51 protein-coding genes (1 of these 51 only partly in view) are annotated in these 56601 nt (G+C 70.1%); 25 read left to right on the forward strand and 26 right to left on the reverse strand.

Annotated elements, in window-relative coordinates:
• Nucleotides 1-34, forward strand: the 3' portion of a protein-coding gene (locus BMY89_RS21040) for a hypothetical protein (RefSeq protein WP_092381742.1). The gene continues 521 nt to the left of window position 1, outside the view; 34 of the gene's 555 nt are visible here — the last part of the coding sequence; the start codon falls outside the window, past its left edge; its stop codon occupies nt 32-34.
• Nucleotides 35-102: 68 nt separating this feature from the next.
• Here the strand turns inward: BMY89_RS21040 and BMY89_RS21045 are convergent, their stop codons facing one another.
• The 4 genes from BMY89_RS21045 to BMY89_RS21060 form a co-directional block, all read right to left on the reverse strand.
• Nucleotides 103-930: a CPBP family intramembrane glutamic endopeptidase gene (locus tag BMY89_RS21045; RefSeq protein ID WP_092381743.1), complete on the reverse strand. Its 828-nt coding sequence runs from the start codon at nt 928-930 to the stop codon at nt 103-105.
• A gap of 170 nt (nt 931-1100) precedes the next feature.
• On the reverse strand, nt 1101-2057 hold the full coding sequence (locus tag BMY89_RS21050; RefSeq protein WP_092381744.1) for an SGNH/GDSL hydrolase family protein: 957 nt from the start codon (nt 2055-2057) through the stop codon (nt 1101-1103).
• Nucleotides 2058-2118: 61 nt separating this feature from the next.
• Entirely contained in the window at nt 2119-2721 is a 603-nt protein-coding gene (locus tag BMY89_RS21055) for a response regulator transcription factor (RefSeq protein ID WP_092381745.1), read from the reverse strand.
• Nucleotides 2718-3869 (reverse strand): sensor histidine kinase, encoded by a 1152-nt coding sequence (locus BMY89_RS21060; protein ID WP_092381746.1) that lies wholly within the window; start codon nt 3867-3869, stop codon nt 2718-2720. The genes BMY89_RS21055 and BMY89_RS21060 overlap by 4 nt, the downstream gene beginning before the upstream one ends.
• A 107-nt stretch (nt 3870-3976) precedes the next feature.
• On the opposite strand from BMY89_RS21060, the gene BMY89_RS29995 reads away from it, so the two are divergent.
• Nucleotides 3977-4135, forward strand: coding sequence for a hypothetical protein (locus BMY89_RS29995; protein WP_198414069.1), 159 nt, complete (start codon nt 3977-3979; stop codon nt 4133-4135).
• Entirely contained in the window at nt 4132-5196 is a 1065-nt protein-coding gene (locus BMY89_RS21065) for an extracellular catalytic domain type 1 short-chain-length polyhydroxyalkanoate depolymerase (protein ID WP_198414070.1), read from the forward strand. The genes BMY89_RS29995 and BMY89_RS21065 overlap by 4 nt, the downstream gene beginning before the upstream one ends.
• A gap of 18 nt (nt 5197-5214) precedes the next feature.
• Here the strand turns inward: BMY89_RS21065 and BMY89_RS21070 are convergent, their stop codons facing one another.
• Nucleotides 5215-5739 carry a MarR family winged helix-turn-helix transcriptional regulator gene (locus BMY89_RS21070; RefSeq protein ID WP_092381823.1) on the reverse strand — a complete coding sequence of 175 codons (525 nt, stop codon included), beginning with the start codon at nt 5737-5739 and terminating at the stop codon, nt 5215-5217.
• A 109-nt stretch (nt 5740-5848) separates the two neighbouring features.
• Here BMY89_RS21070 and BMY89_RS21075 point away from each other — a divergent pair, with 109 nt between their 5' ends.
• The 4 genes from BMY89_RS21075 to BMY89_RS21090 all read left to right on the forward strand — a co-directional run bounded on the left by BMY89_RS21075 (nt 5849) and on the right by BMY89_RS21090 (nt 8687).
• Nucleotides 5849-6820, forward strand: a complete 972-nt coding sequence (locus BMY89_RS21075; protein WP_092381824.1) for an aldo/keto reductase — start codon at nt 5849-5851, stop codon at nt 6818-6820.
• A gap of 27 nt (nt 6821-6847) precedes the next feature.
• Nucleotides 6848-7228 (forward strand): nuclear transport factor 2 family protein, encoded by a 381-nt coding sequence (locus BMY89_RS21080; RefSeq protein WP_092381825.1) that lies wholly within the window; start codon nt 6848-6850, stop codon nt 7226-7228.
• A 331-nt stretch (nt 7229-7559) separates the two neighbouring features.
• Nucleotides 7560-8126: an alpha/beta fold hydrolase gene (locus tag BMY89_RS21085; RefSeq protein ID WP_092381748.1), complete on the forward strand. Its 567-nt coding sequence runs from the start codon at nt 7560-7562 to the stop codon at nt 8124-8126.
• Between the two features lie 102 nt (nt 8127-8228).
• The gene (locus tag BMY89_RS21090) at nt 8229-8687 is read left to right on the forward strand and encodes a DUF4260 domain-containing protein (protein WP_092381749.1); all 459 of its coding nucleotides are present in this window, start codon (nt 8229-8231) and stop codon (nt 8685-8687) included.
• 45 nt (nt 8688-8732) lie between these two features.
• Here the strand turns inward: BMY89_RS21090 and BMY89_RS21095 are convergent, their stop codons facing one another.
• The 3 genes from BMY89_RS21095 to BMY89_RS21105 all read right to left on the reverse strand — a co-directional run bounded on the left by BMY89_RS21095 (nt 8733) and on the right by BMY89_RS21105 (nt 12715).
• The gene (locus tag BMY89_RS21095; RefSeq protein WP_139217982.1) at nt 8733-10532 is read right to left on the reverse strand and encodes a LamG-like jellyroll fold domain-containing protein; all 1800 of its coding nucleotides are present in this window, start codon (nt 10530-10532) and stop codon (nt 8733-8735) included.
• Between the two features lie 376 nt (nt 10533-10908).
• Nucleotides 10909-11754 (reverse strand): LLM class flavin-dependent oxidoreductase, encoded by an 846-nt coding sequence (locus tag BMY89_RS21100; RefSeq protein WP_092381826.1) that lies wholly within the window; start codon nt 11752-11754, stop codon nt 10909-10911.
• Nucleotides 11755-11980: 226 nt separating this feature from the next.
• Complete coding sequence (locus tag BMY89_RS21105; protein WP_092381751.1) at nt 11981-12715, reverse strand: SDR family oxidoreductase; 735 nt, start codon at nt 12713-12715, stop codon at nt 11981-11983.
• 99 nt (nt 12716-12814) lie between these two features.
• Here BMY89_RS21105 and BMY89_RS21110 point away from each other — a divergent pair, with 99 nt between their 5' ends.
• Complete coding sequence (locus BMY89_RS21110) at nt 12815-13693, forward strand: LysR family transcriptional regulator (protein WP_198414101.1); 879 nt, start codon at nt 12815-12817, stop codon at nt 13691-13693.
• A 49-nt stretch (nt 13694-13742) separates the two neighbouring features.
• Here the strand turns inward: BMY89_RS21110 and BMY89_RS21115 are convergent, their stop codons facing one another.
• Nucleotides 13743-14252, reverse strand: a complete 510-nt coding sequence (locus BMY89_RS21115) for a nitroreductase family deazaflavin-dependent oxidoreductase (RefSeq protein WP_198414078.1) — start codon at nt 14250-14252, stop codon at nt 13743-13745.
• Between the two features lie 282 nt (nt 14253-14534).
• On the opposite strand from BMY89_RS21115, the gene BMY89_RS21120 reads away from it, so the two are divergent.
• Both BMY89_RS21120 and BMY89_RS21125 read left to right on the forward strand, forming a co-directional pair.
• A complete protein-coding gene (locus tag BMY89_RS21120) occupies nt 14535-15707 on the forward strand; it encodes a toprim domain-containing protein (RefSeq protein WP_092381753.1) in 1173 nt (390 codons plus the stop codon).
• Nucleotides 15708-15922: 215 nt separating this feature from the next.
• Complete coding sequence (locus tag BMY89_RS21125) at nt 15923-16414, forward strand: GNAT family N-acetyltransferase (RefSeq protein WP_092381754.1); 492 nt, start codon at nt 15923-15925, stop codon at nt 16412-16414.
• 124 nt (nt 16415-16538) lie between these two features.
• Here BMY89_RS21125 and BMY89_RS21130 read toward each other — a convergent pair whose 3' ends face one another.
• On the reverse strand, nt 16539-17345 hold the full coding sequence (locus BMY89_RS21130; protein ID WP_198414080.1) for a GNAT family N-acetyltransferase: 807 nt from the start codon (nt 17343-17345) through the stop codon (nt 16539-16541).
• Between the two features lie 25 nt (nt 17346-17370).
• Here BMY89_RS21130 and BMY89_RS21135 point away from each other — a divergent pair, with 25 nt between their 5' ends.
• From BMY89_RS21135 to BMY89_RS21155, 4 genes are all read left to right on the forward strand, one after another.
• On the forward strand, nt 17371-18018 hold the full coding sequence (locus tag BMY89_RS21135) for a thioredoxin domain-containing protein (protein ID WP_269766885.1): 648 nt from the start codon (nt 17371-17373) through the stop codon (nt 18016-18018).
• A 147-nt stretch (nt 18019-18165) separates the two neighbouring features.
• Nucleotides 18166-18633, forward strand: coding sequence for a redoxin domain-containing protein (locus BMY89_RS21140; RefSeq protein ID WP_232521462.1), 468 nt, complete (start codon nt 18166-18168; stop codon nt 18631-18633).
• Nucleotides 18634-18639: 6 nt separating this feature from the next.
• A complete protein-coding gene (locus tag BMY89_RS21145) occupies nt 18640-19503 on the forward strand; it encodes a cytochrome c biogenesis CcdA family protein (RefSeq protein WP_092381757.1) in 864 nt (287 codons plus the stop codon).
• 273 nt (nt 19504-19776) lie between these two features.
• Nucleotides 19777-20184 (forward strand): nitroreductase family deazaflavin-dependent oxidoreductase, encoded by a 408-nt coding sequence (locus tag BMY89_RS21155; protein WP_092381758.1) that lies wholly within the window; start codon nt 19777-19779, stop codon nt 20182-20184.
• A gap of 266 nt (nt 20185-20450) precedes the next feature.
• Here the strand turns inward: BMY89_RS21155 and BMY89_RS21160 are convergent, their stop codons facing one another.
• Nucleotides 20451-21338, reverse strand: coding sequence for a GNAT family N-acetyltransferase (locus BMY89_RS21160; protein WP_092381759.1), 888 nt, complete (start codon nt 21336-21338; stop codon nt 20451-20453).
• A 60-nt stretch (nt 21339-21398) separates the two neighbouring features.
• The gene (locus BMY89_RS21165) at nt 21399-21695 is read right to left on the reverse strand and encodes a hypothetical protein (protein ID WP_092381760.1); all 297 of its coding nucleotides are present in this window, start codon (nt 21693-21695) and stop codon (nt 21399-21401) included.
• Nucleotides 21696-21697: 2 nt separating this feature from the next.
• On the opposite strand from BMY89_RS21165, the gene BMY89_RS21170 reads away from it, so the two are divergent.
• The 3 genes from BMY89_RS21170 to BMY89_RS21180 all read left to right on the forward strand — a co-directional run bounded on the left by BMY89_RS21170 (nt 21698) and on the right by BMY89_RS21180 (nt 24984).
• Complete coding sequence (locus tag BMY89_RS21170) at nt 21698-22273, forward strand: riboflavin biosynthesis intermediates N-glycosidase (protein ID WP_092381761.1); 576 nt, start codon at nt 21698-21700, stop codon at nt 22271-22273.
• The gene (locus BMY89_RS21175) at nt 22266-23042 is read left to right on the forward strand and encodes a hypothetical protein (protein ID WP_092381762.1); all 777 of its coding nucleotides are present in this window, start codon (nt 22266-22268) and stop codon (nt 23040-23042) included. Before BMY89_RS21170 ends, BMY89_RS21175 begins: the two co-directional genes overlap by 8 nt.
• A gap of 472 nt (nt 23043-23514) precedes the next feature.
• Complete coding sequence (locus tag BMY89_RS21180; RefSeq protein WP_232521463.1) at nt 23515-24984, forward strand: endo-1,4-beta-xylanase; 1470 nt, start codon at nt 23515-23517, stop codon at nt 24982-24984.
• Nucleotides 24985-25239: 255 nt separating this feature from the next.
• On the opposite strand, the gene BMY89_RS21185 is transcribed toward BMY89_RS21180, so the two are convergent.
• Entirely contained in the window at nt 25240-27045 is a 1806-nt protein-coding gene (locus tag BMY89_RS21185; RefSeq protein ID WP_139217985.1) for a right-handed parallel beta-helix repeat-containing protein, read from the reverse strand.
• A gap of 162 nt (nt 27046-27207) precedes the next feature.
• On the opposite strand from BMY89_RS21185, the gene BMY89_RS21190 reads away from it, so the two are divergent.
• The 5 genes from BMY89_RS21190 to BMY89_RS21210 all read left to right on the forward strand — a co-directional run bounded on the left by BMY89_RS21190 (nt 27208) and on the right by BMY89_RS21210 (nt 37077).
• A complete protein-coding gene (locus tag BMY89_RS21190) occupies nt 27208-29244 on the forward strand; it encodes an ATP-binding protein (protein WP_092381765.1) in 2037 nt (678 codons plus the stop codon).
• Nucleotides 29245-29494: 250 nt separating this feature from the next.
• Entirely contained in the window at nt 29495-30424 is a 930-nt protein-coding gene (locus BMY89_RS21195) for an ABC transporter ATP-binding protein (RefSeq protein ID WP_092381766.1), read from the forward strand.
• Entirely contained in the window at nt 30421-31143 is a 723-nt protein-coding gene (locus BMY89_RS21200; RefSeq protein WP_092381767.1) for an ABC transporter ATP-binding protein, read from the forward strand. Before BMY89_RS21195 ends, BMY89_RS21200 begins: the two co-directional genes overlap by 4 nt.
• A gap of 7 nt (nt 31144-31150) precedes the next feature.
• Nucleotides 31151-34321 carry an FtsX-like permease family protein gene (locus BMY89_RS21205; protein ID WP_092381768.1) on the forward strand — a complete coding sequence of 1057 codons (3171 nt, stop codon included), beginning with the start codon at nt 31151-31153 and terminating at the stop codon, nt 34319-34321.
• Complete coding sequence (locus BMY89_RS21210) at nt 34318-37077, forward strand: FtsX-like permease family protein (protein WP_092381769.1); 2760 nt, start codon at nt 34318-34320, stop codon at nt 37075-37077. Before BMY89_RS21205 ends, BMY89_RS21210 begins: the two co-directional genes overlap by 4 nt.
• A 134-nt stretch (nt 37078-37211) precedes the next feature.
• Here BMY89_RS21210 and BMY89_RS21215 read toward each other — a convergent pair whose 3' ends face one another.
• The 11 genes from BMY89_RS21215 to BMY89_RS21265 all read right to left on the reverse strand — a co-directional run bounded on the left by BMY89_RS21215 (nt 37212) and on the right by BMY89_RS21265 (nt 49350).
• A complete protein-coding gene (locus BMY89_RS21215) occupies nt 37212-37439 on the reverse strand; it encodes a hypothetical protein (RefSeq protein ID WP_092381770.1) in 228 nt (75 codons plus the stop codon).
• Nucleotides 37440-37505: 66 nt separating this feature from the next.
• Nucleotides 37506-38894: an RICIN domain-containing protein gene (locus BMY89_RS21220; RefSeq protein WP_092381771.1), complete on the reverse strand. Its 1389-nt coding sequence runs from the start codon at nt 38892-38894 to the stop codon at nt 37506-37508.
• Between the two features lie 298 nt (nt 38895-39192).
• On the reverse strand, nt 39193-40290 hold the full coding sequence (locus BMY89_RS21225; RefSeq protein WP_092381772.1) for a substrate-binding domain-containing protein: 1098 nt from the start codon (nt 40288-40290) through the stop codon (nt 39193-39195).
• Nucleotides 40291-40449: 159 nt separating this feature from the next.
• Nucleotides 40450-41214, reverse strand: coding sequence for a 2-dehydro-3-deoxy-D-gluconate 5-dehydrogenase KduD (gene kduD, locus BMY89_RS21230; protein WP_198414082.1), 765 nt, complete (start codon nt 41212-41214; stop codon nt 40450-40452).
• 2 nt (nt 41215-41216) lie between these two features.
• Nucleotides 41217-42041, reverse strand: coding sequence for a 5-deoxy-glucuronate isomerase (iolB, locus tag BMY89_RS21235; protein ID WP_092381773.1), 825 nt, complete (start codon nt 42039-42041; stop codon nt 41217-41219).
• A gap of 49 nt (nt 42042-42090) precedes the next feature.
• Nucleotides 42091-43275, reverse strand: a complete 1185-nt coding sequence (locus BMY89_RS21240) for a glycoside hydrolase family 88 protein (protein WP_092381774.1) — start codon at nt 43273-43275, stop codon at nt 42091-42093.
• Nucleotides 43276-43353: 78 nt separating this feature from the next.
• Nucleotides 43354-44022: a hypothetical protein gene (locus BMY89_RS21245; RefSeq protein ID WP_092381775.1), complete on the reverse strand. Its 669-nt coding sequence runs from the start codon at nt 44020-44022 to the stop codon at nt 43354-43356.
• 3 nt (nt 44023-44025) lie between these two features.
• Nucleotides 44026-44925: a carbohydrate ABC transporter permease gene (locus BMY89_RS21250; RefSeq protein WP_092381776.1), complete on the reverse strand. Its 900-nt coding sequence runs from the start codon at nt 44923-44925 to the stop codon at nt 44026-44028.
• Nucleotides 44925-45833: a carbohydrate ABC transporter permease gene (locus BMY89_RS21255; RefSeq protein WP_092381777.1), complete on the reverse strand. Its 909-nt coding sequence runs from the start codon at nt 45831-45833 to the stop codon at nt 44925-44927. The genes BMY89_RS21250 and BMY89_RS21255 overlap by 1 nt, the downstream gene beginning before the upstream one ends.
• Nucleotides 45834-46005: 172 nt before the next feature.
• The gene (locus BMY89_RS21260; protein WP_092381778.1) at nt 46006-47307 is read right to left on the reverse strand and encodes an ABC transporter substrate-binding protein; all 1302 of its coding nucleotides are present in this window, start codon (nt 47305-47307) and stop codon (nt 46006-46008) included.
• A gap of 57 nt (nt 47308-47364) precedes the next feature.
• Nucleotides 47365-49350 (reverse strand): DUF2264 domain-containing protein, encoded by a 1986-nt coding sequence (locus BMY89_RS21265; RefSeq protein WP_198414084.1) that lies wholly within the window; start codon nt 49348-49350, stop codon nt 47365-47367.
• Nucleotides 49351-49719: 369 nt separating this feature from the next.
• Between BMY89_RS21265 and BMY89_RS21270 the strand changes: the two genes are divergently transcribed.
• Together BMY89_RS21270 and BMY89_RS21275 are read left to right on the forward strand one after the other, a co-directional pair.
• A complete protein-coding gene (locus tag BMY89_RS21270; protein WP_092381779.1) occupies nt 49720-51681 on the forward strand; it encodes a heparinase II/III domain-containing protein in 1962 nt (653 codons plus the stop codon).
• Nucleotides 51665-52804, forward strand: coding sequence for a substrate-binding domain-containing protein (locus BMY89_RS21275; protein ID WP_092381780.1), 1140 nt, complete (start codon nt 51665-51667; stop codon nt 52802-52804). Before BMY89_RS21270 ends, BMY89_RS21275 begins: the two co-directional genes overlap by 17 nt.
• An 80-nt stretch (nt 52805-52884) precedes the next feature.
• Here BMY89_RS21275 and BMY89_RS21280 read toward each other — a convergent pair whose 3' ends face one another.
• Complete coding sequence (locus BMY89_RS21280) at nt 52885-53559, reverse strand: DUF305 domain-containing protein (RefSeq protein WP_092381781.1); 675 nt, start codon at nt 53557-53559, stop codon at nt 52885-52887.
• 72 nt (nt 53560-53631) lie between these two features.
• Nucleotides 53632-54525, reverse strand: coding sequence for a DUF1996 domain-containing protein (locus tag BMY89_RS21285; RefSeq protein WP_092381782.1), 894 nt, complete (start codon nt 54523-54525; stop codon nt 53632-53634).
• Between the two features lie 507 nt (nt 54526-55032).
• Here BMY89_RS21285 and BMY89_RS21290 point away from each other — a divergent pair.
• A complete protein-coding gene (locus BMY89_RS21290; RefSeq protein WP_092381783.1) occupies nt 55033-56430 on the forward strand; it encodes a family 43 glycosylhydrolase in 1398 nt (465 codons plus the stop codon).
• Nucleotides 56431-56601: the final 171 nt, after the last annotated feature.

Raw genomic sequence — 56601 nt, forward strand, 5'->3', positions numbered from 1 at the left:
CGACCTCGACGACACGACCTTCACGCTGAGCTGACGACGGCTCAGGTCGCCCGGAGCCTGCACGACCACCGGCGGACGGGCACCCGGCTCTGGTGGAGCTACTCAGCCGCCCGCGGCTCGGGCCCGCCGCTCGCGCAGCCAGACCAGCACCACCATGCCGACGTTCACGGCACCGAGGATCAGCAGGGACGCGTCACCGGAATCGGTGGACCGGTCGATCGCGAAGGCCTCGCCATCCGCCATCACCGTGTTGACGGTCGTAAACAGGACGTTGTTGGCGACGTGGAAAGCAACCGGCGCCTCGACGCCACGGCTGATGATCGCCATCAGGCCGGTACTGACGCCGAACACGGCGTAGTAACCGAACAGCCAGGGATCGGTCGACCCATGGAGCACAGCGAAGCCCAGGCTGGAGACCACGAGCCCGACGACCAGAGCCGGACGTACCGCACGCACCCAGGACGCGGCCGCGGGCAGCACGGCGCTTCGGAACATCAACTCCTCGCCCACGGCCTGCACCGGGGTGCTCAACACGACGATCACCAGCATGCCGATCGTCGTGCCGGTCACACCGAAGGCGGTCCAGCCCGGCGAATCGGGTGCCACCAGCGCCACGACGCCGATTCCCGCACCCACCAACAGCGCCGCGCCCCCGAGGTAGTACCTCAGACGGCGTACGTCGAAGGCTCGTGGTGAACTGATCAGGCTGCGCCACGGCACCTCGGCGATCCACCCGAGGAGCAGGATCGCCAGGACGCCCGCCGCACCCACGCTCAGGTTGACGGCCAGGAACTTCAACGGCGTGAAGGTAGCTGCCATCGGGTCGTCGCTGCCCTCGATGACACCCACGATCTGATAGAGCAGCACCTGCAGAACCACCATCGCCAGCGGCGGCACCAGAATGACCACCAGCGGCTTCCACCAGCTCATCCGCAGGTGGGCGCCGAACGGCCGGGAGCTGTCGACGGCCAGCCGGGAACGCCCCGGAGCCAGCAGTCGCGATCCTCCCGCGTCAGAAGGACCCGGGCGACCTGCCGTCTCCCGAGGTCTGTCGGATCTTGGAGCGTTCATCGGTGAGGGTTCCCTTCGACCGCGGCCGGTCAGGAGCTACGGTCCGCGAAGGGACCGTCAGCGGTGAACGCCTGCTTGGCGAAGCGTTCGGCGATGCGTCGGTGGGTGGCGGTGTCCGGGTGGAGCTGGTCGGGCAGCGGCAGCTCGGCGAAGTCGGCCTCGCCGTAGAGGTCGAGGCCGTCGAGGTGGTGCAGGTCCGGATCGTCGGCCGCACGCTGGGCGGTGATCCGCGCCAGCTCGTCGCGGATTACGCCGAGCGTGAGTTTCCCGCTCGCCCGCTCCGCCGGGTCGCTGATGAGGTCGGCCGACGTGTCCCGCATGGTGCGGGCGGTGAACGGGTCGAGCAGCGCGCTCCCACCGAAGCCCAGGTTGACCAGGTCGACGCCGCCGAGAGCGGCGGCGACGGCCGGCCAGGTGGCGGTGGGGCTGGTGGCGTTGGAGCCCTGACTGATGGAGCTGCCGTGGTGCAGCCACACACGGCGTCCCGGTTCCGGTGTGGGTGCCACCGGGGCGTCGGTGCGCAGGGCGACGAGTTCCGTGGTCTCGTTGTGCGGCAGCCAGATCTCGAGGTCCTTCACCCGGTCGGGCAGGCCGGTGAAGCGGATGGTGCCGGGTGGACCGGTCCGATGCTCGGCGGTACCGCTGGTCATGTCGATGGTCACCGTGTCGCCTCCGGTCACCCTGGCCTGGTCGGTCAGCTGCCCGTCGACGAGCAGGTCGTAGACGCCGTCGGGGCGGGACGGCAGGCCGGTGTAGGTCCGTCGGGTGGGCAGCGTGTCCAGCTCGACCGCGGTGGCGCGGGTGCGGAATGCCAGCCGTACGCCGGCGGGCTGAGCTTCCACCATGGCGAGCTGGCCGTCGGTGTTCTGGGCGCGGGCCCAGGCGGGCAGCCGGTGCGGCAGCACCCCGCGAGCGGTGTGCTGCAGGTCGAGCGCACCGCGCAGGAGGTCCGTGCTGATCGGGGTGGTGATCCAGGTGGCAGGCATGCTCTCAGTCCATCGATCGGTGTTCAGTGGCCGCGCACGGCGAGGACGACCGGACCGTCGGCTACAGCCAGTCGTGTTCGCGGGCGTAGCGGGCCGCTTCGTGGCGGGTCCGGGTCTGGGTCTTGCGCATGGCGTTGGAGAGGTAGTTGCGTACGGTGCCCGGGGCGAGGTGGAGCCGGGCGGCGATGTCGGCGACCGAGTAGCCCTCGCCGGTGACCCGCAGGACGTCGGCTTCACGGTCGGTGAGGGGGCAGTCCTCGGTGACGGCGAGCGCGGAGACGTCCGGGTCGATCCAGCGTTTGCCCGCGTGCAGGGTGGTGATGACCGAGGTGATGTGGGCCGGCTCGGCGGACTTGCTGACGAAACCCTGGACGCCGAGCTTCAACGCCTTCCGCAGCACGCCGGGACGGGCGTGCCGGGTCAGCATGAGGACCACCTGCTCCGGGCGCGCGCGCCGGATCTCCGCAACCGCGCCGAGGCCGTCCACCCCGGGCATCTCCAGGTCGATGACCAGCACGTCGGGCCGGTGCCGCAGGGTGGCGTCGACGGCCGTCTGCCCGTCCTGCGCCTCGGCCAGCACGGTGATGTCCCCCTCCAGGGGCAGCAGCGCGGCCAGGGCCGTACGGAGCAGCACCTCGTCGTCGGCGAGCACGATTGTGGTCACTGGTCGTCCCTTCGCGCGGCCGGAGTCGTGCCGGTATGGGCCGGCGGGAACACCGCGGCGGTCCGGAAGCGCCCATCGTGCTGTTGCACGGTCAGTTCGCCCCCGTCACCTGCCACACGTTGCTTGAGAACGGACAGCCCGCTGAGTTCGGCGGGCGCGTCCGCGGTCACCCCGTCGTTGACGATGGTGATGCCTGACTCGGAGAGCGTGATCTGCACCTGGGTGGCCTGCGCGTGGCGCAGGATGTTGGTGGTGGTCTCGCGCAGCACCTGGCCGAGCAGTTCGCTGACCCGGGAGTCGACCTCGGCCTCCCGGGTCACCCGGACCCGGATGCCGGCGGCCTCGAACAGGTTCTTCGCGTTCTCGATCTCGGCGGTGAGGTTGAGCCGCCGTTGGGCGTACGCGAGTTCCTTGGTCTGCACGATGGTGTCGCTGACCAGCGCGTAGGTCTCCCGCAGCTCCTTCTCCGCCCGTCCGGCGTCGCTGAGCAGCAGCTTCTGCGCCAGCGCGATCTTCAGCTTCACCACGTGCAGGGTGTGGCCCTGGATGTCGTGCAGGTCGCTGGCGAACCGGACCCGTTCCCGCACGACCGCCAGCTCCGCCTCGCGTTCCCGGGTCTGCTCGAGTTCCCGGATGAGGTCGTAGAACCGCTCACCCACCATCGTCAGGACCGTCACGACGACGGTGAGGACAGTCGGGACCAGGACATAGGCGACCAGGACGTCGCCGATGTCGTCCCGCTGCACCAGCAGCCGCGCCGCGCCGACCACGGCGACGTAGGCGAACAGCCCGGCCACCGCCAGGGTCCGTCGCCGCCGCACCTCGCGCAGCGCGAGCGAACCCGCGGCGCAGATACCCCAGTACGCGTTGGGACTGCCGGTCACCAGGACCCCCACCGGCCACACCGCTCCCGCCACAACCACGCAGGGCAGCGCGAACCGGGACAGGTCGTTGGCCGTCCACCGCTCGAAGGCCACCACAGCCGCCACCGCCCCCGGCGCCAGGACGACGACGTGCCACCAGGTACGCGCGTCGATGTAGAGCAGGATCACGGCGGCGAACACCACCGGCGGCAGTGAGGTGGCAAGGTTGAGCCGACGCAGCCTTCTCTGCGTCGAAGCGGTGAAGCGCGGCGATGGTCCGGTCACCTTCCCAGTATCCGGCGGCCACCGGCCACGGCCAGTGACACCGCGTCACTTGTAACCGTGACGTGGTCTCACTGACGAGTGGCCGCAACCGATGCTGTCATGGGTGCATGTCCACCACACCCGTCATCGAAATCGACCGGCTGAACCTCACCTACGGCGACTTTCACGCCGTCCAGGACCTCTCCTTCGAGGCGCTCCGGCGAGCTGTACGCGCTGCTCGCCATCCGTCTGACGCGGATCCCGTCCTGGAAAGGAGGCCGGCGTGACCTCCCCGCCGTCCCCGCTGGGCGCCGACATCGAGCCCACCCCACCCTCGCGACGGCGGTGGCTCCGGATCGTCTCCGGCACCCTCGCCGCCGTCGTGGCCGCCGTCAGCCTCGGCGTCGCCGCCCTTCAACTCGGCCTGCCCTGGCAGATGGGCGAGGGTGACCGCAACCACGTCTACGAAGGCGACGCCGGGTCGCAGCGCTACCAGGTCCACCTTCCGCCCCAGCACGACGGGACAGTCCGGCTGCCGGTCGTGATGGCGATCCACGGCTGCGGAATGACCGGCTACGGGTGGAACTCCATGAAGTCCACGACGCAGCTCAACCGCCTGGCCGACCGGGAAGGCTTCATCGTCGTCTACCCCACGCAACTGATCTCCCGCAACGTGATCGCCTGCTGGAACTCCACCGACCCCCGGGAGCAGCAGCGGCACACCGGCGAACCGGCGCTGCTCGCCGGGGTCGCCCGCCAGGTGGTCGAGGACTACCACGCGGATCCCGCGCGGGTGCACGTGGCCGGCGCCTCGTCGGGCGCGGGGACCGCCGTCATCCTCGCCGCGACCCACCCCGACGTGTTCGCCACGGTGACCTCGGTCGCCGGCGGCGAGTACGGGCTCAACCAGGTCGACCCGGACGACCCGGACGCGACCCCGCCGCTGCACACGGCCTGGCAGGCCCGGGGACAGATGGGCGAGCGGGCCCGGCGGGTGCCGCTGCTGGTCATCCAGGGCGAGCAGGACGAGGTCGTGCCGCCGCTGGTCGCCACCCGACTCGTCGAACACTGGACCGCGTTGAGCGATCTCGTCGACGACGGCCTGCCCAACGACAGCCTTGACCTGACCGAGGAGACCGTGTCGGTGCCGGCCGAGGCGGGGCGGCACGCGTACACGCATTCGACCATCACGGCGTCTGACGGCTTGTCGGTCGTCGAGGCGTACCGCATCCAGGACATGGGGCACGCCTGGCCGGGCCCGGACGGTGACGGCCGCTACACCGATCACGCAGGCCCCGACGCCAGCGAGATCGTGTGGGAGTTCGCCGAGCGCCACCCGATGCGATGAGGCCCCGGCCCCCGGCGGCTACGGCGCGGACGGCCCGGACGGCGCCGCTGCGCGGTTGACGGCGGCCGCGACGGCGGTGCCGATGCGCGTCAACGTTGCCAGCTCGTGGGGTTCGAGCTGGTCGATCAGGTACTCACGGACCGCCGCGACATGTCCCGGCGCCGCGGCCACGACAACCTCGTAACCGGCCTCGGTCAGGATCGCGTTGGTGGCTCTGCCTGCGCCGGGGATCCGGGCCCGCGCGAGCAGTCCGCGTTTCTCCAGCCGTCCGACGACGTGCGACAGGCGGGACAGCGACGCCGCCGTTCGTGCGGCGAGACGACTCATCTGCATCGTTCGTTCCGGCTCCTCGGAGAGCACCGAGAGCACCATGTACTCGAAGAAGCTCAGCTGGGACTCGCGTTGCATCCGCGCGTCCAGGGCAGCCGGCAGGCTGATCATGATCGCGGAGTTGGCCAGCCATGCCGCCCGCTCGTCGTCACTCAACCACCGCGCCTCGGCAACGGGTCCGGTGGACCTGCCTGCCGCCTCCTTCTTGACCATGAGCGTCACGGTACTAGCGACTTGTTGACGCTTCAAGTTCAAGGGGGTAGAACTTGAAACGTCAAGTTTGCCGGAGGGACCGACAAACCGGATGAGGAAGGACTACCGGATGCACACCACATCGCTGGGCGGCCTCAATGTCTCGCGCATCGGTCTCGGAGCCATGGGAATGTCGGCCTACTACACCGGCGCCGGCCATGACGAAGCTGAGTCGATCCGCACCATCCGGCGCGCTCTGGACCTCGGCGCCACGCACCTGGACACCGCCGAGGTGTACGGGCCGTACGTCAACGAGGAACTGGTGGGTCGCGCGATCAGAGGCCGCCGGGACGAAGTCGTCCTGGCCACCAAGTTCGGCCTCGTCTCGCACACCGGCGGACCAGGTCCGGACAGCACCCCCGCCAACATCCGCGCCGCGGTGGACGGGTCGCTGCGGCGGCTCGGCACCGATCACATCGATCTGTACTACCAGCACCGGGTCGACCGAGGCACCCCCATCGAGGAGACGGTGGCAGCGTTGAGCGACCTGGTGGCCACGGGCAAGGTGCGCCACATCGGGCTCTCCGAGGCGTCCGCGACGACGATTCGACGGGCTCACGCGGTCCATCCGGTCGCCGCCGTCCAGACGGAGTACTCGCTGTGGACCCGCGACCCCGAGGTCGACGTGCTGCCCACGCTGCGGGAACTTGGCATCGGTCTCGTGCCCTACTCGCCGCTCGGGCACGGCTTTCTCACCGGTGACATCCGCTCTCTCGACGGCCTGGACGCCACCGACTGGCGGCGCACCAATCCCCGGTTCACCGGCGACAACCTCACGCGCAACCTCCGCATCGTCGACGAGGTCCGTGACGTCGCCGACGAAGCAGGGGCCACGCCCGCGCAGATCGCCCTGGCCTGGATCCTCGCGCAGGGCGAGGGCATCGCGCCGATCCCGGGCACCAAGCGCGTCCACCGACTCGAGGAGAACTGCGCCACCGACAGCATCCGACTCACCGCCGGTCAGATCGCCCGACTGAACGCCCTGACCCCGGCGTCCGGCGACCGCCACGCCGAGCCCGACATGGCCGCCATCGACGGTTGAGCAGAGCATCTTGAGGAGAACATGACGATGAACGATCGAGAGCAAGCAGGGCGTACCGGTGTCCTGCGGCGCATGGAGACGGCGATGAACGGCCACGACCTGGACGCGCTGGCCGACTGCTTCACCGACGACTTCCACTCGGATCTGCCAATCCACCCCCGCCGTTCCTTCACCGGCCGCGAGCAGATGCGGAACAACTGGGCCTTCCTGTTCGCACATGTCCCCGACCTGGCGGCAGAGGTCCTGCAGTCGGTCACGGGCGGCGACCAGGTGTGGAGCGAGTGGGAGATCCACGGCACCACGGTCGACGGCACCCGGTACCTGTCGCGCGGCGTGGCCATCATGTGGCTGCACGAGGAACGGGTCGCCTCGGTCCGGTTCTACCTCGACGACGTCGACCCGGACTGACGTCGAACGCAGCCCACCCTTCTCGGCGCACGGCGCGATGCCCGCATGTCACCAGCCGCTGCAGCCGGCGCCGTGTCACCTCCGACGCGTGACGTGACGTCACTGTTCGCCACGCCGGTCAGCGCGGACAGTGGGATGGTGACCACGACAACCGCCTCCCTCGCCCATGACGTCAACGGGACCGGGCCCCTGCTCCTCGCGATCCACGGCATGACCGAGGACCGCCATTTCTGGGATCGCGTGCCGCTGGCCACGCACTTCCGCACCGTCCGCGTCGACCTGCGCGGCCACGGGGACTCCCCTCGCGCGGCGCCGTACGACCCGCCTGACCATGGCCGGAGACGTGCACGAGGTCGTCCGCGCACTGGGGATCCAGCAACGCCCCCTGGTCCTGGGGCACTCCTACGGCGGAGTGGTGGCCACCGCCTACGCCTCGCATTTCCCGGCGCGCGGCGTGGTCAACATCGACCAGACCCTCGACGTGACGCCCCTGCCGGCACGGATGGCCCGGGCCCTGCGGGGGGAGGGCTACGAGGACGTCATGGCGGCGGCCTTCACCCAGATGTACGGTCAGCTCGACCCCGCCGTCGCCGAAGACCTCCACGTACGCCGGAAGGTACGCCAGGACGTCCTGCTCGGAATGTGGGCTCCCCTGCTCGACCTAGGACCGCAGGATCTGACCGCGTTCATGACCGACCTGATGCCGACGCGGCGACCCACGCCGTACCTGTCACTGCACGGCCTACCCGTGCCCGACGACTACCCGGACTGGCTACGCAGCCGCGTTCCCGGTGCGCTCGTCGAATCAGCGCCGGCCGTCACCCACTATCCCCACCTGGCCGACCCCGCCTGGTTCATGGGGCGGCTGATCGCCTTCGACGAAGCTGACCTCCGGTAACGGCGCAAAGAGATGCCACCGCCGACCTATCCTCTGCTCTAGGCCATCCGGCGACGGGAAGACCCACCAATGTCCCTGACCGACATCGAGGTGTGAGATGCCATGCCATATCTGAGCCCGGTCGCAGCGCAGCGCGTCGAGGCCGCCGTCGTCGCGGCCCTCGCCGTCGTCGTAACCGTCACCGCCGGGTACCCGTGGTGGTCGCTGCTTGCCCTCTTCCTCGTCTTCGACCTGTCCATGCTCGGCTACCTGCACGGGCCACGCTTTGGCGCCTTCTGCTACAACCTGGCGCACTCCTACACGCTGCCGGCGGCGCTCGGCGTGGTGGCCGTGGCCGAAGCCGGGTTCGGCGACCAGAACCGCTGGCTCGGAGTGCTGGCCATCGCGTGGGTGTTCCACATCGCCATCGACCGCGCCCTCGGTTACGGCCTCAAAACGGCCGAAGGATTCGAACATACTCACCTCGGTCCGATCGGGAAGGCCCGTCGTGCCCGGTCGACCGTCGACACCGCGGCGTCCGGTGGGCCCGGCACTCGCGACGAGAACGACCATCTGCGGTGAGCCCGCACCAGCGCCGATGCGCCAGCCGACTTCCCAACGTACCTGCTAGGCGGGACAGCCTTCGCCGGGAGACTCGCCGTTCGGGAACAGATAGACGTCCCAGTAGTCGCCCTGCCCGCTGATCGAGATCGGATCGCTGGCCGAGAGACCGCAGTGTGTGGTGGAAATGGTGTACATGCCGGAGGGCACGTCAACGAAGGTGTAGTTGCCGTCCGCCCCGGCCGTGGTCTGGAATCCCCCCGGCTCCAAGGTGACGACGGCACCGGCCGCCGGTTGCCACGTCGTCGTGTCGATCACCATGCCGGTAAGGCTCCACTTCGCCACGACCGTGTACTCCGCCTGCGCCAAACCACTGCGTCGGCCTCCGTCGTCGACCGAGGCCGCCAGCAGCAATCGGGAGCCGGCGACGTTCCCGGCTTCGATGGTCACCACGGCCGTGCCGCCCGGTTCCGTGGCGGCTACATCCGCACCGAGGCTGATTGCCCGGGAGTCGTACCGGAATGTGGTGACGTTGGTGTCGCCGCCCGCATCGAACCGCACCGTGATCGTGCTTCCGGTCGTAGTCTGCTCCCCGTCCGGGAAGGAGATGACCGGTGGAAGCGGCGCAGCCATCTCGGCGAACCTGCTGGGACTCTCGAGGTAGTTGTAGATTTGCACGTCGTCGACGGCGCCGTCGAGGAACGAGTCGGGGGAGCCGTCCCACATGCGTCGGCCGATCGTGAGCCCACCGCTGGCGTTGAACGCGCTGGGCAGGGTGGCGGTGGTCGACTGTGGTTCGCCGTTGACATAGAGCCGGAGCGTGCCGGTGGGCGCCTCGTAGGCAGCTGCCAGGTGGGTCCAGCGTCCCGCGACGGCGGAGCCGTCGGAGTACGCGTGCCGCGACTCGGCGGTCTCAGTGTCCGCCGCTGTCATGCTGAACCGCCACTTCCCCACCTCCGCGTCGTAGCCGAGGGTAAACGGCGAACGGCGGGTCGCGTCAGCGCCGACAGCGGTCTGGAAGCCGGTCGTACTCGCACCGGTGAGCTTGACCCGGGCGGTCACCGTGAAACTGGTGTCGGTCCGCACCGGCGTCGGGAGGCCGGTGTCCGGGTTCTCGATGAGGACCGGTCCGGCCGTGCCCGCCCAGGCGGTCGAGCCGTTGAGCGCGAGGGCGTTGCCGACGCCGCCCCGGCCCGTCGTCCGGTCCGCGCCACCGTCCAACGTGATGGTGTTCCCGTGCGCGGTCACGTCGGAGGCGGGTCCGTCCGCCTCGTCGAAGTTCCACCCACCCGCCGGCCCGGCTGGCCCCCGTACGCGGAATGTGTAGGTGCTCGGACTCTGCGAGCGGCGACCGGCGGCGTCCTTCGACCAGACCGACAGGGTGTTGACCCCATCGCGCGGCGGCGCGACCGTTATCGAGGCGCCATGGTCGGATGCGCGAGGTTGCACCGACCACGTAAGGGCGGAGCTCGAGTCGAAGGTGTAGATGTACTCCACGACCTCGTGCGGGCGTTCCGCCGGAGGCGCCACCTCGAACACCCCGGCAATTCCGACTCCGCCACGTGGACCGGCGTCGTTCGGGTAGTCGGTCGACGTCACCGCACCCGGCGGTGGCGGCGGAGTGAGGTCGACGGTGAACTCGCAGGTCTCCGACCAGGCCCCGTATCTGGCGCCGTCATGGGTGCGGGCCTGCCAGGCGTACGTCTGGCCGTCGCTGAGCTCGCCCTCGGGCACCGCCGCGGAGACCGACGACGAATTCCCTGCCGACTGGGCAACCCGGTCGGTTCCGTTACGTACGCCGTCCGACGGCCACCAGTGGAACCAGGTCGTCAGCGACTGCTGGCCCTGGTCCGGGTCGCTCTGCATGGCTGAGAGATACGGGGTCGCCGTCAACACGTACGGTCGTGACGTGCCGGCGGCGCAGGTCTTGCCGTCGGACCGAAGGTCCGTCGGCGGACTCGGCTTGCGGTTTTGGGCACCGGCGGACCCGGTCTTGGGACCGGCCGCGGCCGGAGAGGTCACCACGAGCAGTGCGGCCACAGCCACCGCAGCCAACGACCCGAGTCGGGCGAGCGTGCCGCCTGGGCGCGCCGATGCGGTCAGTCTCTGGTTCCAGCTCAACGCAGCCCCCGTGGATTCGTTCCATCACCGCGCGCTCAAGCTAGAGCAGCAATATCAGCGCCGTCAATGTGAGTCTCTCTCGGTGGCTACAAGCGATGCGGAGGTTCCCTCAGCGGCTCGGTTACTGGGCCGGCGTGGTGATGAGCTCGTCGGCGACCCACTGGGCGACGTTGGCGGGATAGGGCGCCGGCAGTCCGAGGACGATGTGCTGCAAGCCGGCGTCGATCGCTTTGCCGATCGCGTCCTGGGTGATGCTGGGCTGGTCGTAGGAGACCTGCAGGACGATGGATCGGGTGATCGAGGCGGGGTCGCGACCGATCTCGGTGCAGTAGCGGTCCAGCAGTGCGCTGCGCCTGACGGCGTCGTCGATGTCGGCGCCGGGGATGTTCCACAGGTCGGCGTGCTCGGCGGCCACGCGCAGCACGGGGGCCGAGCGTCCGCCGATGAGAATCGGCGGGTGGGGGCGCTGGATGGGTTTGGGGTTGCAGAACGCTCCGGTGAGACGGTGGTAGGTCCCGTGGAAGTCGAATGGTTCCGTCCCGGTCCACAACCGCCGGATGACGGTGCACGCCTCGGCGAGGCTTCCCACGGCGTGTGCCGAGTCGTGGAAGGGCAGGCCGTGTGCCTCGTACTCTCGCCGGGCCAGTGGGTGGCTGGGTCGTGAACCCGCACCGATACCGAAGTCGAGCCGTCCGCCGGAGACGATGTCGACGGTCGCGGCGATCTTGGCCAGCATCGCGGGCGGGCGGATGCGGTTGCTGGTCACGAGCAGGCCGAGTCGCAGTCGCCGGGTCTGTGCGGCGAGGGCCGAGAGCAGGGTCCAGCCTTCGTAGGTCGGCCCGTTCGGGTCGCCGCCGATCGGCATGAGGTGATCGAACAGCCACGCGTGCTCGATCTCCGGGATCGTGTCCGCCTCGCGCCAGACCCGCAGGACGTCGTGGTAGTCGACCTGTGAGGGGGCGGTCATGATCCCGAAGCGGGCCCGGCTCCTGGGATTGAGCCCGCTCGCCGCCACGCCATCATCTCCGGCGCCGACCCATGCCGCCTCGCCCCGGTCGAATCCCCGGGGCACCGCCTGGATCTCGATGAGCGGAGCCCTGGTGCCACTCGATCCACAGCCAGGTCCTGATATCCGGTCATGACTTGTGTGCATCGGTGTCATCGCGTCCATCGTTTGTCTAGCGGCGGCGGAGTCACCAGGGGATGACGCCGTCGTCGTTGAAGAATGAGCCGGTCGGGCCGCCATCGGGCAGTGTGGCGAGCCGGATCGCGGTTGCCGCTGCCTGCTGAGCAGGTCGGCCCTGGTGGCCGGTGAAGTCGGTCGCGACCAGGCCTGGGCAGGCGGCGTTGATGAGGATGTCGGTGCCAGCGAACTGTCGTGCGTAGTGCAGGGTGATGGCGTTGAGGTACGACTTCGTCGGCGAGTAGGCCGCCATGACCGGGCCGACGTCGATGTTCGGGTCCGCCTGCCAGGTCACCGACCCGACGCTGCTGGAGATGTTGACGATGCGTGGGGAGGCCGAGCGCCGCAACAACGGCAGCAGGGCGTTGGTCACCCGGATCACGCCGTAGACGTTGGTGTCCACGACGGTGCGGACGACGTCGAGGTCGAGGGTGGTCGGGTCCTGTATCCAGCCTGGTCCTGTCTCTCCCGAGATGCCGGCGTTGTTGACGAGAACGTCCAGGCGTCCACCCTGGCGTTCGGTCAGCTCCGCGGCCTCGCTGACGCTGCGGTCGCTGGTGACGTCCAGTGGGACCGCGAACGCGTCTACTCCGGCGGCGTGCAGCATCTTCACGGCCGTCTCGCCACGGGCCTCGTCGCGGGCTCCCACCGCCACGCGGTAGCCGCGTGCGCCCAGCCCGGCCGCGATCTCGTATCCCAGTCCCTTGTTCGCGCCGGTGACCAGCGCGGTCTTCTTGTCGCTCATGACGCCGATGTTGGCTCGGCGGCGAGTGCTTTCGTTACACCGTTTGGGTGCGCTGTCATACCCGGCCGGTATCACCGCGGTATCGTGGGGCCGGTGGACATGCTCGAGACCCGCGAACTCAGGTACTTCGTCGCCGTCGCCGAGGAACTGCACTTCAGCCGGGCGGCCGAGCGCCTCGGCATCGCTCAGCCGCCGCTGTCCCGGGCGATTCAGCAGCTCGAACGACGTCTCGATGTCGCCCTGCTCGAACGCAACCGCCGCGGCGTCACCCTCACCGGCGCGGGTCAGGTGCTGCTCGATGAGGCCCGTGCCATCCTCGACGCCACCGCCGCGGCCGCACGCCGCACCCGACGCGCCGCGGCTGGCACGAATCGGCTGACGCTGGCGACGAAGGCCGGCGCGAATCATAAGCTGCTACGGAAACTCCTCGACACCCACGCCGCCGAACCTGACGCCGCCGAGATTGAGGTACTGCTGTGCGGCATGGGAGAACAGGCGCGGATGTTGCGCGATGGCCGGGCCGACGTGGCGCTCATGCAACGCCCTTTCGACGCCCTCGCCGGGTTCGACACCGAGGAGCTGCTGACCGAACAACAGGTCGCCATCCTGCCCGCCGGGCATCCCCTCGCCGCGCGTACCTCGCTGACCATGGCTGACATCAGCAACGTGCCAGATCTGCCGGTCGCCCGCTGGCCCCGTCAAGACGGCAGCTACGAACCCGGCCCGGGCCCCGAGATCCACGACCAGTCGCAGCTGGCCCAGCTGATCGCCCTCGGGCGCACCATGGCCGTCCTCTGCGCCTCCTCCCGATCGTGGCTGTGGAACGCGCACGCCGCCGCCCCCCTGACCGACGCACCCCACGTCACCACCGTTCTCGCCTGGCCACCGCACAGCCGCTCCCGGGCCGTCGCCGCGCTCGTACGCACCGCAACCCAGCTGCAACAAGAACCCACCAAGACCCGCAACGCGCAGCCGTAGCGGTGCGCACGTGCCATCACCCCACCGTGGCGGTGATCCCGATGTACCGTCAGCGTCCGTCGTCAGCGCCAGGGCCGCGCTCATCGATCGGGAGGAGTTCGAACACCGGGTGGCGGTCGGCCTCGGCCACGAAGTCCTCGACCGGTGCGTCCTTGTCCGCGCTGAAGTACGGCCGGGTAGCCGCGGCAACGGCGACGTAGCGCTTGAGTACCGGTCCGGCCTCCGCCGCCGGGATCTCGCGGACGGCATAGTCACGCCGATCCCCGCGTCGGGCCAGGCTGACCCGTGGAGCAGCGCGGACGTTGTGCACCCATGACACCGCTCCGTACGGCGCGACCAGCCACCGCCGTCCCCCGGTCTCGACCACCGTCGCCGGGTGCGTGAGTGACCGGCCGGTCTTCCGGCCGATAGTGGTGAGTAGGTAGGTGCCGGGCACGAGGCCCGCTCGGACGAACACGCTGATGATGGCGTCACCGATGCGGCGCCCTCGGCTGGAGCGGAACTGTCGGGCGCCGCGTGGGCTTCCCGGCTCTGGTTGGCTGGGTGTCGGGTCAGTCACCGCTGCCGCCTCACTCGATGTCGGGGTTGGCTCGGAGAACTCGACCAGCCTGTTCCCTCCGAGTGAGCGGGTCAAGGCGAGTCAACCCGCTCAGCCCGCACCGACCAGGATGACCGAGGCACGGCCGGGGTACTGGTGTGGTGGCGCGACGAGCGCGATCCCGCCACCCTGCCCAACCGGGTCGGCCTCGGTGGCTACTCGAACCGCACGGGTCGCCGCCTGACGCAACGCTCCTGGCAGACACGGGCCGGCCGAAGCTAGCCTGGATGTCGGAGGTAGGCGATGGGCGCACCTCGACTCAACCAACCGACATCTCCGGTACGCGGCACCGGGATTGAACCCGGGCGGCTGCTGGCGGCCGTCGACGCCTCGGTGACGTACTACCGTGCTCAGCTCGAACACGCCGACGGCCCTCGCGCGTATCTCGCCGAACGCGGTCTGGGTGTCCTCGTGCACCGCGAGTGGCCGTGGCGGGTCGGGTACGCCCCACCTGGATGGAGTTCGCTGACCGGCCACTTGCGCGCCGCGGGCTTCACGGCAGAGGAGTTGGTCGGCGCAGGCTTGGCGACCCGTACCCGAGGCGAGCCGGACCGACTCGTCGACGTGTTCCGGGACCGGATCGTCTTCCCGGTGCGCACACCGGTCGGGCATGCTGTGGCGTTCCTCGGCCGCGCCGGCCCTGGCGCCGCGGACGGTATGCCGAAGTACATCAACACTCCAGAAACGGCGATCTACCAGAAGCGGCGACTGTTGTTCGGTGTCGCGGAGCAGCAGGATCGCCTCAACGACCGGTGGACGCCGGTCCTGGTCGAGGGGCCTGCTGATGTCCTCGCGGTGTGGCTGTCCTACTCCCGGTCGCGCCGGGCAGGCGCGGTGGCTCTCGCGCCGTGCGGCACCATGCTGACCGACGACCAGGCCGCGATCCTGCCAGCGCTGCCCGGTGCCGGTCGTGGCATCGTGGCGGCATTCGATGCGGACCCGGCCGGCCGTGGCGCAGTGGACCGGGCCTGGCAACTACTCCGGCAGCAACGCCTGCCCGGCCCGCTGCTGACGGCTGAGTTCACCGCCGGCGCCGACCCGGCGGACCTGCTACGCCGACCGAACGGCAGGGCTCAGCTGCGGGCCGCCCTGCAACGGCGAGCGCGACCCATGCTCGACACGGTGGTCGACCACCGCTTCGCCCGACTCGTTCAACGCCATCCCAGACTGCTGGAGGACATCGACGGCAGAAGCGCGGCAGTGCGCCTACTGGTGCCGCTGCTGTACGAGGCGACGAGCCCGGCTGAGGCGATCCGAGTCGCCCGGCGCATCGTCGCCCACACCGGCACCGGGGTCGACACCGTCGCGATCGCCGCGATCGCGCACCTTGAAGACGCGCTACCCGACCTCCGCCTGCCTACCGGGGTCGCTGCCAGCAGCGCGGTCACGACCTCATTGCGACCACCACGAGGCTGAACCTCGATCCGACCAGCGAGCCGCCGCCACGAGCAGCCCGATCCGGCCATCGGCACAACCGGTGTTTGAAGTGACCCGGGCCTGGCGGGCATTCAAGTTTTGTAGCGGTGCGTTGAGTGCGTCCCGCCTCGTCTCGCCGGTGGCAGTGATGGCGGTCGGGCGGTACGCGGAATTGCGCTGGCAAAAGGAACGGCGGTGGTTCAGGATCTCGTGTTGTGATCAAGGTGCGTGTGCTCAGCCCCGACGATTGGCAGGTCTGGCGACGATTGCGGCTTGCGGCCCTGGCCGAGGCGCCGTACGCGTTCGGTTCGCGGTTGGCGGACTGGCTGGGCGAGGGCGACCGTGCCGAGCGGTGGCGCGACCGGCTAGCGCTGCCCGGTTCGTACAACGTCGTCGCCGTGCTGGACGAACAGCCCGTGGGGATGGCTAGCGGTGTGCCCGCCGATGAGCCAGGCGTGGTCGAGTTGATCTCGATGTGGGTCAGTCCGACGGCTCGGGGCTGTGGCGTCGGCGGTCGGTTGGTTCAGGAGGTCGAGAAATGGGCCACGCAGGGGCAGGCCAGGGTTCTCCGGCTATCCGTCGTACAAGGCAACGAGGCTGCCGAGAGGCTCTACCAGCGTTGTGGGTTCGTCGGCACCGGAGCCCGGGGTGACGTGATGCTCGATGGAGTGCGCCACGAAGACGTCATGGAAAAGATGCTTGGCTGAACGCCATCCGGAGGCGAATGCTGCGTCAGCACGCGGGAAGAGATGCTGCCGCAGCGATGCCGATCGCCGTCCTCATTTGGCCGCCAATGGCGTGTCGTTGGCCATCTGTCCTTGTGGCGCTCGCTCAGGTGGTCGGGCTCCATACCCATGGGGTGGTGGTAGTGACCGGTTGTAGACCCAGGCGTTGGAGGATGGGTCGGCTGTCTTTGGACGCGTCGACCAGGAGGTAGGTGATGCCCCGGTCGGCGACGATCTGCGCGCGGCGGGCGACCAGCGCGCGGTAGATGCCCTTGCCTCGCCACGGTCTGAGGGTCGAGCCGCCCCACAGCGCGGCGAACGCCGTACCGGGGAGTATGACCAGCCAGGCCGCCGATACGACTTCGCCTGCGGCCTCTGCGAGGAGCACGACGATGTTCTCCGGGGCCGAGGAGATGCGGTCGGCCAGGTCGTCGGCCAGCCAGGACCAGTCGGCGTCCCAGACCTCGGACTCCATGGCCGCGATGCGATGCAGGTCGGTCAGTTCCGTCGTCGCGCGGACCGTGATGCCATCGGGGGCTTCACCGGCAGCAATCAGGTTGGATGTCACCCCGATAACGACGGTTTCCTCGTCCTCCGGCGCAAATCCGGCCAGCCGTAGCCGCTCGGTGAGATCCCGCCGGTCGTGGCCGTACGTCTTCCACTCGACCGCTTGGCCGCGCGCGGCGCTGCGGTCACGCACCCGACCGATGAGCGCGTCCAGTTCCCCGACCGTGAGTCCATCGAGGTCCTGAGCGAAGGCGAACCCTCGGCCGGGGGTGGCGACCTGCAGGACCGGTCCGTCCCACGACGGCTTCCACCTGCTCGGCAGCCGCGAAGCGATGGTGCCCCGCACCTGCTGATCATGCAAGGCGAGAAGTTCACTGCGAGTCAGCATCACGCCGAACGATCCCATCGGCGCTCCTTGTCGACAAGGCCCGATTCCGGTGCTGATGGTGTTCGGATCACGCACCTGCCCGGTCACCGAAAGCGCCGGCCCGATCCTGCGCACCCTGCACGCCGAGTTCGCCGGGCAGGTACGGTTCGTGCTGGTCAATACCCGCGAGGCACATCCCGGCGACGTGCTCACCCAGCCGCAATCCGAGCAGGACAAGTGGGCGCACGCCCAGGAGCTGCGCGCCCACCACGACTTCACCTTCGAGGTCGCCGTCGACGACATCGACGGACAGCTTCACCGCGCCATGACGCCGAAGCCCAATTCGGCCTACCTCATCAGCTCCAGCGGGATCATCGTCTACCGCGCGCACTGGGCCAACGACGAACTTGGCCTGCGCTCCGCGCTGACTCAAGCCGCAGCCGGACATCAACCCGCCCGACGCGCCAGCAAGGGCATGATCGGGCCACTGCTGCGCGCGGTCGGCCACCTTCCAGGAGTAGTCGCGTTCGCCGGAGGGAAGGTCGAACGCGACGTCTGGCTTGCCGCGCCGCCACTGGCCGTCCTCGGCCGCCTGTCACGGCTGTTCGGCAGGCTGCCCGCCGACCAGCGCGGCACAGCCGCCACCGCACTGCTCCTTCTGGCCGTGGACGCCCCGTTGCCCGATATGGCTTGCACGGTAAGGCAACGGTAAGAACTGCTGGCTCCGACTGCCGGTAGCCTCTGGCGCATGAGCGGTGGAACGAGAACGAGATCCGGCTTCGCTGTTGGCCTGCTGACGGTGGCGGCTCTGGCCGCCGGGTGTGGCAGCACACCCTCTCCGCAGGCTCAGCCGGTTCCGGTGGCAACCAGCGGCCTGGCGTCCGCGCCGCCGTCGCCGACTGCCGCGCCACCGGCAACGCCTGCCGAGGCGTTGAGGTTCTCGGGCACCACCGTCGACGGCAAGCCGTTCGACGCCGCCGCGCTGGCGGGAAGGCCGGTGGTGTTGTGGTTCTGGGCCGCCTGGTGCCCGAAATGCCGAGCCAAAGCCGGTGACGTGGCCGCCGTCCAGCGCGACCTATCCGGAAGAGTGCACGTCATCGGGGTGGCCGGCCTTCGCAGCGGCGACGCGGCCATGGACCGGTTCGTCGCCGACGCCGGCATCACCGGCTTCCCCAACCTGGCCGACGACAAAGGCGACGTGTGGAAGAAGTTCGGCGTCACCACCCAGGAGCACTTCATCATCATCGACAAGGCCGGAACGATCGTCCACGACGGGCCGCTGTCCGGCGAAGATCTGCGCCAGCGCGCCACCGCCCTCGCCGGCTGACCAGCCATGTTCGACGCTCCGTACCTCCTGGCGTTGTCAGCTGGCGTCCTCGCTGCGGTCAACCCGTGCGGATTCGCGATGCTGCCCGCGTACGTGTCGCTGCTCATCACCGGCGAAAACAGCCCCGCGACCCCGCTGTCATTCTGGGTGCGGCTGCGCCGAGCCCTCGCCCTGACCGGTGCCATGACTCTCGGGTTCGCCACCTTCTTCGGCGCGTTCGGGCTGCTCGCCGCCCCCGCCGCCGACTGGCTCGCCACCCGGCTGCCGTGGCTCACCATCATCATCGGCCTGATCCTGGCAGCTCTCGGCATCTGGCTGCTGGCAGGCAAAGACCTACCGTCCCCGGTAGCGAAAGCCGCCACCGCTCCCGAACTGCGACAACGATTCTGGCCCATGTTCAGCTTCGGGATCTCGTTCGCGATCGCGTCACTGGGATGCACGATCGGCCCGTTCCTGGCCGTCGTCATAACCAGCTTCACCACCGACTCCCCCGCCGCCGGAATCGGGCTGTTCATCGCCTACGCCGCCGGAATGGCCCTCATCGTCGGCGCCGTCTCCATCGCCGTAGCAGCCGCACAGCAGTCAATGATCCGCTGGATGCGCCGCGCCGCGCCATTGATCACCCGCACCGCCGGCGCCCTCATGGCCATCGCCGGAGCCTACGTCGCCTGGTACGGCTGGTACGAAATCCGCATCTTCAACGGCGCCATCACCAGCGACCCCATCATCGACACCGCCGCAACCGCACAAACCTGGCTCGCCACCACCGTCAACGCCATCGGCCCCGCCACCTTGGCCATCTTCCTGCTCACAGTCACCGTCACCGCCGCAACGATCACATGGTGGCGCAGCCGCCGCTCCAACCACTGACCGCCGGCTACTCGCCCTTACGAGGTGAACTGGTCTGGGCGAGTACCTGGATGGACGGGGCGAACGAGGTGGTGGCACCTCGGCTCGGGCTGTCCGCTCTGCCCGTGGTCGACTGGATCGACGGTGACGAAGAACCACCAGGCGGCGTGCTCTGGAAGACCGCATCGTTACTGTCGGGCTCGTTGTTGCTTGGCCGCCTCGCAGTGCCACGCCGCGGCAGGGACTGCCAGAATCGTGTCCAAGCATCTGGTACGCGCCGGGCGAGGAGAAGGCATGAGCGACTGGAACGACAAGATCATCGCTGAGTTCCGTGCCAACGGTGGGCAGGTGGGCGGTCAGTTCGTTGGCGCTCCGCTGCTGCTGTTGCACACGGTCGGTGCCAAGAGCGGCCAGCTTCGCGTGAACCCGATGATGTACCAGAAGGTAGACAGCGGCTACGCCGTCTTCGCGTCCAAGGCCGGTGCGCCCACCAATCCCGACTGGTACCACAACCTGCTCGCACACCCGCAGGCCCAAGCGGAGATCGGGACGGACAAGGTCGAGTTGGTCGCCAGAGTGACCGCCGGCGACGAACGGGAACGGATCTGGAGCGCCCAGAAGGCCGCGTATCCAGGCTTTGCCGACTACGAGCGGAAGACCACCCGCCAGATCCCAGTCGTCGTACTGGAACCTGCGCCGTAGCAAGCGACGGCAACCACCCCAGTGCCCGCCGGTGCCGGCCGCCGCCGGTTCGATGCATATCCGCACATCCCGCCAGCAGTGGGCGGCCGGAATCACTGGATCAGCCGGGCTGCGGCTGCCTCGGATCACGGCTTCGTCCGGCTCGACCCCCAGCCGGGCGGTGATCTCCGACGCGGGCATGCTCGTTGATCAGGCGGCGGACCTCGTTGACCGTGAGCTTGACCAGTCCGGTGTCGGCCGGGTCCTGGTCGGCGGCGTCGCGGTATTCACCGGGAACCGCGGCGCAGATCGGCCACCTCGTCTGACGGCGTGAAGCCGGCCGAGGCGTAGGTAGCTACGGCGCCGACGTTGGAACTCTCCACGCACACACTCGCGCTGGACGAACCCATGTCGCGAAGGGCCGCAGCGGCGGCAAGCGTGATCGCCGTGCCGTAACCATGGCCTCGGTGACCGCGGTGGACGCCCATCGGTTCCAGCAGTCCTGGCCGCCCCGGGCCGGCTGACCACACAGCCGCGACTGCCACGGCTTCGTCGTTCTGATCGAATGCGGCGAGGCAGCGTGCATCAGCGTAGAACGGGCCACCGGCCATGGCGAGCCAACGCCCGACCGTGCGGCGCCGGTCGGCATCGCTGAAGGGCGAGCCGCGGAACGCGGACCAGTGGACGCCGACCCACACCTCGGCGCGATCGGGCTCGATCGTCTCGATGCGCAGACCGCAGTCCTTCACCGGGTCCGAGAGACCGCGGTGGAACGATGTCCACGGCTCAGCCCGCTCCCAACCCCGCTCCAGCAGCAACTGGGTGAGACGCTCCGCACCTCGGGCTTCGACGGTCGCACCGTCGGGATCCAGGACCCGCCCTGGGGCGTCCAGATCAGCGGCGAGCCGGCGGGCCAGTGCCTCGTCATCACGCCAGTCGGGAGCGACGGCCATGCGCACCAGTTCGGGGCCGTCCAGCAGCCCGATCGCGAGAACCTCCCCGTCGCGCAACCACATCCGGATGGCAGCCGCCGTAGCCTCGGCACCACGTAACGAGTGCCAGCCGAGATCGCCGGAGTGCAGATGCAGCGGTCCCCCGTCGTACTGCCACCGCTTGAGCGCGTCCACCGCTGGTGACAGCTCGTCAACGCTCGGGGTGCTCAGAATGATGCCCATGGTGCACCCAAACCCACAGAGCGGCCTGGCACCATCGATTTTCGAAGCAGCCGGCGCTCGTCACGGTTCGCCGAATGTCTGTATCCGGGTCGTCACCAGGCCGTCGGAAGCCGATCCGGAACGACGAAGGACAACCACTGGTGACGAGGTTGAGGCGGCCTGTGTTGTGGGATCGTCGGGCTCGGGCTTGATGCCGGCGCCGCCACTGTGGCTGCTCAGCCCAGCCGTGAATGCCTCGGCATCGACCGGGCGGCCGTCGACGAAGGCGTTTGTCTCGACAGTGCCACTTAGCTCTCGGACCGAGACCGGCGCGGTAATGGCGATGCGATGAAACCCGCTGCTGCCGGAGACTCGCACGCATGGTCACGTCAGTAAACAGCGTGGACGGCCTGACCGGCGCAGTGCGTGCGGGTACCCGGGTGAAGTTTTTGTTCTTCTGGGGTCACCAGCCGCAGCGCGACGGCAGCATCGGGCCCGGATGCCTCAGCCAGTGGTGGCCGGCACCGTTCACCATCGACGGGCAGCGCTTCGCCACGGCCGAGCACTACATGATGTGGCGCAAGGCCACCCTCTTCGACGACCACGCCACGGCCGCCCGGATCCTGACGGCGTCGCACCCGCATGCAGCGAAAACGCTGGGCCGGCAGGTCGCCGGCTTCGACCAGCAGGTGTGGGAGCAGCACCGCTACGACATCGTGGTGGCCGGCAGCGTGGCGAAGTTCGGCCAGCATCCTGCGCTGCACACCTACCTGCTCGGTACCGGCGAGCGGGTGCTCGTAGAGGCCAGCCCTCTGGACCGAGTCTGGGGCATCGGTCTGGCCGCCGACCACCCGCACGCCACCGACCCCGCACGCTGGCGCGGGCTGAACCTGCTCGGCTTCGCGCTCATGCAGACCCGCACGAATCTGCGCGAGCAGGAACCGACCGATGGGTAAGCCACCGGACCTGGTTGCCGCCGAGTACGCGCTGGGCAGCGTCGACGTCGAGCGAGTGCCCTGGTATGCGGCGGACTGGCTCGCCAACGGACACGACGGACCAGCACTGCGTGAACTCGCCGGACTCGACGGCACCGACCCCCGGCTCATCGGCGAACTGCTACCCGACGCCCTCACCGAGGTAGGCGTAGCTATTCCGTCCCCAGCGGACGCGGCGGACGCCTGGTTCGCCTCACTGGCGCAACGACTGATCGACGGTGAGGTCGACGAACGAACCGTCAGCGAGCACGCCTCGGCCTTCGTCTCCTGGCACCTCGACCTCGACGAGATCTGGCGCAGCCCGTTCACCGACCTGCACGTCATCGTGGACGAATGGGACCAGGGCTGGGGACGCGGCAACCAGGAACTGGCCGCGGTGGTCCGCCAGCTATGCCGCGACCAACTATCTCGCGTACCCGCATCGTCGGGGCTCGACCTCATGAACCTGGCCCACAGCAGCGCACGCCAACAAGTGGATGGCCTCCGACGACTGCTCAACGGGTGGGACTTCATCGGCGTGCACCACCCGCACACCAACGTCGACGAGTACGACTGCCTGATCGGGCCGCTCCTGGCCAGGATGGCCACCGGCACCAACGCGGACGATCTCAGCACCTACCTGTCGGCCGAGATCCGTGGCCACTTCGGGATCACCGTCAGCGACACCAGCATCCGAGCCTTCGCGCAACGCCTACTCACCTGGTGGGGCACCAACCAGAAGCACCGGTGAACACCGCAACTGACATCCGCGGTGGGCTCCTCCCGCTCTCCTGGAGCGGTCGATGTTCCCCGCGCCGGTCGGCCCGGCCACGTCACCGAGACGTCCCGGCGACGTGGCCGGGCTGCGGTGGCGTGACGTCGACCTCGGTCGACGGGTCACGGTGGGCGGGATCCGCACTCTCGAATGTTTCGGGACCGGTGAGCTTGCTGATGGGCGCGATCGAGTGTGGTTCTGCTGCCTGAGTTCAACGCCATGGTCGGCCGCTTCTCCTACCCGCAGGAACATGCACCCGCCGCTCCCGATCCCATGACGTTTCCGGAATATTTCCGGAAGTTGTTGACAGTGCGGCGGGCGGGTATCGACACTGACCCTTCAAAGGCATGCATGCACGTCGATTGCTGACGTCAAGCATCAAGGAGGTCCCGTGAACAGCGGCCTGAGACGGCGCAAGAACATTGCTCGAACAGCTTTGCCGACGGCGGTGTTGTTGCTGATAGGCAGCGCGGTGACGGTCCAGTCCAGCGCCCCGGCCGCTGCGGCCGAGACCACGCTGCGGGCCGCCGCCGCCAAGGCCGGGCTGTTCTTCGGCGTCGCAGCCTCACCCAACCGGCTCTACCCGATCGTCGGTCAGGAATTCAACCAACTGACGCCCGAGAACGACATGAAGCCGGACAGGATCGCCACCTCCAGCGGTGGGCTGCAGAACACCAGCGGCGCGGACACCTTGGTCAACCACGCCCAGAGCAACAACATGCTGGTCCGTGGCCACACGTTGGTCTGGCACTCGCAGGCCGGCGCGTTGCAGGGTGCCAGCCAGGCGACGCTGAACAACTTCATCGGCAACGCCATCAACCGCTGGGGCAGCAGGATCGCGTACTGGGACGTCGTCAACGAGGCGTTGGAGGACAACAACACCGGCCGGCGTCGGAACCAGTGGCCGCACACCATGAACCGGGACGCGAACGGCGACGGTGACTTCTTCGACTCCGGTGACACCGACGTCATCCGGGACTCGTTCATCCGGGCCAGGCAGGTCGTGCAGGCCGGCGGGCTGACCACCAAGCTCTGCATCAACGACTACGACGTCGACGGCCTGACGGTCCAGGGCGGTACCCCGAACCGCAAAGCCGACGCGCTGTACGACATCGTCCGCAACTACCGGCAGTACATCGACTGCGTCGGGTTCCAGGCACACTTCAACGACAACCCGAACAGCATCATCACCAACGACCTGCAGGCCAACATCCAGCGCTTCGCCGACCTCGGCGTCGAGGTGCACATCACCGAGCTGGACATCGACGACGACCTGAGCAACAACGACATCGGCACGGGCCAGGCGGAAAACTACCGCAAGGTCGTTCGGGCCTGCCTGAACGTCGCGCAGTGCACCGGCATCACCGTCTGGGGCATCTCCGACAGCGAGTCGTGGCGCTCCTCGGAGCGGGGCCTGCTGTTCACCGGCGGCAACGGTAGCTACCAGAAGAAGGCCGCCTACCACGCGGTCCTCGACGAGTTGAACAAGGGCCGCAGCTCCACCCCGCCGCCGACCACGCCGCCGACCACGCCGCCGGTGACGCCGTCCGTCCCGCCGACCACGCCACCGGTCGATCCGACCACGCCACCGCCGACCACGCCGCCACCGACCACGCCACCGCCGACCGCCGGGTGCTCGGCGACGGTTTCGCTGGACTCCTGGACCGGCGGCTTCGTGGCCACCGTGCGGGTCACCGCCGGCACCGCGTCGATCAGCCGGTGGAGCGTCCAGCTCACCCTGCCCTCCGGGGCCACCGTGACAAACACCTGGAACGCCAACCGCAGCGGCACCAGCGGCACCGTGCAGTTCAGCAACGTCAGCTACAACGGCTCGGTGAACGGCGGCCAGTCCACCGAGTTCGGCTTCCAGGGCGTCGGGACCGCCACCGGCCTGACCCCGGTCTGTACCGCCGCCTGAGCACCACCTGTCCTGAACGGGGGGCATGCCTCCCGTTCAGGACAGGGGGCTGCCACCCGGGACCGCCCGGTGCCGGAACCTCCCGCCAGGAACGCCACCGCCGACGGGTGGTTGAGGCCGGCGAGGAGCCAAGCGTGGCGTACATGGTGTGGCCGTCGATCCGCTGCCCGGGCACCAGGATCCGCATCGGTTACCTCCAGGAGGTGGATGTTCGCCGAGGGCCGGGGCGGCCGAAGCCGCCCGGCACCCAAGGCGCTATACCACGGCCACGCAGGCGGAGAATTCGGATGTCGCGTCGAGGGCCGCCGCTCCGGTCAGGAGGGTGGCGGTCGCGACGACCAGTTGACCGACGGCGGCTGGCACCGCGGTCGGGGTGTTGCCGCTGATGTTTCCGGCCGCGGTCGTGGTGACGACGGCCTCGCCGAGGAAGATCCGCCCCTCGCCGTGTCCGGAGCCGTCACACGCGCCGCTGGCGAAGAACTCGACGCGGAACTGGCTGGACGCCAGGCTGTTGAGCCTCCAGTTGACGGTCGTGACGCCGGCGACCGTGGTGGCCGAGTTGACGATCGGATAGTTCTGCAGGCCGTTGGCGCCGGCGTCGGCGTCCATGGCGTCGTTCGCCGTCACGCCGTTCGGGTTCAGGTCGATGCCCAGCCCGGTGTTGGCGTAGATGGCGTTGCGCGCCAACGCGTTCGAGGAGGAGCCGAGGGGGACCTGAACGGTGACGCCGTCGCCGTTGTTGTACGCGATGACGTTCGGCGCCGCGTTCGGGACGGTGGAGCCGATGGTGTTTCCGCTGCCGTTGGCGAGCACGCCGCTGGCCCCGTTGCCGCGGTTGGCGGTCAGCGTGGCGTCGGTGCCGATGGCGTTGCCCAGCACTTGGATCTCGTCGGCGTTGGTCTCCAGAAACACACCGGCACCGCCGTTGGCCGAGATGACGTTGCGGGATTCCTTGGTGAGACCGCCGATCACGTGGGCGTCGCCGTGCACCAGGACGCCGTGGCCGGCGTTGCCGAGCGGGGTGGCGCCGTCGACGCCGAGGCCGATGAGGTTGCCTTCGACGCGGTGGCCGTTGCTGTCCAGCCGGACGCCGTCGCCGCCGTTGGCCGAGATGACGTTGCCGGCGCCGGTAGTGAAGCCGCCCACCCTGTTGTCGCCGCCGCTGTCGATGTTGACGCCGTCGCCGCCGTTGCCGATCGGCGCCAGGCCCGTGACGTCGGTGCCGATCAGGTTGCCCTCGATGACGTTGGTGCTGGCCAGATTGTCCACCTTCACGCCGTCGAAGACGTTGCCGGAGATGACGTTGGCGACGACCGTGTTGCCGTCGCCGGTGATCTCCACGCCTGTGTCGTTGCCGAGCGGGGCGGCGCCGGCCGCGTCGGTGCCGATCAGGTTTCCCTGCACGAGGTTGGCCGTGCCGCTGATGTCGATGCCGTTGTCCAGGTTGGCGGAGATGACGTTGCGGTCCTCGGGGGCGGGCCCGCCGATGGTGTTCCCGTCGCCCTCGACCTCGATACCGCCGCCGTTGTTGCCGAGGGGGTTCATCCCGGCGTAGCCCACGCCGATGTGGTTGCCCCTGATCACATTGTTGGCGCCGGCCACACAGAGCCCGTCGTTGGCGCAGGGGGCGCCCGCGACGGGACCGGCCGCGCTGCGGATGACGAGGCCGGCGATCAGGCTGTGGTCGGCCCGCAGGTCGATGCCGAAGGCGACGTTGCTCGCGTTGAGCACGATCCTGAGCGCGGCCGGCGTTCCGGGGCCCGCCTGCGCCGCACCGGGCTGCGTGTACCCCCGGATCTTCACGGCGTCGGTGATCGACGGCAGGTTGCTGGCCAGCGTGATCACCTGTACCCCGCCGCCCTGGATGTTGAACTCGATGGTGTCCGGACCCGGGTTCGCGTTCGCCTGGACGATCGCGTCGCGGAGGGAACCGGCACCGGCGTCGGCGGCGGTTACCACCACGAAGGGCGGTAACACGAGAGCCGACGCGGGCACCGCTGCGGCCGAGACGACGAGCGTCGAGGCCAGCGCGGTGAGTACGACGGTGAGCATGCGTTTCACGGCTTTCTCCTCTGGATTGTGGTCGATGCCCCGAAGGATCAGCCACCCTGGCGCTCACCTGCCAGGTCAAATGGTGGTCATTCACTGTTCAATCGGGGCGTGGCGGCGGACAGTGAGACCAGCCCAAAAATCACGTTCTGCCTGATCGCTGGAGGTGTCGGCGTGTCCACCTACCTCGGCGACCTGCTGGACGACGCGCGGTGGGAGCGGTTTGTCGGGCGGCACCGCGAGGTGGCCAGCTTCGACGACGCGGTCGAGGCCCGCTCGCCCGGGCGAGTGCTGTTCGTGCACGGCCAGGGCGGCATCGGCAAGACCACGCTGCTGCAGCAGCTGCGTGCCCGGGCCCGGACCGCCGGTCGTCGGGTGGTGCAGATCGACGGCCGCGACGTCGATCCGTCCCCGGAAGGGGTGGCTACGGCGATCCGGGCCGCCCTCGACCCACCGCCCGGCGACGGCCCGTTCGCGCGGCTGCCGGCCGGCGCCGTCCTGCTCATCGACGGCTACGAGCAGCTCGCCCCGATCGACTGCTGGCTGCGCGACGAGTTCGTCCCGGGCCTCAGCGCCGACAACGTCGTCGTGCTGGCCGGCCGCGACCCGCCCAGCGCCCCCTGGCGTGCCGACCCCGGCTGGCGGCGGCTGGTGGCCGTGCACCATCTCGACGCCTTCGACGCGTCCGAGAGTGGGCAGCTGCTCGCGCACGCCGGCATCGACCCGTCCATCCGGCCCCACCTTGTCTCACTCGGTCGCGGGCATCCCCTGACGATGGCGCTGCTCGCCGACCGCGCGGCCGCCGGCCAGGTGCCCGACACACTCGCCGCCGCACCCGACCTGATCTCGGCGCTGCTGGAGTCGTTCCTCCACGATCCGCCGAGCGAGGCACACATGACCGGCCTGGCCACCTGCGCCATCGCCTGGCTGACCACCGAAGACCTCCTCCGTCGGCTGGTCGGCGCCGACGCCGCCTCGGTGTGGCAGTGGCTGGCCCGGCGGCCGTTCGTCACCACCACGCCGCACGGGCTTTTCGCCCACGACCTCGCCCGCGACGTGCTCGACGCCGAGTTCGAACGCCGCGCGCCCGAACGGTACCGCTCCTACCACCGCCTCATTCACGCCCACGCGGTGGCCGGCCTGCGCGCGGCCGGCGGCCCCGCCCGGCAGCCGCACGCCCAGCAGCTGCACTTCCTGCTCCGAAACAGCCCGCTGGCCACCGCGATCGCCGCGCTACGAGCGCAGGGCTCGACCGCGGTCGTGCCGGCTCGGACCGAAGAGCACAAGCAGGTTTGCGCGACCATCGAACGGTTCGAGGGGTCCGCCAGCGCCGCGCTCGCCCGTGCCTGGCTCCGCGAGCAGCCCGACCACCTCAGCGTCGTACGCACGAGCGAGGGCGTCGCCGGCTTCACGTACCACCTGCTCTGCCCCAGCGGATCGGCACTGGAAGAGCGGGATCCCGCCGTGCGCGCCGTGCTCGACCACGTCGCGCGGCAGGCACCCATCCGCCCCGGCGAACGCGTGAGCATCGCCCGCTTTCTCGGCGGACCTCGGGAGCACCAGCGGGACCCCTACGCGATCCTGGCCGGCAACGTCTCCAGCATCGTCGAGTGGCTGAGCCACCCGCTCGCGTGGTCATTCTGCGTCACCGTCGACGACGAGTACTGGGCACCGTTCTTCGACTTCATGGCTTTCGCCCCCGTGGCGGAGATCGACGTCGATGGTCTGCGGCACGTCGCCTACGGCATCGACTGGCGGCGCATACCGGTCGACGCCTGGTTTGGCCTGATGCGCGAGCGCGGGCACTCGGGTGGGACCGGGCCGCCACCAGAGGCGCTGCTGCGCCCACCGCCGCTGGACCGGACCCGCTTCGCCGAGGCGCTTCGATCCGCGTTACGAACCCTGCACCGGCCCGACCAACTCGCCACCAACCCGCTCATCGGCTCGGCGCTGGCCGCGAGCGCCGCCGGACCCGATGCCGCCCAGCTGCGGACCACGATCGAGAACGCCGTCGCCGACCTCGGGAACGAACCCAAGGGCGACCAGCTCCGCGCGGTCCTGCACCGCACCTACCTGCGCCCCGCATCCACCCAGGAAGCCGCCGCCGAGGTGCTCGGCCTACCCTTCAGCACCTACCGCCGCCACCTGGCGAAGGCACTCGACCACCTCACCGATCTCCTGTGGATGATCGAGATTGGCGACCAACGCTGAGTCGCGTGCTCAGATCGCGGGCGACGGCGTAGCCGGCCCTCGTCCAGGAACGCAGGAAAGCCGCCCAGGGGCATGGTCAACGGAGCCACCGATTGCGAAACTGCTTCAATCTGCGTCAGCACGAGCAACCGAGGTCTTGACGCATGAGGCAACCATGCGTGCCGGCCAGGCGACACCCCGTGCCCGATCGGTGGGCCTGACCGCCACCCGAGGCAGGCTCGACATCGGCGCGACCCGGACGGAGGAAGGAATGTCCAGCACCCCGCTGTCCCTGCCTCAGCCATCCGCGCGGGCGCCCGAGTTCGGCCGGGACGCGCTCATCGTCTGCGAAAACCTGGTGCGGATCTACCAGAGCGGGTCGATCGAGGTGCAGGCACTGCAGGGACTGGACCTGACTGTGCAGAGCGGTGAGCTGGTCGCCGTCGTCGGTGCCTCCGGGTCGGGCAAGTCGACGCTGCTCTCCATCCTGGCCGGCATCGACGCCCCCACCGCCGGGCGGGTCCGGGTCGACCGGTGGAATCTGCTGGCGATGTCCCGCGCGGACCGGGTGGACTACCGGCGGCACACCGTCGGGTTCGTACGGCAGCAGACAGCGAGCAACCTGATCCCCTACCTGACCGCACGGGAGATGGTGGACCTGCCGATGACGGCGGCCCGTACCGCGAAGGACGAGCGCCGGGAGCGCGCGGCCGAGCTGCTGGACAGCCTCGGTGTCGCCGACTGCGCCGATCGGCGCCCCGGGCAACTCTCCGGAGGGCAGCAGATGCGGGTCGCGATCGCGGTGGCGCTGGCCAACCAGCCGCGGGTTCTGCTCGCCGACGAGCCGACCGGCGAGCTGGACGCCGCCACGTCCGCGGAGGTCTTCGGCGTGCTGCGGGACGTCAACCGGCGCTACGGCGTCACCGTTGTCGTGGTGACCCACGACCCGGAGGTCAGCGGCCAGGTCGAACGGACCGTCGCGATCCGGGATGGGCGCACCAGCAGCGAGCTGCTGCGCCGCACCACCACCGACGCGGTGGGCGACACACACATGATCGCCGAGGAGTACGCCGTGATGGACCGGGCCGGGCGGGTGCAGGTGCCCCGCGACTTCCGCCAGGCGCTGGCGCTGACCCGACGGGTCCGGCTTGCCTTGGAACCCGACCACATCACGATCCGCCCCTCGGGAAGCGACGAATGAGCAGCGAGCCGCTGCTGCGCGTGCGCGGCGTGCACCGGCGCTTCCGCACCGGGCCGACCGTCGTACACGCCCTGCGCGGCGTGTCGTTCGACGTGGCGGCCGGTTCCATGGTGGCGCTCGTCGGCCGGTCCGGCTCGGGCAAGACCACCCTGCTCAACACCATCGGCGGCCTGGACCGCCCGGACGCCGGCACCGTGCACGTCGACGGCACCGACGTGACCTCGCTCGACGAGGACGGCCTGTCCCGGCTGCGGCGCGAGAAGGTGTCGTACGTCTTCCGGAACTTCGGGTTGATCCCGGTGTTGTCGGCCGCGGAGAACGTCGCCGCCCCGCTGCGGCTGGCCCGCGTCACCCCCGCCGAACGCGAGCGGCGGGTCGAGTTGCTGCTGGAGCTGGTCGGCCTGGCCGACCACGCCCGGCAGCGGCCGGCTGAGCTGTCCGGCGGCCAGCAGCAGCGGGTGGCGATCGCCCGCGCGCTGGCCGCCTCGCCCCGGCTACTGATCGCCGACGAGCCCACCGGACAGCTGGACGCTGAGACGGGCCTGTCGGTGATGGCCCTGCTGCGCGGAGTGGTCGAATCCGAAGGCGTCACCGCACTCGTGTCCACCCACGACCCGGTGATGATGGCATTGGCCGACCGGGTGATCCGCATCCACGACGGGCACCTCGACGAAGAGGCAACCGGGCAACCGGACGAGTCCGTGCCGGACGCTGGGTGACGCGCCGATGCTGAGGCTGGTCAGCCGGCGTGCCCGCGCGCAGTGGCCGTTGCTGGCGGCCCTCATCGGGGTCGTCACGGTTGGCGCGACCCTGCTGGGCACCTGCACCCTGCTGAGCACCCGCACCGCCGAACGGGCGCTGGAGGTCGCCATGGCCCGCGCCGCCCCGGCCGCCGTCGACGTAACCGTCTACACCGGCACCGTCGAGGGCCGGGACGTGCTGTCCGTCGCCGCCGACACCCGCACCGTGGTGACCTCCGCGCTCGCACCGTTCCCGGTGACCACGACCGCGCGGGCGTCGACAGCGCTGCGGGCGCTGCCGCCCGCGCTCGCCCCGGGCACCACCGTCGGGGCCCAGGCGTACCTGTCGGGGCTGGACGATCTGCCGACCCGGGCCGAACTGGTGACCGGGCGCTGGCCGCACGACCGTGGTGACGCTGTGGTGCTGGAGTCCACCGCCCAACTGCTCGGCCTCACCCCGGGTCGCCGGGTGCGCCTCGGCGCCGAGCTGACCCACGCGCCCGTCGCGGCCATCGACGTGACCGTCGTCGGTGTGGTACGCCCGTTGCCGGGGCGCGGCTGGGACCGCGACCCGCTGGCCGCGGCAGGCTCCGCCACCGGCCACCGGGACGGCCGCTTCCGGCAGCCGGTGAACGCCTACGGCCCATTCCTCGTCGACTTCGCCGACCTGGTCACCACCGGTGCCACCGTCGACCGGATGGAGGTCACCGCCCATCCGGACCTGTCCCAGGCCAACCGCCGCGACCTGGAGACCGCGGCCGCGGCCGTCCGCAGTGCCGACCGCCGGCTGGCCGGCACCCTCGGCGACCGCGTCCGGCTCGCCCGGGTCGCCTCCGACCTGCCGCTGACCCTGCGGTCCGCCGACGACCAACGGCACGTCACCGCCGCCGTCGTGCTCGCCATCGCCGTCCTCGGCGGTGTCCTGGCCGCGACGGCACTCGTCCTCGCCGGCCGGCTGACCGCGGGCATACGCGCCGACGAGACCGCCCTGCGGTCCGCCCTCGGCACCAGTCGCCGCCAACTCGCCGCCACCGCGACGCTCGATGCCGGGCTCGTCGCCGCCGTCGCCGCCGCGCTCGCGATACCGGCCTCGTCCGCCCTGCACGCCGGCCTGACCCACCTACCGCCGCTGGACGGCGCCGGCCTGACCGTCCGGCCGGCCATCGCCGGCGCCCAGGTCCTCGCGGTCGCTGGCGGCGCGCTGATACTCGCCGCCGTACTCACCGTCCTGTCGATCCGGCCCGGCCCGGAAGCCGGCGACCGGCGCACCCGCCGCGAACTGCTGGCCCGATCCGGCGCCGACCTGATGCTCGCGGTGTTCGCTGCCGCCGCATGGTGGCAGCTGTACGCGCAGCCCACCGCCGCCAGCCCACGCGCCGACGCGGTCCGGGTGTTCGCGCCGGCGCTGCTGCTCACCGCCGGCACCGCCCTGGCGCTGCGGGTGGTACTGCCCGCCCTGCGCGGTGCCGACCGGCTGGCGTACCGCGCCCGTGGGCTGGCGCTTCCGCTGGCGGTCTCCGAGGCCGCCCGCCGCCCCCAGGCGGTCGCCACCGGGCTGCTCGTCGGGCTGGCCTGCGCGGCCGGAACCTTCGGCGTCGCCTTCGACACCACGTGGCACCAGTCGCAGCGCGACCAGGCCGCGTTGTCCGTCGGCACCGACCTGGCACTCACCCTCAGCACGACGCCGGTGGCCGCAGAGGGCACGGCCGTCGGCACGGCCACCGCGGGGTCGGTGAGTCCAGCCCTCGACCGTGGTACCGCCGTCGGTCAGTGGCTCGGCACCGCCGGCGATGCGCCGCGCCTGGTCGCCGTCGACACCACCCGCGCCGACGCCCTGCTACGCGGGCGGCTCGACGGCGACCGCACATGGACGGACGTGGGAGCGATGCTCGCCCCACCGACCCGCGTCTCCGGCCTCCCCATTCCGGCCGGCGCCCCGCTCGTCCTGAGCGGAACCGCAACCGGCGACACCTCGCTCGCCGTGACGCCCCAGCTGCTGCTGCAGGACGCCACCGGCCTGCGCATACCCTGTACCGGTCCGCCCGTGCCGCTCGACGGCCGGGAGCACCGGCTGCCCGAGTGCGCGACCGCCGACGGACTGCGCCTCGTCGCGGTGTCCCTGCCGGTCGCGGCCGACCCGGATGCCGGATCCGTGGTCGGCGACCGCACCGCCATAGCCGTCACCCTCACCGTGCCGCCCGCCGGATCGGCTGACGGATCGGATTGGACCGCCACGTCCGCGCCGCCGGTCCCCAGCAAGCTGCGCGACCCGACCGTCGTGCTCTCCGCCACGCCGGCGGGGACCGCGCTGCGGATGGCGGCGACCGTCGACCTCGGCGGCGCCCCGGACGCCGCCCGCAACCTCGTCGCCACCGCCTTCCCGGACCCCGGCCCGGTGCCCGTCGCCGTCTCCGCCCGCTTCGCCAGCGAGGTCGGTGCCGACAGCGGCAGCCAGCTCAGCGTCACGGTCGGCACCACGCCCGTCCCGATCGTCGTCACCGAGGTCGTGCCGGCCGTACCGTCCGCCCCCGGCGCCGTCGCCGTCCTAGCCGACCTGGACACGCTGTCCCGCGCACGCGCCGTCACCGGCGACCTGACGTTCCCGGTCGACGCCTGGTGGGTCGGCCGCCCAGCCGGTCCCGCTGCCGCGCAGCGGGCCACCGCCCTGCACCTGGGCACCGTCACGACCCGCGAGGCGGAGGCCGCCCGTCTCACCGGCGGCCCGCTGCACGCCGGGCTGCCGGCCGCGCTCCGGCTCATCGTCCCGGCCGCGGCCCTGCTGCTGCTCGCCGGCGTCGTTCTGCACGTCACCTGCGATCTACAGGTCCGCGCCGTCGAGGTGGCGCGGCTACGCGGCCTGGGAATGTCCCGGCGCGGCATCCGGGCCGTGCTGCTCGGCCAGCACGCCGGCGTTCTGCTGCCCCTGCTCGCGGCGGGCGCGGCCGTCGGCGCGCTCGCCACCCGCATCGTCGCTCCCCTGCTCGTACGCTCCGACACCGGTGCCGCGCCTGTCCCGGCCGCCCAGCCACACTGGCCGTGGCCAGCCGAGGCCGCGCTGCTCGCCGCGCTGCTGGCCGGATGCCTGCTGGCAGTCGCCGTTGTGGTCATCGTCCAGGTCCGCCGGGCCGATGCCGCGCACCTGCGGGTCGCGCCGTGAACCGCTGGCTGACCCGCCGGTGGCCGGCACCGCACTGGCCCAGCGTCCGCGGCCGTGGCCGTACCGATGCCGGAGCGCTGCTGCTCACCGCCGCCGTCATCGCGGCCGTCGCGCTGCTCGCCGGGGCCGTGCCGGCGCTGCTACGTGCCGCCGCCGACAACGCCGTCCAGGACACGGTCCGCCGCGCCGGCCACGACTCGAACGTCCTCGTACACGCCAACTGGGAACGCGACGACGGCCCGACCGGCGGGCGGTTCCGGATATCCCGCCTCGCCGAGGACGTCGACGACTTCCGCGCCCGGGCGACGTACACGCTCGGGCCCGACCTGGACGCCGCGCTGCTCCCGCCCATCGCCGTTGTCCACGGCCCGATTCTCAATGTCACCGACGGCAACCTGCCGCGTACCTTCCAGCTCACCTACCTGGCCGGTGACCTTGAGGGCCCGGCCGTGACCTGGATCGCCGGCAGCGCACCCGGCCCCGCCGTCCCCGAACAGTCCATCGAGATCCCCTACGACGGACCGCCCTGGCCGGTGCAGGTCGGCCTCTCCGAGGCGGACGCCGCCGCACTCAACCTCGGCCCCGGCGATCGAATCCCGGTCCAGGACGGCCAGGGTCGCGACAAAGACGTCCGGATCAGCGGGATCTACCGACCCGCGGACAGCGCCGACCCCGCCTGGCGACTCGCTCCGGCGCTACTGCGCCCCGTACCCGGCGCCGACGGCGTGGGCACCACCCGGTTCGCCGGCCTGCTGTCGCGCGAGTCGCTGCCGGACGCCCGGCTCGCCTTCGACGAGGACCAACTCCGGCGCACCGTCCACTTCGCCCCCGAACCCGACGTGCTCACCTGGGACGCCACCGCGACCCTCGCCGGCCAAGTGGTCAAGCTCAAGGCAGCCTCCGGCTCATCAGGCGTCCGCGACCAGTCCCTGAAGTGGGAATCGCAGCTCGACACCGTCCTGCGCGACGCCCGTACCCAGATCAGCGCCGCTTCCGCACAGGCCGCCGTCCTGCTCGCCGGAGTCCTGACCACCACGGTACTGGTCCTGCTGCTCGCCGCCGACCTGCTGGTCCGACGCCGTACCCCGGCGCTGAGCGCCGCACGGCAGCGTGGTGCGGCGCTACCCGACCTCGGTGCGGAACTGATCATCGAGTCCACCGTGCTGTCCCTGTCGGCCGCCGCCGTCGGGCTCGCGCTCGCCCGCGCGGCCGTTCCGGGCGTCTCCTGGACCTGGACCGTTCCTGTGGTCCTGGCCGGTGCCGTCGCCGGGCCAGCGTTCGGCACCCTCGTCGCTGCCCGCGCCAGCCGCGACCGGCGCCAACCCGCCAACCCGGCCGCTCGGCGCTGGATCCTGGCCACCGGTCAGCTGCGCCGCGCCGCCGTGGAGGCCGCTGTTCTGATCGCCGCGGTCGCCGCCTTCGTCACACTGCACCGGCGCGGGCTCCTGCCTGTCGCCTCCGCCGGCGACACCGGTGAGCTGACCGGCGACCTGGTCCTACCGATCAGCGCCGTCGCTCTGGGCGTGCTCGCCGGTGCGCTCGTCGTGCTGCGGCTGTTGCCCGCCGGAGTGCGCTTCGCGCTCCGACAGTCCCTGCGCTCGCGCCGCCCGCTGGCCGTGTTCGGCGCCGCCCGGGCAGCCACCACGGCCGGACGCGCGCTGCCGCTGCTGGCGCTGGTCAGCGCCACGGCGCTCGCGTCGTTCGCGCTTGTCGTCGGCACCACCGTCGCCCGGGGTCTGGTCGACGGCGCCTGGAACACCGTCGGCGCCGATGCCCGCCTCGACGTCAGTGTCGACGCCGAGGCCGCGACGCCCGCACTCGCCGAGCGCATCGCTGCCGCACCCGGGGTAGAGCAGGTCGTCGTCGCGCAGGTGACCGACTCGGCGCGCATCTTCACCGAATCGACGCTGCTCACCCCACGCCTGGTCGTCGTGGACACCGCCGCGTTCCAGCGCCTGCTGGCCACCACCCCGCTGCCCGACGCGCCGGCGCTGGCCCAGATCACGGCACCCGGTCCTGGCCCCGTGGACGTCCCAGCGCTGGTCCGATCGAGCGACGGCGACCTGCGGACCGGCACGCGGCTGCAGCTACCCCGGGACGGCGCCCCGGCGATCCGTCTCGCCGCGGTCGGTACCGCTCCCTCCTTTGGCGGCGCCAGCGACGTCGTCATCGTGGACGCCGCGGCCCTCGCCGACGCAGGACTGCCCGCCGTTCCCAATACCGTCTGGGTGACCGGCCCCGGCGCGGCGCGGGCCGTGTCGAACAGCGGCGTCGCCGCCGACGTCGTGCTGCGCGCGGACGTCCTGCGGGCACAGCGGGTGGCTCCGCTGACCGCAGGGGTACTACGGCTGGCGTGGACGGCCGCCGCGGTGTTGCTGGCGCTGGGGCTGCTCGGCCTCACGCTCGCCGCCGCCGCGAGTGCGTCGGAGCGGTGGCAGACCCTGACCCGGCTGCGGACCCTCGGCCTACGGCCACGCGACGCCCGCTGGGTCGCCGCCGGAGAGCTGCTGCCGCCGGTCGTGGTCGCCGCGGTGTGCGGCCCGCTGTTCGGGGCCCTGCTCGCACACCTGACGCTCGGCCCGCTCGAGCTACGGCTGCTCACCGGTCAAGCCACCGACCCGGCGGCGGCCCTGCCGTGGTGGCTGTTCGGCCTGGTGAGCGTGGCTCTGCTGGCGGCGGCCGCCGCGGTCGTACCTGTCGAGTCGGCGCTGCGCCGTCGCGACCGGCTGAGCGAGGTACTCCGCGCCGGCGGGTAGCGAGGGGCGCATCGTTTGCCGTCTCCGGTCGAGTCTCGAAAGAGGATCAGCAGGCTCCGGAAACGTCCCTGGCCTGGCAACTGTCACGGTCACGGGCGTTGATCGAACCGGTAGGCGACATCGACTGCGGTCCACTACCCGGCCGACAGCGCGGTCCGGATGCCCGAGGAGTCCGGAAACTCCGACCGCGACGAAATCCGCTCCGCGCCGCCGCCCGTCACCGTGCCGGACACTCCGGCGATGGTGACGTTGTAGCAGTTCTCCACGAGGATCGAGTTGTTCCCGGTGTTCGAGATCGTCACCCGGTCGGCCAGCAGGAGCAGAACGCCGAGGCCGGTACCGGCGAATGGTGGCCAGGCCACCCGCTGGCCCAGCGATCGTGACCGCCACCGATACCAGGATTGTCTTCCGAGTGTTGGTCACCGGGGTCACGCCGCGGTGCGGGACCATTGCTGGTTGGTGCCGCTGCCACAGGTGTACTGCTGGATGTCGGCGCCGTCGCCGGTGCCGGCGTTGACGACGTCGAGGCACTTGCCGCTGTGGCGGGCGCGGAGTTGGTAGTAGCTGCCGATCGCCGCCCATTGCCATTGCTGGTTGGTGCCCGTGCCGCAGGTGTACTGGATGATGTTGGCGCCGTCGGCGGTGGAGCCGGAGGAGACGTCGAGGCACTTGCCGCTGTTCTGGTTGACGAGGCGGAAGTAGCCACCACCGGCGTCCTGAAACTCCCAGCGCTGATTCCCACCACCGTTCCAGCCGTACTGCTTGACCTCGGCGTTGTTGGCGGTGGAGTTGCTCACCACGTCCATCACCCGGCCGCTGTTTCGGTTCGTCACCCGGTGGTACGTGGGAGCATTGGCGGTGATCGTGCCGGTGACCGTGTCGATGGTGATCGACGGAGCCCAGTTCAGGCTCATGCTGGTGCTGGACGGGAAAGTGATCGGCAGCCAGACGTACTGCGAGTCGTTGACCGGCCCGCCCGAGGCGCCAGCCCAGCGGTCGCCCAGGTAGAGGTAGCTCGTCGTGTTGGTGCCCTGGATGGGCAGCACGAACGTCGGCTGGGAGCGGAAGGTGGTGGAGTCCCCCACGTTGGTCCAGCCGGTCCACGGGCCGGAGATGCTCGACGCGGTCGCGTACCTGGCCTGGTTCGGGCTCCAGCCGGTCGCACCCGAGGTCAGCATGAAGTAGGTGGCGCCCCGCTTGAACAGGGCGGGGGCCTCGCGGTGGGCGTCGTTCCAGAAGTTGCCGACGAGGCTGGCGACGTTGAGGTAGTCCGAGGTGAGCCGGTAGATGTGCAGGTCGTAGTTCTCGTCGGCGGCCGAGATCATGTAGGCGGTACCGCCGTCGTTGTAGAGCGTGATGTCCCGCGACATGTGCCCGAGCGGGCGGAAGCTGCCGTGGTAGGTGTAGTCGCCGTCGACCGTGGCCGAGGAGGCCACGGCGGCGCGCGCCTCGCTGTAGTTCGTGCCGTTCTCCTTGTGCATCCACATGACGTAGCGCCCGGTGCTGGCGTTGTAGATGACCTTTGGCCGCTCGATGTTGGCGGACTGCAACTCGGCGGCCGAGGACTGGGTGAGGACGTTGTTGCGGAACTCCCAGTTACGCAGGTCGGTGGAGCGGTAGACCGACACCGCCCGGAACGTGTTGTTCGGGTTGCGGTTCTCGCCGAACCAGTAGTAGTAGGAGCCGACCTTGAGTACGCCGCCGCCGTGCGCGTGCAGGGCGTTGCCGCTGGTGTCGGTGAACTGGGTGCCGTTGGTGATGGTGACCGGTGCCGCCTGGGCGGGTAGGCCGTCGCTGACGACCGCCGCAACGACCATTCCGGTTGTCACGGCGAGCGCCGTCGCGAGCGACAGGAGCCGTCTGCTCGATCTCACTGTGTTATCCCCTTCTGCGGGCCGGAGTGACCGTCACAGGGACGCGGGTACCAGGCGTCTGGTGAACATCGTTGTCCGCCCTGCGACGATGCCCTCGCCGCCGGTGCGGCAACGTCCGGTCCAGCGACGGTTCACACTTGGGTAACTTCTTGGTAATCGACGCGGACCGAGTACGCCACAGGTCGCACCAACTTATTCACGAACGTACATAAAAGAACGCCACCAGCGATCACGGTGGCCGCTAGCGCATCGACGACCACGGCCGCGACGAATCGCGTACGACAAGCTCGGGGGCGAGAAGCACCCGGTACGCCGGGCGGCGTTCACCGTCCAGCAGGCGCGAGACCATCAGCTCCACCGCGAGCCGGCCGACGTGGCTCTTCGGTGGCCGGATCGCCGTGAGCGCCGGATCGGCAAGATGGGCGACCTCGTCGTCGTAGGAGACGATTGCCAGTTCGTCGGGGATCTTGAGGCCATGTTCGTCGCAGACCTGCGCGATCGCTATCGCGTGCGAATCGCTGTGAATGATCAGGGCGGTGACCTCGGCTTGCCGGCACCGCCGGACGAGGCGGCCGATGACGTCCCGGTCTCCGGTCGTGCCGAGCGTCACCCACTCCCGCAACACGAGGACGTCGGACACGGCCGGATCGGCGGTCGCCGCCTGCCAGGCACGTAGCAGATGGGCGGAGGTCGGGCTGCCGCGAGACACGACCAGACCCACCCGACGGTGCCCCTGTTGCCGAAGGTGGTGGATGGCGATCTCCAGGCCGAGTGCGTGGTCGCTGCGCACCCATTCGATCTGTCGGGTGGCGGGCGTCCACCGCTGCGGCTGGCGCTCGACGAGGATGGTGGGCATCTGCAGGTGCCCGATCCAGTCGAGCATGCCCTCCGCGCGGTCGTCCTCGAGACTGGGGGCGAGGAGCAGACCCTGGACCTGTTGTCCGGCGATCAGCAGGCTGATCTGGCGCCGGTCCTCGTCGGGGTCGTAGCTGGAGCCGCGCAGCTGGATGTTGACGCCGAGGGCGGCCGCGGCGGCTCGCGCCCCGCCCACGATCGACGGCCAGTAGAAGTCCAGCGACGGTACGACCATGCCGACGGTGAACCGCATCGGGGCGCGTCGCGGCTGCTTGTCCGTGCCGCCACGCACGGGCAGGGTGGCACCACCGTGCACCTTGGACACCAGGCCGCGTTGGGCCAGCGCGGCGATGTCGCGGCGAATCGTCAGTTCGCTCACGCCGAACTCGCGGGCCAGATCGCGAACCCGCACGGCTCCGTTCCCGCGAAGTGCGGCGAGCAGTCGCTCCTGCCGCTGCGTACCGAACAGTTGCCCTTCCATCATGCCCGCCTACCCTGAGGCCGCCAGGTGATCGCCGGCAGCGGTCCGGCGGCCTCGACGCCTGTCGCGGACCCGCGAAAGCGGGTCTCGCTGATGTCACGTCCCGTGTCCGTGCACGTCTCCGGCGGCTACGCCGTCCGCCCGAGGGCCGCTACGGTGCTCCTAACGGGCGAGCCAGCCGCCGTCCACCGGTACGACGACGCCGTGCACATAATGGGCGGCGTCGGAGGCGAGGAAGACGATGGCGCCCGTCAGGTCGTCCGGTGCGCCCCAGCGGCCGGCGGGAATCCGTTCCCGGATGGCGCGCTCCCGGTCGGGATCCTCGCGTAGTGGCGCCGTGTTGTCGGTGGCGACGTAGCCCGGCGCGATCGCGTTGACATTGACCCCGGCGGCGGCCCACTCGTTGGCCAGCGCCCTGGTCAGACCCACCACGGCATGTTTGGCGGCGGTGTATGACGGGACCCGGATGCCGCCCTGGTAGGACAGCATCGACGCGATGTTGACGATCTTGCCGTGGCCCTGGTCCAGCATGATCCGCCCGGCCGCCTGACTGAGGTGGAACACCGCGTTGAGGTTGACCCGCAGCACGGCGTCCCAGTCCTCGGCCGGGTGCGCGACGGCGACCGCGCGACGGATGATCCCCGCGTTGTTCACCAGGATGTGCAGGCCGCCAAGTCCGGTGACCACCGCGTGCACGGCGTCGGCGAGTTCGTCCGGACCGGCGGTGGCCAGGTCGCCGGGTACCACCAGGGCCCGCCGGCCCGTCGCTTCGATGTCGGCGACCGTCCGGGTGGGGTGGGTGCGGTCCAGCAGGGCGATGTCGGCACCGGCCTGGGCCAGGGCGATCGCGAGCGCCCGGCCGATGCCGCGGTTGCCGCCGGTGACCAGGGCGACCCGTCCGTCGAGCCGGAATCTGTCGAGGATCACGGCTACAGGCCCACACTGCGCAGCGTGGGCACGGTAGCGCCGACCCACGCGAGGTCGGTGTCCTCCCGGGCACCCTGCGTGCGTTGGGTGCCGGCGAGGAACCACAGGTAGTAGGTGATGTAACCGGGTGCGCTCACCACCGTGTGATAGCCCTCCGGCATCATGTGCATGCCGTGGTCGCGGACGGTGAAGTTCTCCTCGTACCCCTCGTCGGTGTACATCCGGCAGATGCCGAACCCGTCGGACGGGTTGACCCGGAAGTAGTACATCTCCTCGTGGGCGGCCTCCGACGGCAGGTCGTCGACCTTGTGCCGGTGCGGCGGATAGGTGCTCCAGTTACCGGAGGGCGTGTAGGTCTCACCCACGATAAGCCGGCCGGCCGGCAGGTCCGGCTGCGCGACCTCGGTGAGGATCTGGTGATAGGTCCGGCCGAAGTTGGCCGCACCCCAGCGGCCACTGGCGACCCGGGCCGGTTCGATGACGTACGGGTCGACGGCGAGGTCGCTCGGCGCGCTCGGGAGCGCGATCTCCACCGCGCTGTCCGCCACGATGACGACGTCGGCGCCGGCGGGAACGAAGACGGAGTGGGGCTTTCCGGAGAACACGTCCGCACGCTCGCCGACCTGCGCGAAGTGGTGTCCGGCGACGGTGAAGCTGGCCGTGCCGCCGAGCACCACCGCGAGGATCTCCCGATCACCGGACTCACCGGTCCAGGTCTCGCCCGCCGCCAGCCTCAGCAGCGTGAAGTCCAGCAGACGGCACGGGTTGAAGGGCAGCTTGTTGCGGCCACCCTCGGCCGGGAGGTAGCAGTGGTAGCGGTAGTCCATGAGGAGCCTTTCTGTCGAAGTGGGTTCTGGCAGCGGATGCCGGCGGCGGCTACCAGGGGCTGGTCCAGCCCGGGTCGCTCGCACGAACGAGGGCTTCGAGGTAGAAGTAGTCGCCCCACAGGTTGCCCTCGTCGACGCCAATGCCTTTCGGCTTGTCGTAGACACCGTGCAGGATCAGCGCGTTCGAGGTCGGGTGCCGGCTGGCGGCGTAGTGCTCGGCGAGCGAGCGGAGGATCCGGTCGGCGGCCTCGCGGTAGCTGTCGGCGCGCACGGTGTCCGTGAGGTTGTCCGCCAACTCGATCAGGCCGCAGACGGCGATGGCCGCCGCCGAACTGTCGCGTTCCTGGCCGCTGCCGTCGGTGAACTCCAGGTCCCAGTACGGCACCTGGTCGGCGGGTAGTCGGGCCAGGAAGTAGTCGGCGCAGGTCTGCGCGGCCACGAGCAGCGACGGGTCACCGGTATGGCGGTGGTTGAGGCTGAAACCGTAGATGGCCCAGGCCTGCCCGCGTGCCCAGCAGGAGTCGTCGGCCTGGCCCTGTTCGGTCTCTCCGCGCACCGGCGCTCCGTTGCCCGGATCCCAGTAGAAGGTATGGAAGGTCGTGCCGTCCGGGCGCAGGATGTGTTGGCGTAGTTGGCGGCAGTGCCGGCCGGCGGCGGCCGCGTAGCGTTCGTCGCCGGTGGTGTGACTCGCCCAGTACAGCAGCGGCGTGTTCATCAGGCTGTCGATGATGGTGCGACCACGTTGACGGGGGTCCCGCAGGTCACCCCAGGCCTGGATGATTCCGGCCGGTTCCAGGACGCGGGTCATCAGGTGATCGGCGGCCGCGAGGGCGGCGCGCCTGGCCGATGCGTCACCGACGCGCCGCGCCGGAATGACGCAGGCGAGGGTGTAGAGGAATCCCAGATCATGGGTGTCCAGGTCGATCCGGTTCGCCACCCGGGCCACGAAGCTGTCCACATGCGACACACCGGCACTGCGGTAGCGCTCCTCTCCGGTCAGGTCGTGCGCCAGCCACAACATTCCGGGCCAGAAGCTCGTGGTCCAACCCACGTTGCCGCCCACCGGCTGCCCGCCGGCCGGTGCCCGCAGCGGGTAGCGGTTGCCGACGGTGGTGTCCGCCGGATACCGGTCGCCGAAGGTGTCGAGGTTCGCATCCAGGGTGCGCAACGCGGCGGACACGGCGGCTGGAATCGTGTCGGCGTCAGGACTGGGACGGGCACTGATAGCCGTCATGAAGGTTCGTTCTCCCTCGTGTCTGTGGGCGGATCACCAGCGGCCCGACCTGGCTGTCGAGCTGTGGTGACGGCGACGTCAGGCGGTTCGGGGTTCCGTCGGCGGGTCGAGTGCCACGCGCAGGCAGAAGCGGCTGTTCGCCCAGACCACGTACAGCAGCGGCGCGGCGGCGAACCCCAGGGCGATCGCGGGGCGCAACGCGACGAGCTGCGCCAACAGGGCGAGCACCAGCAGCGACGCGACGGTGAGGTACCAGCGGCGCACCGCCAGATAGAGGCAGGCCCGCGCCACCCGGCGCAGCCGCGCGGCGGGCTGTTCCGCGATGGCCACCAGTCCGAGCAGCGTGGTGGCGACGGTGAGGACGGTCAGCATGGCCAGGATCGGCAGCGTGACCGCTCCGGCCCGGTGTCCCCAGAGGGCGTACGCGTCCACGCCGAGGACGACCAGGACGACGGTCGCCGCGGCGGTCCAGAGCATCGCCGGCCGGGCGGTGGCCCGCCAGGCACGGCCGAAGGTGCGCAGCGGGCCGTCGGCCCGACCGGCCGAGTAGGCGGACATCACCGCGAAGATCCCGCACAGCCCGGGTGCACACAGCGGTGCGGCCAGCGCGTACAGCGGCCAGGCCCGGGTGCTGTCGGTGGTGACCGCGAGCAGCACCAGCGGCAGGCCACCGGCCACCAGCAGCATGTTGGTGACCAGTGCGGTGTACACCCCGTCGAAGATGGCTTGGATGGTGTCGTGCCGCATCGGTCAGCCCTTCAGCCCGGTGCTGGCGATGCCTTCGACGAAGTGCCGCTGCCCGAGCAGGAAGATGACCGCCACGGGCAGCACGGACAGCACGGAACCCGTCATGATCAGCGCGTACTCGGCGTTGTACTGCGAGATGAACGTGCGCAGCCCCAGCTGGATGGTGCGCAGCTCGGGACTGCGCAGGTAGATCAGCGGACCGAGATAGTCGTTCCAGGTGGTGACGAACGTGAGCAGCGTCAGGCTCGCCAGCGCCGGGCGGGACAGCGGCAGCATGATCCGCCGGTAGATGCCGAACTCGGAGAGGCCGTCCACCCGGGCCGACTCGCTGAGTTCCTCGGGGATCGTCTCGTAGAACTGCTTCATCAGGAACACCCCGAACGCGCCGAACGCCTGGAGTGCGACGATCGCCCACAACGTGTTTGACAGGTGCAGCTTGGACATGAGGATGAACTGCGGGATCATGTACGACTGCCATGGCACTGCGATGGTCCCGATGTAGGCCAGGAACAGCAGGTTGCGGCCCGGGAAGCGGATCCGGGCGAAGCCGTAGGCGGCGAAGCTGCCGGTGAACACCTGGAGCAGGGTGACGAGGACCGACAGCAGCAGGGTGTTCTTCAGCCACGTCGTCATGTCGGACCGTTGCCAGATGTCGATGTAGTTTCGCCATACCAGCGTGTCCGGAACCCATTTGATCGGGATGGTGAAGACGTCGCTGTTGGTCTTCAGCGACGACATCACCATCCAGTAGAACGGCAGCAGCAGCGCGGCCACCGCGAGGACGAGAGCGAGGTATCCCACCAGCCGCCAACCGCGGGAGGTGACGCGGCGGCCGGGTTCGGGGTTGACCGGCCCGGTGATGGTGAGGGGTGCGTGGGGTGTGGTGAGGCGAGTCGCGGTCATCAGCTCTCCCTCCGGTTGTTGATCCAGAACTGGATGCCCGTGACCCCGAAGCAGATCGCGAACAACACGATGGAGACCGCCGAGGCGTAGCCGAACTGGTTCTCGACGAAGCCCTTCTGGTAGATGTACTGCGACAGCACCAGGGTGGACTGGCCGGGACCGCCCTCGGTCATCACGAGGATGAGGTCGAAGACCTTGAAGCTGCCGATGGTCAGCATCACGACGACGAAGAACGTGGTGTGCCTCAGCCCCGGGATCGTGACGTGCCGGAACCGTTGCCATGAGGTCGCACCGTCGATCTTGGCGGCCTCGTACAGCTGGGCGGGGATGGTCTGCAGGCCAGCCAGGAACAGCAGCATGTAGTAGCCCATCTCCCGCCAGGTCCCGACGATGATGACCGCCGGCATCGACCAGTCCGCCGACGTCGTCCAGCCGGGCGGATTGTCGACTCCGACGGCCCGCAGGAATGCGTTGACCGGCCCGTACTCCGGGCTGAACAACTGGTTCCACACCACCGCGATCGCCACGATGGACGTGATGTAGGGGAAGAATGCGGCGGTCCGGAAGAACCCCACACCGCGTAGCTTGCGGTTGAGCAGCAGCGCCAGACCGAGGGCTGCGGCCATGGTCAGCGGGATGTGGAAGACCGTGTAGTAGAAGGTGTTGCGCAGTGCGGTCCAGAAGCTCGCATCCCCCCACATCCGCCGGAAGTTCGCGCTGCCGGTCCACTCGGCCGCCCCGAACACGTTCCAGTTGGTGAAGGCCAGGTAGAACAGCGCCACCACCGGCACCAGCGTGAGCAGGGCGAAGCCGACGAAGTTCGGCAGGATGAACGACCAGCCCGCGACGGTGTTGCGCCATACCAGCCGGCTGCGTCTGGGGCGCAGCCGCGTCAGTGTTGCTGCCATGAGAGGACTCTCCGGGGGAAGCGTTTTCGTGTCAGGTGGCGGGCCCGGCGCCCGGCTCGCGTCGTACGCCGGACCCGCCGATCGCGCTCAACGGCGACTGGTCACTGAATCTCTCTCCACCGGAACCGCACGCCGGCCGCGCCCGACCGCCGGGGAGGGGTGGGTGGAGGAGTCACTGGGTGAGGACCTCGTTCTTGGCGCGGGCCTGCGCCTCCGTGATGGCCTCGTCGAGGCCCTTGCTGTCGGACATGACTGCCGAGTGCAGGTCGTTGAGCACGTTCTGCATGCCGGCCGTATGGTTCGAAACCGGGTTCTCCGGACGGATCTCGTGCGTGCCGTACGCGAACTTCGACAGGTCGTCGCCGGGTACGCCGTCGAGGGCGAACAGCGTCTCGGTGATCGGGTCGGAGGCCCGTGCGGGAGTGATGCCGATGCCCGCCAGTGCCTTGCCGGCCTCCTCACCGGCCACGTACGCGAGGAACGCCTGAGCCGCGGCGACCTTCGACTTGCTGATCTTCGGGTTGATCCCCATGCCGGTCGGGTCGCCGAAGGTGACCGGCGTAGCGGAGGTGCCGGCGGTGGACCGGTCGTACTGCGGCGCGGGGGCGATGCCCCACTCGAATGTGTCGGCTTCGCCGCTCTTACGCTGGTTCAGCAGGGTGGCTACGTACCAGGTGCCCATGAGCAGCATCGCCGACTGCTGCTTGCCGAACTGCACCTGGTAGCTGAGCTTGTTGGTGTTCGCGGTGCCGAACGTCGGCTGCGCGCCGGCGGCCTGCAGGTCGAGCGACCGCTGGTAGTACGGCTTCAGGTAGGCGAGGTCGCCGGAGAGCAGATCTGCGCCGGGCGTCTGGGCGAGCGCGAAGCCCTGCGCTGTCGACTGCCAGACGTGTTGGTAGGCGCCCGTCGCGGTGGATCCGGCGCCCTTCAGCCCGGCGGTGAGCTGCTTCGCCGCGGCGACGTAGTCGTCCCAGGTCCAACTCCCGTCCGGATGGGCCACCTTCGCCTTGTCGAACAGCTCCTTGTTGTAGTACAGCACCCACGAGTCCTGCCGGTACGGGACCGCGTAGGTCTTGCCGTCGACCTGGTAGGGGGCCAGCGCGGGCAGCGAGCCGAGCGCGGACCCGGCCTCGGACACGTCGAGAAGCTGCCCCCCACTCTGATACGTGTAGAAGTTCCTCAGGTTCTTCAACACGTACACGTCCGGCGCCGTGCCGGCGGCGAGATCGGCGATCATCTGGGTGTCGTAGTTCGCGGCGTCGTACTCTTTGAGTTCGACCGTCACGTTGGGGCGTGTCGCCTTGAACCCGTCGGCGAGCGTCTTGAACTCCGGCGTGGAGGACAGGCTCCAGCCCGCCAGGGTGATCGTCACCGGGGCGTTGGGGTCGACCGGCTCGTCCTCGCCGCCGCAACCGGCGAGGACGAGCGTCAGCGCCATCGCGGTGCTGACGACGGCTGGTATCGCGCGTTTCATCCCTTCTCCTTAGGATCAGGGGCCCCGGGGGTGGGGCCCACGCTGGTGCCAGGCCGACTAACCGGTTGACCTGGTCGGGTCGATGTCGAGGCGGATCGTGGTGCTGAGGCCGTCCGGCCAGTCGACCGTCACGTGCGCGCCGACGGCGTCGAGCACGGCCCGGCACGCCTGCCGGTCGGCGCTCGCGTCACCGCCGGACAGCTCGACCAGGGATGCGATCCACGTGCCGGTCCGGGCCGGGTACGCGAGCCACGGCACCACCAGCGAGTCGCCCAGCGGACCACCAGCGGCGACCGAGGTGGTGCCGGGGGAACCGGTGCCGAGGACGTTCTCCAGCCGGCTGGTCAGGCCCGCTCCGGTCACGCTGAGCACGCCGCCGCTGGCGGTGGAGGCCACCCCGTCCGGCACCGCCCAGCCGCCGACGACCAGCCGCAGACCGGTCGCGTCGGCTCCCTCGGCGAGGTCCTCGATCCGGGCCAGGCGAAGCTCCCAGGGACCGCGGACCAGCGAGTAGACGGTGAGATGACCTGCCGGCCACGACCGGCCGCCGCGCCCACTGCCGTGGTCGCGCTGGTCCGGGTCCGGATCGACCCAGTGGGCGAGGGTGCGCGATCCGGCCACGCCGAGGCCGTCGTCGCCGACCCGCAGGGCGAACAGGCGCATGCCGGCGCGGTGGGTGGCGCGACCGGCACCGTCGACCAGGGTGACCGACTGGTCGAGCGGGGTCAACCAGCCGCTCTCGTCGAGCACCGGGCTGGTCACGGTCGAGTAGCCGAGGCGGCTGTAGAGGGGTGAGTCTGCGACGCTGGCGCCCTCGTCCGCGTGGTCGGTGCCGTGGTTGACCACCCGCACGATGCCGTCGGATCGGGTGGCCGAGATCAGCCAGCCCGGTGCGCGTAGGGCCCGCACGGTGTCGCTCTCCTCGACCGGCAGTGGCTGCTCCGGCGCCCGCCACACCGGATGGTCGTCGGACAGCGCGATGCCGAGCAGTCCCTTGCACGCCCAGTACGGCGATCCGGGCCCGGAGTAGTGCTGGGCGAGACGCGGCCACGGCCGATGCCAGCCGAGCGTGAGCAGGTCATCCGCGTCGGGAGCACCGTGGGTGACGAAGTGGCGTACGGTCTGCGTGGCGGCCCGGCGCAGCTGCCCGAGGCTGACCGACGGCACCTCGGCGATGGCGCCGACCCAGAACGGCGCCGCGGCGGCGAACCGGTAGATCAGGCTCCGCCCCTGGATGAGCGGTGACCCGTCGGCACCCACCAGAGCGACCGCGTCGCGCAGGAAGCGGTCGAGGTTCGCCCGGTCCCTGTCCCGGCGGCCGGCGGCGAGGTCGGCGGCGCCGGCCATCCTCGCCCACAGCGTCGGATACAGGTGCAGCGCCCATCCGACGTAGTGGTCGTAGGCGCGTTCCGGGCCGTCGGACATCCAGCCGTCGGGGCGCGCGAGGCTGTCGTGGGTCGCGAGATCCTCGGCCATCTCGTCCAGCGAGTACGGCCCGCCCACCGAACGCAGAAACGTCTGCACAAGAAGGCGGAACCAGACCCAGTTGATCCTCGGGTACGTGTCGTCGCCGACCGCCGGGGCGAGGTACCGCACCACGCGCTCCTGCACGGCGGCTGGCAGCCGGTCCCAGAGCCACGGCCGGGTCAGGTCGAGGATCAGGGCCAGCGAGGCGGCCTCCACCTTCGCCTGGGGGTGCTCGTCCAACCGGACCCACCGCTCCGACGAGGTCGGATCGGTACCGGCGGCGATCCCGGCCGCGTACCAGTCGACAAGCTCGTCGACGCCCTCCCCCCGTGCACCGGCCACCCGGAAGCCGGCCAGCAGGAACGTCCGGGCGAACCCCTCCAGCCCGTCGACGGCTCGCCCGTACCCACCGGGTGGGCCGGGAAAGGTGATGAGGGCGTGCCCTGGTGAGGCGTGCGGCCGGGCGGCGGCGAGCAGACGGTCGGCGAGGGCCAGCCAGTCGCGGCGGCTCCATGTCCCGGCGGGGTGCGGGACCGTCGTGGTCGGGACCACATCGCTCGGCGTGCCGGACATCATCGGCGGTCCTGTCGCATCGGCCCACCTCAGGGGGAAGTGGCGAACGGAAGATGTCGCCAGCTGTGTGTCGGGCAGGCAACAGCTGGGTTTCCGAAGTAAAGCGCTCACAACAGAACAAGTCAATGCCATCATCAAACTCAGACGGACACGTTCGATCAAGAACGCGCGCACGTCAATACGTCTATTGGTGAACAGAAACGTCGAAGATGGACACTCCGTAGGTGCGTGTGTGGGGGGGGGGGGGGGGGGGGGGGGGGGTAACAGACCTCTTCTATGGGACCAATCGGGCCGATTAGATTGTGATCGATCGCGATGGAGCCTGATACGGTCACAATGGTTCACGTCCGCTCTGCCGTTCATCGAGGAACCATGCCCGCCATCGACCGCTTCACCGGTCCGCTCGCCGCCGCCTGGCCGGGTGTCGGACCTGCTCTGCTCGAGCAGGTGCTCGAACCCCCCGAGACTTCGCTGCCCGTGCCCCCGGCACAGGAGCGAGCCACCTGGGCCGAGTCGCGGTTGGACGTGCCCACGCTGAGGCGTCTGCGCGCCCGGGCCGAAGAGGACCTCGGCCAACCCTGGCCTTCGCCGCTGGCCCGTCACTACGCCAGATACTTCCGCGACGGCGACCGCGACACCTACGAACAGCTGGTCTTCGCCCGGCAACGGCGCCTGAGCCGGGCCAGCGTCCTCGCCGCCGCGACGCTCGACCCGGACTGGCTCGACGAGGTGGTCGACGGCGTCGTGTTGCTGTGCGAGCAGAGTTCCTGGTGTTGGCCCGCCCACGACGACACCCACACCCTCCACGGTGCGGTGCTGCCGACCATGACCGATCCGGTCCTCGACCTCGGCGCGGGCGAGGTCGCCGCGCAGCTCGCCTGGATCGACCACCTGCTCGGCGGACCACTCGACCAGCACACACCGGGCCTACGCCCGCGCATCCGGCACGAAGTCGACCGGCGCGTGCTGACCCCGTTCGCCGAGCGCCGCGACTGGCACTGGCTCGGCCTCGACGGCGACGTGCACAACTGGAACGCGTGGATCCACGCCAACGTCCTCGTCGCCGCGCTGCGCCTGGTCGATGACCCACCGCGCCGTGCGGCGATCGTCGATTTGATCATCGAGGGCCTCGACCGGTACGTGGCCTCTCTGCCGGTCGACGGTGCCGTCGACGAAGGCTACGGATACTGGTGGCAGGGCGCGTGCCGGGCACTCGAGGCACTCGACATCCTCGCCCACGCCAGCGGCGGAAGGCTCGACGGGGTGCCGGGCGAGGCCCTACGGCACACCGTCGCCTTCCCCCATCGAATGCACCTGGGCGGCGCCTGGTATCTCAACCACGCCGACGGGGTGGCCCGGCCGCCGGCCACCCAACCCTGGGAGGCCCTGTACCGGGCCGCACGGCGCGTCGGCGACCGGGATGCGCTGGCACACGCCGCCGCCCACCGCGACCGCGACGCGCCCGTGGCCGACGAGGAGCAGGGTCTCGGTCGGTTGCTCCGCGCGTTGAGCCACCAGGAATGGATCAACGCCGCCCCCGGCGTACCGCCGCTGCCACGCGACGTGTGGCTCCCCTCCATCGAGGTGCTGCTGGCCCGCCCCACGCAAGGCAGCCCAGCCGGTCTGACCCTGGCGATCAAGGGCGGGCACAACGGCGAACACCACAACCACAACGATGTCGGCGGCTTCGTGGTCGCCCTCAACGGCGTACCCGTACTCGTCGATGCCGGCCGCCCCACCTACACCGCACAGACCTTCGGGCCCGACCGCTACGACATCTGGACGATGCAGAGCGCCTGGCACAACGTCCCCCACATCCGGGGTACCGCTCAGGCCACCGGTCACGCCTACCGCGCCCGCGACGTGGCGGCCGTCACCGGCCATGCGAAAACCGAGTTGTCCCTGGACATCGCCGCCGCGTACCCACGCACGGACGTGCGCCACTGGCGGCGCAGCGCACGGTTGGAGCGCGACAGCGGGCGGATCGTCGTCACCGATGCCTGGGACCTCGCCCCGACCGACGCCTCCGCGCCGACCCACATCCATCTGCTCGCCGCCGGTGACGTGCAGCTCAGCGCGGGCCAGGCGGAGATCACCGCACGTCACGGCGCCGGTCGCCTCAGGCTGACCTGGCAGCCCGCGTCCGCCCCCGGCACCGCGACTGCGCGCCCACTTGATGATCCTATGCTCATCAGCGTGTGGGGGCGGACACTCACCCGCCTGGAGATCGACGTCGGCGCGGCCACGGCCACCGGCACGTTCGTCCTCACCGTCGAGGAGTCCCCCACCCGCGAAGTGTCTTCCTCGGAGGTGCCCGATGACCAGGAGAGGTAACGCCGTCAGCCGGCCCGAGGCCCCCCGGGGGCCACTGCAGGCCGCCCGTCGCCAGCACCTGCTTGAGGCACTGCAACGGGACGGATGGATGCGCATCTCCGACCTGTCCCGGCGGCTCGGCGCCGCCCCGGTCACCATTCGCCGTGACCTGGCCCAGTTGGCCGCCGAGGGCCTGGTGCAGCGGGTCCACGGCGGCGTGGCCCTGATCGAACCGGGCGATCCGCCGACACCCGAGGAGGAACCCACCACCGGGCTGGACTCCCTCAGCGGGCGTACCCTCGGCATGCTCGTACCCTCACTCGACTACTACTGGCCCGACGTGGCCCGCGGCGCCGAGGAGGCCGCCCGCGAGCTCGACATGCGGGTGGTCCTGCGTGGCTCCTCCTACGACACGGAGGACGACACGCCGCAGCTGACCCGCCTCGTCGACCGGATGGGCGTCGATGCACTGATCGTCGTCCCCCGCATGGACGCTCCCACCGCCGGACGCACCATCGACTGGCTCGCCCACATCGGCGTTCCGGTCGTGCTGCTGGAACGGTCCGCCACGGTCGGGGCACACCACGCCGTGATGGAGTCGGTGGTGACCGACCACGCCCTGGGCGCGGCCATGGCGGTCCGACATCTCACCTCCCTCGGGCATCGCAGGGTCGGCCTCGTTCTCGACGCCAACAGCCCCACCCGACCGCACGTGCGCCGCGGTTGGCTCGACGCGGCGGCCGAGTGCGACATGAATCCTCAGGACACCCTGGAGGCGGTGATACCCGACATCCGCTCACCCGACCGCGACGCCCTCCTCGACCAGGTCCTTGACCGCTGCCGGGAGACCGCAACCACGGCGCTGCTGGTGCACGCCGACGCGGAGGCCATCGCACTGGTGCAGCGCTGCGAGGAACGGCATCTCACCGTACCCGGCGATTTGTCCATCGTGGCCTACGACGACGAGGTCGTCGGGCTCTTCAGCCCGCCGCTGACGGCGGTCCGTCCCCCGAGGCGTTCCATCGGTCGCGCCGCGGTACGCCTCGTCGCCGACCGGCTCGCCGATCCCGACCGTCCCACCCATCGGGTCGTCATCAGCCCCTCCCTGCGGATTCGTGAGTCCACCGCAGCACCACGCGTATAGCTGTGCCACGGTCACCGGCGCCGGGTCGGGCGGCCAGGATAGTGGCCGCGCCGCCGATGCGCTGTGCACCGAGCCGCTCGTCACGCCGCCTGAGCGTCGCGGTCGGCGGGCTCGGCGGCAATGCCCGCCGTCGGGGTGGCAATTGGTGGCCGGTCGAGTCGGTCAAGCCGCGCGAGTTCGGTGGTGCCGCCCCGAACCACGGCCGCGGCCAGCGCGGTGGTCGCCGGGTGGATTCCACCCCGCTGTGCCGCGGCGGCGATCCGGACCGACTGGGACAGGTGCGCACGCAGGTGCCCGGCGAGCAGCCGGTGGAAGGTTTTCCCGGTGGCCGACCGCAGCGTGGCCAACTCGTCTTCCGTGACCATTCCCGGCATGTCGTGGCCTTCGTGGGGGTTGGTTGCCGGCGCGCCGGAGACGCCCAGCAGCCGGTGGGACCGGGCCAGGTCGGCGCGGTGGCTGGCCTCGACCCGGGCGGCCAGGCGCCGCCACGCCCGGTCGGTGGTCCGGGCCGGCACCAGGTCGAGCACCGGCAGCAGCCGTTCGGCCATCGCCACCGTCAGCTGGAGCCAGGCGATGTCGGTGGCACCGAACGGTCCAGAGGAGCCCTGGGGCGGTACCGCCTCGCTCGTCGGCGCGACCGGCGGCGGTGCGGATGCCGGCGACGGGCCGGCGACCTGCGGTGACCCAGCGGAGCAGCCGGCGGCGAGCAGCACCGCGATGAGCAGAGTGGACGGTACGGCGACGGATACCCGCATCTGGCCTCCTGCGCGTTCGCCGACGGCGGGCCCGGCGAGACCGGGCCCGCCGTCGGGTGCGAGCGTGTCTGGTCAGATCGGTCGGCCGTCGTGCCCGCACTTGATGACCGGGCGGATGCAGTCACGGACCCGGCGAGACATCTCCTCCACCGGCCAGGCGTTGAAGAAGTCGCCGTGCATCGTGTAGCCCGGTCCGGACGCCAGTCGGAACCGCGACGGGTCACCGCTGACCGGATACCTCAGCACCTGCCGTAGCTTCGGCACGTGTACCGGGTGGGTGGCCGGGCAGGCCTGGTTCACCGGGTACGCCAGGTGGCTCTTGTGGTCCGGCGAGTCCAGGTCCCGGCCGTTCCAGCACTGGGGGAAGTCCAGGTAGGACTCCAACATCGTGCCGGCCGGGCAGTTGACGAAGTTCTTCGACGGCGGCACGTGCCCCGCGTGCAGACAGGACCAGCGGGCAATGCTCTCGCCCGGCCCGGCGGCCCGAGCGTTGCCGGCGACGAGCCGCAACCCCAGCGGGAACGGCTGGGTCTGTGCGACGACGTCGGCGCGTACGCCCTCGCCCAGGTAGTAGAAGGTGGCGATGGTTGGCTCCACCGGCACGTTGTTGTTGTAGAGGGTCGGCACCCAGTACGACGAGACGTCCACCCGCGGGTTGCAGGTGGTGGGCGAGTTGACCAGGTCCGGGAGCGTGGTGTGGGCGTTGGTCACCGTGCTGCCGAAGAAGCTGTGCATGTGCGAGGCGCCGGGCAGTCCGGGGAAGATGATCGGGTCGTCCGGAAGCCGGTGACTGTACGTGCAGTCGGCGGGGAACTCCGCCACCCGGATGGCGTTGATGCCCGGGGCGGCGTCAGCCCGCGCGGTGGTGGACACGATGTAGGTGCCGAGCAGCGCCAGCAAGGCGCCGATCGCCGAGGCGAGGCGCAGTCGGCTGCGAATGGCGGAGAGGGGTGCGGCCCTGTCCATCTTGACTCCTGTCCAGGAACGGGTCAGGGACACCTCCGGCGCCGCCGCCGAAGACATCGGAGTTTCCCTGGCCAGACTTGTGGTGGTGGGTTGAACCCGGTCCGAGAGAGCGCTCTCATCGTTCAGCCTCACCCCGATTTCGACGATTGTCAATACGTGCGGCAATTGGTGGCAGATCACGCGGCGGACTCGCGACGATCACCTTGTGCGCCACCGCGATGGGAGACAGGTCGGGCGAGCCAGGCCGGCGCCGCCGTCAGCCGCACCGCAGCACGGATGTTAGCGATAACGTCACCTCTCTTTGGAGGTGCGCCGACTCGTGAACTCGGTGGAACCGGCAGGACTAACGGCGCAACGGCCCGCCGTCACACTTCTTGACATCCGTCGATGTGAACGACAACACTGCTGCAAACGTCGAGTAACACGGCGTAATGCTGCGGCGACCGCTCGACACGGGACCTTCCGTGTCGCCAGGTGCCCCCGAACGCCGACCCGAGGAGTGCGATCATGCCCTTGCTCCGCCCCGGTCGAAAACCGGTCGCCCGCGCGATGACGGTCATCCTCGGCGCCTCCGTGGTGACGGTTGTCGCGACACAGCCCGCCCACGCCGCCGAGATCCCGGCCGGAGCCCGATCGCTGCAATCGGTGAACATGGCCGGCTCCTATCTCCGGCACACCGACTACCTGGGCGGCATCGCCGCAGTCGGCCCCACCAGTTCCGCTCAGGCCAAGAGCGACGCGACCTTCACGGTGACTCCCGGGCTGGCAGGCGGCACCGGCTGCGTGTCGTTCCAGGCTGCAAACGGCATGTGGTTGCGCCACCGCGACTACCGGATCCGGCTGGAGGCCAACGCCGGCACCGCCACCTTCCTCGCCGACGCCACCTTCTGCGTCCGCGACGGCTCGGTCAGCGGATCGGTACGTCTGGAGTCGACCAACTATCCCGGGCGATTCCTCCGTCACCGCGACAGCGAGCTCTGGCTCGACGCGCCCACCACCAACCCCACCACGTTCGCCGCGGACAGCTCCTTCCGCGTCACCACGCCGTGGGTCGCCGGCCGTCGCAGCCCGGTCATCAAGGGCCTGTACGCCGACCCGAACATCGCCCACCTCAACGGTCGCTACTACCTCTATCCCACCACCGATGGCTACAACGGCTGGAACGGCAGCCGGTTCACCGCGTTCTCCTCCACCGACCTGGTGAACTGGACCCACCACGGCACCATCCTCGACCTCGGTCCCCAGATCAGCTGGGCCGACGACCGGGCCTGGGCGCCGACGATCGCCTACCGCAACAACCGCTACTACTTCTACTTCAGCGCCGCGACCAGCATCGGCGTCGCGACCTCCAGCAGCCCGACCGGGCCGTTCACCGACCCGCTCGGCCGGCCCCTGGTCCCCGCCGGCTTCCGCAGCGGCCAGATGATCGACCCGCACGTCTTCACCGACACCGACGGGCAGTCCTACCTGTACTGGGGCAACGGCTCGGCATATGCCGTACGGCTGAACGCCGACATGGTCTCCTTCGACCTGGGACAGGTCCGCGCCTTCAGCCTGCCCAACTACCGCGAAGCGGCGTTCGTGTTCAGGCGCAACAACACGTACTACCTGACGTACTCGGTAGACGACACCCGCTCCGAGAACTACCACGTCGAGTACGCCACGGGCACATCACCGTTCGGCCCCTGGAACCACCACGGCACCATCCTGTCCAAGAACCTGAATCTCGGGATCAAGGGCCCCGGGCACCAGTCGGTGGTCCAGGCCCCGGGCAGCGACACCTGGTACATGGCCTACCACCGCTTCGCCATCCCGGCCGGCAACGGAACCAACCGCGAGGTCACCATCGACCAACTGCGGTTCAACGCCGACGGCACCATCCAACCCGTCACCCCCACCCTCTGACCGGCACCCCGGGAGGAGAACATCACCTGCACCCCACCGGTGCAGGATGCGGCCTCGATCTTGCGGGCCGCCTCGTCGGGCGGTCCGCTGACAAGGACGCCGCCGCGGACGATCTCGTACTTGATGACCTGGTTGCGTCGGCGCGGGCAGGTTGCGCCGTTCCGGATAGCA

Source organism: Micromonospora phaseoli (assembly GCF_900109115.1).
In the GTDB taxonomy this organism is placed as follows: Bacteria; Actinomycetota; Actinomycetes; order Mycobacteriales; family Micromonosporaceae; genus Micromonospora; species Micromonospora phaseoli.

Excerpts from the sequence above, each read along its gene's own strand:
- BMY89_RS21045 (WP_092381743.1), bottom strand. The coding sequence starts at position 930 with ATGAGCTGGTGGAAGCCGCTGGTGGTCATTCTGGTGCCGCCGCTGGCG.
- BMY89_RS21050 (WP_092381744.1), bottom strand. The coding sequence starts at position 2,057 with ATGCCTGCCACCTGGATCACCACCCCGATCAGCACGGACCTCCTGCGC.
- BMY89_RS29995 (WP_198414069.1), top strand. The coding sequence starts at position 3,977 with ATGTCCACCACACCCGTCATCGAAATCGACCGGCTGAACCTCACCTAC.
- BMY89_RS21070 (WP_092381823.1), bottom strand. The coding sequence starts at position 5,739 with ATGGTCAAGAAGGAGGCGGCAGGCAGGTCCACCGGACCCGTTGCCGAG.
- BMY89_RS21075 (WP_092381824.1), top strand. The coding sequence starts at position 5,849 with ATGCACACCACATCGCTGGGCGGCCTCAATGTCTCGCGCATCGGTCTC.
- BMY89_RS21080 (WP_092381825.1), top strand. The coding sequence starts at position 6,848 with ATGAACGATCGAGAGCAAGCAGGGCGTACCGGTGTCCTGCGGCGCATG.
- BMY89_RS21085 (WP_092381748.1), top strand. The coding sequence starts at position 7,560 with ATGGCCGGAGACGTGCACGAGGTCGTCCGCGCACTGGGGATCCAGCAA.
- BMY89_RS21090 (WP_092381749.1), top strand. The coding sequence starts at position 8,229 with ATGCCATATCTGAGCCCGGTCGCAGCGCAGCGCGTCGAGGCCGCCGTC.
- BMY89_RS21095 (WP_139217982.1), bottom strand. The coding sequence starts at position 10,532 with ATGCAGAGCGACCCGGACCAGGGCCAGCAGTCGCTGACGACCTGGTTC.
- BMY89_RS21100 (WP_092381826.1), bottom strand. The coding sequence starts at position 11,754 with ATGACCGCCCCCTCACAGGTCGACTACCACGACGTCCTGCGGGTCTGG.
- BMY89_RS21105 (WP_092381751.1), bottom strand. The coding sequence starts at position 12,715 with ATGAGCGACAAGAAGACCGCGCTGGTCACCGGCGCGAACAAGGGACTG.
- BMY89_RS21110 (WP_198414101.1), top strand. The coding sequence starts at position 12,815 with ATGCTCGAGACCCGCGAACTCAGGTACTTCGTCGCCGTCGCCGAGGAA.
- BMY89_RS21120 (WP_092381753.1), top strand. The coding sequence starts at position 14,535 with ATGGGCGCACCTCGACTCAACCAACCGACATCTCCGGTACGCGGCACC.
- BMY89_RS21130 (WP_198414080.1), bottom strand. The coding sequence starts at position 17,345 with ATGGGATCGTTCGGCGTGATGCTGACTCGCAGTGAACTTCTCGCCTTG.
- BMY89_RS21145 (WP_092381757.1), top strand. The coding sequence starts at position 18,640 with ATGTTCGACGCTCCGTACCTCCTGGCGTTGTCAGCTGGCGTCCTCGCT.
- BMY89_RS21155 (WP_092381758.1), top strand. The coding sequence starts at position 19,777 with ATGAGCGACTGGAACGACAAGATCATCGCTGAGTTCCGTGCCAACGGT.
- BMY89_RS21160 (WP_092381759.1), bottom strand. The coding sequence starts at position 21,338 with ATGGGCATCATTCTGAGCACCCCGAGCGTTGACGAGCTGTCACCAGCG.
- BMY89_RS21170 (WP_092381761.1), top strand. The coding sequence starts at position 21,698 with ATGGTCACGTCAGTAAACAGCGTGGACGGCCTGACCGGCGCAGTGCGT.
- BMY89_RS21175 (WP_092381762.1), top strand. The coding sequence starts at position 22,266 with ATGGGTAAGCCACCGGACCTGGTTGCCGCCGAGTACGCGCTGGGCAGC.
- BMY89_RS21195 (WP_092381766.1), top strand. The coding sequence starts at position 29,495 with ATGTCCAGCACCCCGCTGTCCCTGCCTCAGCCATCCGCGCGGGCGCCC.
- BMY89_RS21200 (WP_092381767.1), top strand. The coding sequence starts at position 30,421 with ATGAGCAGCGAGCCGCTGCTGCGCGTGCGCGGCGTGCACCGGCGCTTC.
- BMY89_RS21205 (WP_092381768.1), top strand. The coding sequence starts at position 31,151 with ATGCTGAGGCTGGTCAGCCGGCGTGCCCGCGCGCAGTGGCCGTTGCTG.
- BMY89_RS21220 (WP_092381771.1), bottom strand. The coding sequence starts at position 38,894 with ATGGTCGTTGCGGCGGTCGTCAGCGACGGCCTACCCGCCCAGGCGGCA.
- BMY89_RS21225 (WP_092381772.1), bottom strand. The coding sequence starts at position 40,290 with ATGATGGAAGGGCAACTGTTCGGTACGCAGCGGCAGGAGCGACTGCTC.
- iolB (WP_092381773.1), bottom strand. The coding sequence starts at position 42,041 with ATGGACTACCGCTACCACTGCTACCTCCCGGCCGAGGGTGGCCGCAAC.
- BMY89_RS21240 (WP_092381774.1), bottom strand. The coding sequence starts at position 43,275 with ATGACGGCTATCAGTGCCCGTCCCAGTCCTGACGCCGACACGATTCCA.
- BMY89_RS21245 (WP_092381775.1), bottom strand. The coding sequence starts at position 44,022 with ATGCGGCACGACACCATCCAAGCCATCTTCGACGGGGTGTACACCGCA.
- BMY89_RS21250 (WP_092381776.1), bottom strand. The coding sequence starts at position 44,925 with ATGACCGCGACTCGCCTCACCACACCCCACGCACCCCTCACCATCACC.
- BMY89_RS21255 (WP_092381777.1), bottom strand. The coding sequence starts at position 45,833 with ATGGCAGCAACACTGACGCGGCTGCGCCCCAGACGCAGCCGGCTGGTA.
- BMY89_RS21260 (WP_092381778.1), bottom strand. The coding sequence starts at position 47,307 with ATGAAACGCGCGATACCAGCCGTCGTCAGCACCGCGATGGCGCTGACG.
- BMY89_RS21265 (WP_198414084.1), bottom strand. The coding sequence starts at position 49,350 with ATGATGTCCGGCACGCCGAGCGATGTGGTCCCGACCACGACGGTCCCG.
- BMY89_RS21270 (WP_092381779.1), top strand. The coding sequence starts at position 49,720 with ATGCCCGCCATCGACCGCTTCACCGGTCCGCTCGCCGCCGCCTGGCCG.
- BMY89_RS21275 (WP_092381780.1), top strand. The coding sequence starts at position 51,665 with ATGACCAGGAGAGGTAACGCCGTCAGCCGGCCCGAGGCCCCCCGGGGG.
- BMY89_RS21280 (WP_092381781.1), bottom strand. The coding sequence starts at position 53,559 with ATGCGGGTATCCGTCGCCGTACCGTCCACTCTGCTCATCGCGGTGCTG.
- BMY89_RS21285 (WP_092381782.1), bottom strand. The coding sequence starts at position 54,525 with ATGGACAGGGCCGCACCCCTCTCCGCCATTCGCAGCCGACTGCGCCTC.
- BMY89_RS21290 (WP_092381783.1), top strand. The coding sequence starts at position 55,033 with ATGCCCTTGCTCCGCCCCGGTCGAAAACCGGTCGCCCGCGCGATGACG.